44 protein-coding genes and 1 pseudogene are annotated in these 53,162 nt (G+C 45.5%); 25 read left to right on the top strand and 20 right to left on the bottom strand.

The window, feature by feature from the left end; all coding sequences use genetic code 11:
• The 3 genes from ACLGGO_RS20365 to ribE form a co-directional block, all read right to left on the bottom strand.
• The coding region (locus ACLGGO_RS20365; RefSeq protein ID WP_446420670.1) for a HEAT repeat domain-containing protein at window positions 1–3,877 on the bottom strand (3,877 nt) is incomplete at its 3' end.
• Window positions 3,878–4,189: 312 nt separating this feature from the next.
• On the bottom strand, window positions 4,190–4,546 hold the full coding sequence (locus ACLGGO_RS20360; RefSeq protein WP_446420669.1) for a CU044_2847 family protein: 357 nt from the start codon (window positions 4,544–4,546) through the stop codon (window positions 4,190–4,192).
• 309 nt (window positions 4,547–4,855) lie between these two features.
• The gene (gene ribE / locus ACLGGO_RS20355; RefSeq protein ID WP_446357685.1) at window positions 4,856–5,557 is read right to left on the bottom strand and encodes a riboflavin synthase; all 702 of its coding nucleotides are present in this window, start codon (window positions 5,555–5,557) and stop codon (window positions 4,856–4,858) included.
• 539 nt (window positions 5,558–6,096) lie between these two features.
• Between ribE and ACLGGO_RS20350 the strand changes: the two genes are divergently transcribed.
• From ACLGGO_RS20350 to ACLGGO_RS20330, 5 genes are all read left to right on the top strand, one after another.
• Entirely contained in the window at window positions 6,097–6,603 is a 507-nt protein-coding gene (locus ACLGGO_RS20350) for a bifunctional nuclease family protein (RefSeq protein ID WP_446334892.1), read from the top strand.
• A gap of 43 nt (window positions 6,604–6,646) precedes the next feature.
• On the top strand, window positions 6,647–7,774 hold the full coding sequence (locus ACLGGO_RS20345; protein ID WP_446334891.1) for an aldo/keto reductase: 1,128 nt from the start codon (window positions 6,647–6,649) through the stop codon (window positions 7,772–7,774).
• Between the two features lie 129 nt (window positions 7,775–7,903).
• Complete coding sequence (locus ACLGGO_RS20340) at window positions 7,904–8,539, top strand: hypothetical protein (protein ID WP_446420668.1); 636 nt, start codon at window positions 7,904–7,906, stop codon at window positions 8,537–8,539.
• Window positions 8,540–8,637: 98 nt separating this feature from the next.
• Window positions 8,638–9,186, top strand: coding sequence for a hypothetical protein (locus ACLGGO_RS20335; RefSeq protein ID WP_446420667.1), 549 nt, complete (start codon window positions 8,638–8,640; stop codon window positions 9,184–9,186).
• Window positions 9,187–9,307: 121 nt separating this feature from the next.
• A complete protein-coding gene (locus ACLGGO_RS20330) occupies window positions 9,308–10,177 on the top strand; it encodes a sugar kinase (RefSeq protein WP_446420666.1) in 870 nt (289 codons plus the stop codon).
• Here ACLGGO_RS20330 and ACLGGO_RS20325 read toward each other — a convergent pair.
• The 4 genes from ACLGGO_RS20325 to ACLGGO_RS20310 all read right to left on the bottom strand — a co-directional run bounded on the left by ACLGGO_RS20325 (window position 10,161) and on the right by ACLGGO_RS20310 (window position 13,455).
• Window positions 10,161–10,433 (bottom strand): hypothetical protein, encoded by a 273-nt coding sequence (locus tag ACLGGO_RS20325; protein ID WP_446334887.1) that lies wholly within the window; start codon window positions 10,431–10,433, stop codon window positions 10,161–10,163. The genes ACLGGO_RS20330 and ACLGGO_RS20325 overlap by 17 nt on opposite strands.
• Window positions 10,434–10,790: 357 nt before the next feature.
• The gene (locus tag ACLGGO_RS20320) at window positions 10,791–11,009 is read right to left on the bottom strand and encodes a hypothetical protein (protein ID WP_446334886.1); all 219 of its coding nucleotides are present in this window, start codon (window positions 11,007–11,009) and stop codon (window positions 10,791–10,793) included.
• 460 nt (window positions 11,010–11,469) lie between these two features.
• Entirely contained in the window at window positions 11,470–12,756 is a 1,287-nt protein-coding gene (locus ACLGGO_RS20315) for a WD40 repeat domain-containing protein (RefSeq protein ID WP_446420665.1), read from the bottom strand.
• A 213-nt stretch (window positions 12,757–12,969) separates the two neighbouring features.
• On the bottom strand, window positions 12,970–13,455 hold the full coding sequence (locus ACLGGO_RS20310) for a hypothetical protein (protein WP_446420664.1): 486 nt from the start codon (window positions 13,453–13,455) through the stop codon (window positions 12,970–12,972).
• Window positions 13,456–13,562: 107 nt separating this feature from the next.
• Between ACLGGO_RS20310 and hetZ the strand changes: the two genes are divergently transcribed.
• The 4 genes from hetZ (at window position 13,563) to ACLGGO_RS20290 (ending at window position 18,676) form a co-directional block, all read left to right on the top strand.
• Window positions 13,563–14,726, top strand: a complete 1,164-nt coding sequence (gene hetZ / locus ACLGGO_RS20305) for a heterocyst differentiation protein HetZ (RefSeq protein WP_446334883.1) — start codon at window positions 13,563–13,565, stop codon at window positions 14,724–14,726.
• Entirely contained in the window at window positions 14,719–15,834 is a 1,116-nt protein-coding gene (locus ACLGGO_RS20300; protein ID WP_446334882.1) for a hypothetical protein, read from the top strand. The genes hetZ and ACLGGO_RS20300 overlap by 8 nt, the downstream gene beginning before the upstream one ends.
• 123 nt (window positions 15,835–15,957) lie before the next feature.
• On the top strand, window positions 15,958–18,279 hold the full coding sequence (locus ACLGGO_RS20295; protein WP_446420663.1) for a transglutaminaseTgpA domain-containing protein: 2,322 nt from the start codon (window positions 15,958–15,960) through the stop codon (window positions 18,277–18,279).
• An 88-nt stretch (window positions 18,280–18,367) separates the two neighbouring features.
• Window positions 18,368–18,676, top strand: a complete 309-nt coding sequence (locus tag ACLGGO_RS20290; protein WP_446420662.1) for a P-II family nitrogen regulator — start codon at window positions 18,368–18,370, stop codon at window positions 18,674–18,676.
• Window positions 18,677–18,689: 13 nt separating this feature from the next.
• Here the strand turns inward: ACLGGO_RS20290 and ACLGGO_RS20285 are convergent, their stop codons facing one another.
• The 11 genes from ACLGGO_RS20285 to ACLGGO_RS20235 all read right to left on the bottom strand — a co-directional run bounded on the left by ACLGGO_RS20285 (window position 18,690) and on the right by ACLGGO_RS20235 (window position 30,136).
• Window positions 18,690–19,676, bottom strand: a complete 987-nt coding sequence (locus ACLGGO_RS20285; RefSeq protein ID WP_446420661.1) for an aldo/keto reductase — start codon at window positions 19,674–19,676, stop codon at window positions 18,690–18,692.
• 39 nt (window positions 19,677–19,715) lie between these two features.
• Complete coding sequence (locus ACLGGO_RS20280; RefSeq protein WP_446420660.1) at window positions 19,716–20,342, bottom strand: YbhB/YbcL family Raf kinase inhibitor-like protein; 627 nt, start codon at window positions 20,340–20,342, stop codon at window positions 19,716–19,718.
• A gap of 42 nt (window positions 20,343–20,384) precedes the next feature.
• Complete coding sequence (locus ACLGGO_RS20275) at window positions 20,385–21,014, bottom strand: class I SAM-dependent DNA methyltransferase (RefSeq protein ID WP_446362382.1); 630 nt, start codon at window positions 21,012–21,014, stop codon at window positions 20,385–20,387.
• 209 nt (window positions 21,015–21,223) lie between these two features.
• Window positions 21,224–22,564, bottom strand: a complete 1,341-nt coding sequence (locus ACLGGO_RS20270; RefSeq protein WP_446362383.1) for a glutamate-cysteine ligase family protein — start codon at window positions 22,562–22,564, stop codon at window positions 21,224–21,226.
• A 147-nt stretch (window positions 22,565–22,711) separates the two neighbouring features.
• On the bottom strand, window positions 22,712–23,965 hold the full coding sequence (locus tag ACLGGO_RS20265; protein WP_446342337.1) for a glutamate-5-semialdehyde dehydrogenase: 1,254 nt from the start codon (window positions 23,963–23,965) through the stop codon (window positions 22,712–22,714).
• A 15-nt stretch (window positions 23,966–23,980) separates the two neighbouring features.
• Window positions 23,981–24,847 carry a hypothetical protein gene (locus tag ACLGGO_RS20260; protein ID WP_446362384.1) on the bottom strand — a complete coding sequence of 289 codons (867 nt, stop codon included), beginning with the start codon at window positions 24,845–24,847 and terminating at the stop codon, window positions 23,981–23,983.
• Window positions 24,848–25,124: 277 nt separating this feature from the next.
• Window positions 25,125–25,970, bottom strand: a complete 846-nt coding sequence (locus ACLGGO_RS20255) for an SAM-dependent methyltransferase (RefSeq protein WP_446362385.1) — start codon at window positions 25,968–25,970, stop codon at window positions 25,125–25,127.
• Between the two features lie 138 nt (window positions 25,971–26,108).
• A complete protein-coding gene (locus tag ACLGGO_RS20250; protein WP_446420659.1) occupies window positions 26,109–27,557 on the bottom strand; it encodes a hypothetical protein in 1,449 nt (482 codons plus the stop codon).
• 36 nt (window positions 27,558–27,593) lie between these two features.
• Entirely contained in the window at window positions 27,594–29,039 is a 1,446-nt protein-coding gene (locus ACLGGO_RS20245) for a pyridoxal phosphate-dependent aminotransferase (protein ID WP_446420658.1), read from the bottom strand.
• Window positions 29,036–29,284: a hypothetical protein gene (locus tag ACLGGO_RS20240; RefSeq protein WP_446420657.1), complete on the bottom strand. Its 249-nt coding sequence runs from the start codon at window positions 29,282–29,284 to the stop codon at window positions 29,036–29,038. Before ACLGGO_RS20240 ends, ACLGGO_RS20245 begins: the two co-directional genes overlap by 4 nt.
• 564 nt (window positions 29,285–29,848) lie before the next feature.
• A complete protein-coding gene (locus tag ACLGGO_RS20235; protein WP_446362389.1) occupies window positions 29,849–30,136 on the bottom strand; it encodes a hypothetical protein in 288 nt (95 codons plus the stop codon).
• Window positions 30,137–30,590: 454 nt separating this feature from the next.
• On the opposite strand from ACLGGO_RS20235, the gene ACLGGO_RS20230 reads away from it, so the two are divergent.
• From ACLGGO_RS20230 to chlG, 6 genes are all read left to right on the top strand, one after another.
• On the top strand, window positions 30,591–32,048 hold the full coding sequence (locus tag ACLGGO_RS20230; protein WP_446420671.1) for a SpoIIE family protein phosphatase: 1,458 nt from the start codon (window positions 30,591–30,593) through the stop codon (window positions 32,046–32,048).
• Between the two features lie 27 nt (window positions 32,049–32,075).
• On the top strand, window positions 32,076–32,315 hold the full coding sequence (locus ACLGGO_RS20225) for a hypothetical protein (protein WP_446420656.1): 240 nt from the start codon (window positions 32,076–32,078) through the stop codon (window positions 32,313–32,315).
• 193 nt (window positions 32,316–32,508) lie between these two features.
• Window positions 32,509–33,930: an argininosuccinate lyase gene (gene argH / locus ACLGGO_RS20220; protein WP_446420655.1), complete on the top strand. Its 1,422-nt coding sequence runs from the start codon at window positions 32,509–32,511 to the stop codon at window positions 33,928–33,930.
• A 153-nt stretch (window positions 33,931–34,083) separates the two neighbouring features.
• Complete coding sequence (gene petP / locus ACLGGO_RS20215) at window positions 34,084–34,278, top strand: cytochrome b6f subunit PetP (protein ID WP_446334932.1); 195 nt, start codon at window positions 34,084–34,086, stop codon at window positions 34,276–34,278.
• Window positions 34,279–34,829: 551 nt separating this feature from the next.
• Window positions 34,830–35,930, top strand: a complete 1,101-nt coding sequence (locus ACLGGO_RS20210; RefSeq protein ID WP_446420654.1) for a Get3/ArsA fold putative tail anchor-mediating ATPase NosAFP — start codon at window positions 34,830–34,832, stop codon at window positions 35,928–35,930.
• Window positions 35,931–36,317: 387 nt separating this feature from the next.
• Window positions 36,318–37,298 (top strand): chlorophyll synthase ChlG, encoded by a 981-nt coding sequence (chlG, locus tag ACLGGO_RS20205; protein WP_446420653.1) that lies wholly within the window; start codon window positions 36,318–36,320, stop codon window positions 37,296–37,298.
• Window positions 37,299–37,391: 93 nt separating this feature from the next.
• On the opposite strand, the pseudogene ACLGGO_RS20200 reads toward chlG, so the two are convergent.
• Window positions 37,392–38,444, bottom strand: a pseudogene (locus ACLGGO_RS20200) (RNA-guided endonuclease InsQ/TnpB family protein).
• Window positions 38,445–38,720: 276 nt separating this feature from the next.
• Here ACLGGO_RS20200 and purC point away from each other — a divergent pair.
• The 10 genes from purC to ACLGGO_RS20150 all read left to right on the top strand — a co-directional run bounded on the left by purC (window position 38,721) and on the right by ACLGGO_RS20150 (window position 51,180).
• Window positions 38,721–39,479, top strand: a complete 759-nt coding sequence (gene purC, locus ACLGGO_RS20195; protein WP_446420652.1) for a phosphoribosylaminoimidazolesuccinocarboxamide synthase — start codon at window positions 38,721–38,723, stop codon at window positions 39,477–39,479.
• A gap of 293 nt (window positions 39,480–39,772) precedes the next feature.
• Window positions 39,773–42,253, top strand: coding sequence for a BamA/TamA family outer membrane protein (locus tag ACLGGO_RS20190; protein WP_446420651.1), 2,481 nt, complete (start codon window positions 39,773–39,775; stop codon window positions 42,251–42,253).
• 151 nt (window positions 42,254–42,404) lie between these two features.
• Window positions 42,405–43,334 (top strand): UDP-3-O-acyl-N-acetylglucosamine deacetylase, encoded by a 930-nt coding sequence (gene lpxC, locus ACLGGO_RS20185; protein WP_446420650.1) that lies wholly within the window; start codon window positions 42,405–42,407, stop codon window positions 43,332–43,334.
• Window positions 43,335–43,899: 565 nt separating this feature from the next.
• Entirely contained in the window at window positions 43,900–44,412 is a 513-nt protein-coding gene (fabZ, locus tag ACLGGO_RS20180) for a 3-hydroxyacyl-ACP dehydratase FabZ (protein ID WP_446338841.1), read from the top strand.
• Window positions 44,413–44,768: 356 nt separating this feature from the next.
• Window positions 44,769–45,596 carry an acyl-ACP--UDP-N-acetylglucosamine O-acyltransferase gene (gene lpxA / locus ACLGGO_RS20175; RefSeq protein ID WP_446420649.1) on the top strand — a complete coding sequence of 276 codons (828 nt, stop codon included), beginning with the start codon at window positions 44,769–44,771 and terminating at the stop codon, window positions 45,594–45,596.
• Between the two features lie 177 nt (window positions 45,597–45,773).
• Window positions 45,774–47,054: a lipid-A-disaccharide synthase gene (gene lpxB / locus ACLGGO_RS20170; RefSeq protein WP_446420648.1), complete on the top strand. Its 1,281-nt coding sequence runs from the start codon at window positions 45,774–45,776 to the stop codon at window positions 47,052–47,054.
• 265 nt (window positions 47,055–47,319) lie between these two features.
• On the top strand, window positions 47,320–47,706 hold the full coding sequence (locus ACLGGO_RS20165; protein ID WP_446338838.1) for a hypothetical protein: 387 nt from the start codon (window positions 47,320–47,322) through the stop codon (window positions 47,704–47,706).
• Between the two features lie 380 nt (window positions 47,707–48,086).
• A complete protein-coding gene (locus ACLGGO_RS20160) occupies window positions 48,087–49,172 on the top strand; it encodes an nSTAND1 domain-containing NTPase (protein ID WP_446420647.1) in 1,086 nt (361 codons plus the stop codon).
• Between the two features lie 363 nt (window positions 49,173–49,535).
• Window positions 49,536–50,510: a tetratricopeptide repeat protein gene (locus ACLGGO_RS20155; RefSeq protein WP_446420646.1), complete on the top strand. Its 975-nt coding sequence runs from the start codon at window positions 49,536–49,538 to the stop codon at window positions 50,508–50,510.
• 310 nt (window positions 50,511–50,820) lie between these two features.
• Window positions 50,821–51,180, top strand: a complete 360-nt coding sequence (locus ACLGGO_RS20150) for a hypothetical protein (protein WP_446420645.1) — start codon at window positions 50,821–50,823, stop codon at window positions 51,178–51,180.
• A 251-nt stretch (window positions 51,181–51,431) separates the two neighbouring features.
• On the opposite strand, the gene ACLGGO_RS20145 is transcribed toward ACLGGO_RS20150, so the two are convergent.
• On the bottom strand, window positions 51,432–53,162 hold a 1,731-nt coding region (locus tag ACLGGO_RS20145; protein ID WP_446420644.1), incomplete at its 5' end, for a hypothetical protein.

Here is a 53,162-nt window from a genome sequence, read left to right as displayed (position 1 = left end):
CTGCTTCCCTTCTCACGTTACTATCGGAATCATTGAGGACAGCAATTAAACCCTCGACAGCTTGAGTATCCCCTATCTTACCCAAAGCCCATGCTGCTTCCCTTCTCACGTTACTATCGGAATCATTGAGGACAGCAATTAAACCCTCGACAGCTTGAGTATCCCCTATCTTACCCAAAGCCCATGCTGCTTCCCATCTCAAGTAAGGATCGGAATGGGAATGATAGAGGGCAGCAATTAAACTCTCGACAGCTTGAGTATTGCCTATCTTACCCAAAGCTACTGCTGCTTCCCATCTCAAGTAAGGATCGGAATGATAGAGGGCAGCAATTAAACTATCAACAGCTTGAGTATTGCCTATCTTACCCAAAGCTACTGCTGCTTTCCATCTCACGTCACTCTTGGAATGGTTGAGGGCAGCAATTAAACTATCAACAGCTTGAGTATTGCCTATCTTACTCAAGGCTTCTGCTGCTTCCCTTCTGACTTCACTATTAGAATCATGAAGGGCAGTAATTAAACTATCAACAGCTTGAGTATTGCCTATCTTACCCAAAGCTACTGCTGCCCTCCATCTCACGTCACTATTGGAATCATGGAGGGCAGCAATTAAACCATCAACAGCTTGAGTATTGCCTATCTTACCCAAAGCTGCTGCTGCTTCCCATCTCACGTCACTATTGGAATCATGGAGGACAGCGATTAAACTATCAACAGCTTGAGGATTGCCTATCTCAGCCAAAGCTGCTGCTGCTTCCCATCTCACGTCACTATTGGAATCATGGAGGGCAGCGATTAAACTATCAACAACTTGAGTATTGCCTATCTTAGCCAAAGCTACTGCGGCCCTCCATCTCACGTCACTATTGGAATCATGGAGGGCAGCAATTAAACCCTCGACAGCTTGAGTATTGCTTATCTTACCCAAAGCTTCTGCTGCTGTGCTTCTCACGTAACTATCGGAATCATGGAGAGCAGCAATTAAACCCTCGACAACTTGAGTATTGTCTACCTTAGCCAAAGCTACTGCTGCCCTCCATCTCACGTCACTATTGGAATCATGAAGGGCAGTAATTAAACCCTCGACAGCTTGAGTATTGCCTATCTTACCCAAGGCTTCTGCTGCTTCCCTTCTGACTTCACTATGGGAATAATTAAGGGCAGCAATTAAACCCTCGACAGCTTGAGTATTGCCGATCTTACCCAAAGCTTCTGCTGCTGTGCTTCTCACGTAACTATCGGAATCATGGAGGGCAGCTTGCCACTTCTGAACCATCTGCGAATTCACCTGACTCAGTGCCACAAGCGTGGAAGTGATAAACCCAACCCTTGGATAAGACAGCCAAAACTTGTACAGTCTATCAATTACCTTAGTAACCAAAGGGTGAGAACATTCTGAACATTCCGCCAAACATCGCCCCGCTAACAGTAAAAGCGTTTTAAAAATATCATCCTTTTCCTTGGTAATCGCTTGCAGCAAAGGAATCGGATTATTCATCAATCCCGCCAGCAAACTTAGGGTTTCATGCCAGTCATAGTCCCAAAAATGCTGCCGCGCTAACGCCACCCCATTCTCAACCCGACTCAAATACGCTGCTGTCAAATACTCCTGAAACGTGCGGTGGAGAAAAAGATAGCGATCGCCCCCTCTATCCAATAGTTGAATAATACCATCATTCTCAGACAACTCCTCAATCAAACTCGCCGCACTCAGCGATTTAAAATCACTGCACACCTGCTCACTTCCCAGATAGTTTTCTATCTTGCGCCTGAGTTCGTCTATGGAAAAAATTTCCTTGCCTTCAGCACTAAATTGATAAGCCAGTTCCTGCAAAAGCTCTTTTTTAGCTGATACTCGCGCCTCATTCACCCATTGTCGATGATTATCAACTCCCCATTTACCCAACATATAATCCACGGCTTTACCATACACCTGAGTCCGCCGTGCTGGAAGCGTCAATCCTTTGACTTGATATAAACTACACAGTAACGACAACAATAATGGATTTTGAGCCAATCCACTAATTTGGGGTTTATGGCGGAGTTCTTCAATCAATCCCTCGGCTGAGACAGAATCATCTTCTAGATAACCCGCCGCATTTTTAAACCAGGTTTGAATATAGGCTTCGGTTTGCTTTTGACTAAACGGAACAATTTCTACTTCTTTTGCCTCCTGCAAAAAAGCACCGCCATAGCCAACAATGCGAGAGGTGCAAATCATCGGACAGTTATAATTGCGGGCAAATCGATTTAGCTTTTCGGCTAAACGAGTCCGATTCTGTTTGGGGACTTCATCTAAGGCATCTAATAGTAAGTAACATTTGCCATTCTCTAATTTTTCTTGTAGCAGTGTGTCAATAGCTGGATAGTTTTTCGGATAATCTCGCTGGATCAGTTGAGGTATTGACTCAATGATTTCTTGGGGAGTTTCATCCAAGTCGGATAGGCGCAGAAATAGGGGGAATATTACATCATCTATTGCCCTGGTTTCTACCTTGTTTAAGTTGACAGTTGAACTCTCACCCAAGGCTTTTTGATCCCCCCTCCCCCCCTTCAAAAGGGGGGTTATATGAGGGAAATCTGGTTCTCCGTTCGGTACAATATCAGTGCTGCCTTCTTTGATTTCTCCCTTTTTAAAGGGAGTTATACGAGGAGAATCTGGTTCTCCGTTCGGTACAATACCAGCGCCGCCTTCTTTAGTTTCTTCCTTTTTAAGGTGGGTTATACGAGGAGAATCTGGTTCTCCGTTCGGTACAATATCAGCGCCGCCTTCTTTAGTTTCCCCCTTTTTAAGGGGGACGGAAGGGGGATCTATAAGGGTAACGGAAGAGAGATCTAATCGAGAAGAAATCTGGGGGGTTAGGTTTTCCCTCTCCTGTTTAGCAATTAATCCCGCCTCCATTTTTAATAACGTAGACTTCCCCATCCCCGGATCAGCCAAAACCATTAATCTGGAATGCTCTTTTTTCGCCTCTTGCCAATCCACCTGAGTTTGTCGCGATTCCTCAACCGCTTCTACCCCACCTTTGAGCGCATAAACCCGTTTAATTTCTGCCTCAGATTCCCCATACCCCCACGTCGTTTCTACCTCATGCTTATACTTCCGTTCCAGGGTGACTTGAATCGGAATATATTGCTCTTGCAATACAACTTTTTGCGGTGTGTGGAAAAAGCCAATGGATTTAAATCGTTGATCATTTTCAATCGCCTCCAGAAATTGACAAACGGCATTTTTCTCCGGTTCTAACCCCAGTTCATCCAAACTCTCTAAACAATTGTCCCAGCGAATCAGATAACTTTCATCGCTTTTACTACACTGAATCACGCCCACCACACCACCCAAGTCTTCAGCAAAAACAGCGCCGCCGCTAGTTCCTGGATCAACTTTCGTATCAATTCGATGAGACAAAAAAGTAGACTGTTCTTGGGGTAATCGATTCCAATGATTTGTCGCGGTTACAGTTTGGATGCGATAGGTGGGTAGAATTTTAACAGGCGCACTGGGGCGAATGGTTGGCGCGGAAAAGTTAATCCCTTCGGGAAAAAAATTCTTTCGCGAGGGCGGAAATCCATAAACCGTTACCGAGGTTGATAACTGTTGCGGATTAATTATCGGTACGGCGGGGGCGTTTTCAATCGTTATCTTGAGAATGGCAATATCAACATCTGGATTAGATAAGGCTTCGCACCATTGCGCCTCGTATTCCTGTCCCTGATATTCTACTATGAGGCGATCAAGTAAATAAATAACATGGTGACAAGTGACTAAGTAACCATCAGACCGAATGAGGAAACCTGAACCTGCGGTTTCTCCTTTAGCGGGATTCAGGATTTTCACCATGGATTCCCGGAGTTGGTCAAGACCATAGTAACTCATCTTAAACTGGGATGGGGTTGACGTTTGATGGGATAAGCGCGTCAATTTGTAGGGGCGGGTTTTACGACTATCTTTTCGGTTGTACCTAGATGCAATTAAACCCGCCCCGATTCTCTGGTTTGGTGTTTTCCGGTGAAGTGTTAGGTATGGGGGAGTTATCTTATTTCATCATAGATGATGTTTGGTTCTGGTGTTTGGGTATGACGAAAGGATTGGGTTGGGTTCTTGTAGTTTGATAGGCTAAAGCCATTACTACAAACAACAAGAGCATTGGGTTGGGTTCTTGTAGTTTGATGAGCTCAGGTTCCCTGACTACAAACTGGGTGGATTTTTTTGACTTAAATCCCATTCAATGGTGACTTTTACATTGGCTTGGGCGGTTCCTTTGGTGACAAAGGGTATTCCGGTTTCTCCCCCTGTTTGTAAGCCAAATTCTAAGGCAACTTTACTCGGTGCTAGGTTATCAGTCAGTCCCTGTTTTACACTATCGAGTACCAGTTTAGAGTAACTCTTGACTGTACTCTTCATAGTTCGTTTTAATTTATTTGTTCTCTCTTGAATATCATCAATAAAGCCCACGGCTTGCAGTGCATCACTGTCTTCATCATCATATTGGATATAAATGGTTTCGCCATCATCTCCAACAACTTCTGTTATTCTATTCGTCATCGTTTATTCTCTCCTGTAAGTTCCTAGTAGGCACTTTAGTGCCATCAGCTTCCCACCACTGATGACCAAGTTTTAACCAAACGCCATTTTATCTCAGAGCAAGGCGTAATAATTGCTTATATCCTTACCTTTATGGCGACAACTATATTTCCAAGATAAACGCTATTGTCTGAAGGGGTAAAAAAACCTAAAAAATAGCAAAGGAGAAACCTACATTCTGTACTACATGATGCGATACGGAATGATTACGCTATTTGAGTTGCCTGTGGACGTCAGCCTGAGTTCCCCACACTTTGGCTACTTCATAATTCACAAATACCCGTGTTCGGCGAGAAATTCAGGTGAAATATCATCTGTAGATAAAGAATTCACACTCTTGACTTGATCCCCTAGTAATAGTAATTTCTCAACATACTTGCCTAAAATATCGCTTTCTAAGTTCACCCACTGTCCTAACTGCAAATAACTCAAATTGGTTTGAGCATAACTGTGGGGAATAACTGCCACCTTAAACCAACTTCCGTGGGGATCACACTCAGCAATGGTCAAACTGACGCCATTGACAGCAATACTCCCCTTCGGAACGAGAAAACGAGCAACATGACGCTGCCATAAATTTTGTAAGGATGCCGGTGAAGTAAAACATAGAATCCAGGAATTTGTTGTTTTTACAGAGTCCTGGAGAGAACCAATCCCATCAATGTGACCTGTGACAAAATGTCCCCCTAGTTTACTACCGACTCGTATTGATGTTTCCAAATTGACATAGGTAGCAGCTTGATGCCTTTGCCCCAGAGTAGTGCGGCTTAATGTCTCATCGGAAGCTGTTGCCACAAAACCTTGGGACAAAATTTCTTCCACCGTCAAACATATTCCATCAACAGCTACACTATCACCAATGGCTAGATCGTCTAGAATCACGGCTGCCTTGTCAGGAAGACAAGTCAATTGAAAGCGATCGCCGCCTAGCGGTTGCAGGGTGCCTAGTGCTTGAATTAATCCTGTGAACACGATTTGATCAAAGTAGCGGGTCGCGGATCACCGATTATAGAGGCTCCGTGATAAAATGGTTTTGGGGGTAGTGAAGGGGAAGTTTCACTGAGGAACTCTTTTTAACTAACCAGTGTTTAATGATTAGTCCTACCCTAATACGGCAACATAAGTCAAGCTAAAGTTGCAATTCAATCACTTGAAGCACTTAGTTCATCGCTTATCAAAACAAGTCTATACCAATGTTAGGAGGCAAAGCAAGGAGGTGGCAGTTGATCAAAGCGAGGGAGATTAACCGCTAGAGAGCTATTGGGGACAAGGATGAACGGTTATGTGTTTTTTTTGATAAAGTCCCGAAACAAACGTCCTGAGACTGGGGCATACTGGGAGAATACAATCTCGTTGATCTCCGCCCAATTTGATACTAGAGGACTGATTCTGGGGTTAATCGGTGAAGTCAGATAAGCTAGTACAATTGTTCTACTTTAAATCCATCCCATGGGGCTTTACTGCTTCGCGTTGATGCCCTCGACGCCGACTGTATTCTAGAGGCTAAGCTAATGATTGAAATGAAAGTTGCTGGAATTGCATTAGATGCTGTCACCCGTAGTCCAATCGTGCTGCTGAAAGACTCACAAGAGCGACGCGCTCTCCCGATTTACATTGGACAAGATCAGGCAAAAGCAATTATCAGCGCTTTAGAACGCCAAAAGGCTCCCCGCCCTCTGACACACGATTTGTTTGTGAGTCTCATGGAAACATGGGACATGAAGTTAGAGCGGATCATTATCCACTCACTCCAAGATAATACCTTCTATGCTATCCTCTGTGTGCGTCAGGGTGAAGTGAAAAAGGAAATTGATGCTAGACCCAGTGATGCGATCTCGATCGCCCTTCGCACGGATAGCCCAATCTGGGTGATGGAAGAAGTGATCGCGGATGCGTCAATACCCGTTGATCGAGATGCGGATGAAGAAGAACGACGAGCTTTTAGAGAGTTTGTCTCCAATATCCGACCGGAAGACTTTTCCCAGCATAAAGGATTTAAAACCGGCGGTGAAGCTTAGGTGGTCATTGCTCATGGAATGGTAAGGGGATGGTAAGTCACAAATGCGTTATCGACGGTTTGGGAAAACCAATCTGTGGCTATCCGTATTTTCCCTAGGAACCATGCGCTGCTTGGCGGGCGAGTCAGATGCTCAATTTACCGTACAACACGCGATCGCGAAGGGGATTAATCACCTAGAAACCGCCCGCAGTTATGGTAAAAGCGAGCAGTATTTGGGGAATATCCTCAAAAAATTACCCGTACCACGAGAACAACTCACGATCACGACTAAGCTACCGCCAACGCCTGATCCTCAAATCATGGGTCAGTGGATTAATGAATCCTTAGAGCGTCTACAGCTAGACTATCTGGATTGCTTAGCCATTCATGGAATCAACACCTGGGAACATCTGACCTGGGTTGAGTCTCCGAGAGGCTGTATGCAGGCAATACAAGACGCATTAGCAGAGGGTCAGATTAGACACCTCGGCTTTTCCACTCATGCTCCCCTAGAGGTCATAGTAGCAGCAATCCAGACCAATTTATTTGAATTTATCAACCTACATTACTACTATATCTTTCAGCGCCATAGTCCAGCCGTAGAATTGGCGCACCAGAAGGATATGGGTGTGTTTATCATATCTCCGGCGGATAAGGGCGGACGACTCTACACCCCCCCGGCGAAACTCGTCGAACTCTGCTATCCCTTCTCACCATTAGAGTTAAACTATCGTTTTTTATTGAGCGATCGCCGAATTACCACCCTGAGCGTGGGACCTGCTAACCCAAAGGAATTGGACGCCCCATTAGCCGTTGCGGAGCGGGATGACTCCCTGACTCCCCAAGAAAGTGAAGTATTTTCCCGTTTAGAAACCCAAGCTGAAACGGCTTTAGGAACAGACCGTTGTAGCCAATGTTACCAATGTCTGCCTTGTCCGGAAAAGATTAACATTCCAGAAGTATTAAGGCTGCGGAACTTAGCCGTGGCTTATGATATGACAGATTACGGGCAATACCGCTATGGCATGTTTGAAAATGCAGGACATTGGTTTGCTGGGGTTAAGGGTAATCGTTGTACAAGCTGTGGTGACTGCTTACCCCGTTGTCCGGAACAACTCGATATTCCTGGTTTGCTAGCCGATACTCATCAACGTCTCAATGGATCTCCTCGGCGTCGGCTTTGGGGCTAATGGTACTTGAAAGGAAACCGTGATCATACTACTTTGGGAAAAAAGAGACAGATGGAATTAAAAAGCTCAAGGAAATTAATTTCTCTAGAAAAAAGTTCCTCCTCCAGAATAGTGGGTTGAGGTGATCTCATGAAAAGTGGAAAAAGTCGCAGAGAGAAAATCCCAAAATCGAAGAAGCGCAAATTCTCTAGCTTCAGGAAAGGCGAGGCATTTCAGTACGTTGGACTCATCGATCTGCTACCTTGGATACTGGAAACTGAACCCGTTCCACTCAGTGCCTTTTTCCAAGAACACCTCACCCGACTCAACCGCCACTTCGATCTTGAAAGCTATGAAGAATCCAAAAAGCTTTTGATTGATGCTATATGCGATGAAGCCATTAACCCTTGTGATCGCCTCAAAATCTGGAAAGGAGCGCAGCTTGAAAGCGATCAGCTAGCAGGATATGTAGATTACCTGATTGCTGAACGTAAGCGATTTCTAGATATGCCGATGTTGTGTATCATTGAAGCCAAAAAAGATGATTTCGAGCAAGGGTTAGCTCAATGCCTGGTAGAGATGCAAGCCTGCCAGTGGAACAATCAACAGCATAACCATGACATAGATATTTTGGGCATTGTTACGAATGGCGAAGGCTGGAGATTCTACAAGCTCGCTATCGAGGGTATTGGGTATGAAACGCCTCTGTATTCAACTGGAGATATGGAACTCTTACTCGGACGGCTGCGGTATATCTTCCAACTATGCCAACAAAATCTTCCCTAATTTAACTGGTGAGGGGTTTGGGGAGCTATAAGTCCCACGCCATAATCTTTGATTTGCTGTGGGAGGATGTCAAGAACTCATACAATTAGAGTAAAGAAATGATGATTAAATCAGTGTTCAGTCAGTTGGGGCAATTAAAAATTTGGCTCATCGCCATTTCCTTCCTGCTGTTGATCACACCAACAGCAACGGCGCAACGCACTTCTGCACCAATACCGTCCTTAGTCCCCCTAGAAACAGAACTACTAGAACCTGAGGCTGTCCTACCTCCCAATATCATTACAGCCAATACAATCTCCCAGCAACATATTACAATTCCCAGCCTTTGGTGGGCAGAAGATCAGTTTGATGAATTTGGCGGTAAACTGCTCGTGAACTGGCTCGCTTACCAAGATGAGCAGCGGGTGGATTTGGTTGTTAGCCGTCAACCGTGGACGCTGCTAAACTACTTAGAACGATACAGCTTCATTAATCATTTCGGAACTGTTGCTAGAGACTATAACTATAATGTCCGAGTCTTCAATGACCGAGCCGAACCCTTAGCTACGTATACCTGCGATTACACTACTCTAACTCTGCCATCTTGTGAGGTTTTGATGTTTGAAGGCTTAGGACCTACGGGTTTACCCGTCGAACGAATTCCTTAAAGGGGAGATTGTAGAGGCGTTCCGGTGGAACGTCTGAGAAACAGGCATGATCTGATTGATGAGATATCAAGTAACCCCTTATGATTATCTCGTTAACCGCTATTTCTCTAATCTACAATCAATGGCAAACAATGGGCTTTTCGTGGGTATGGTCACATTAGACCTGGTTTACCTTAGCCCTAAACTACCGGGTCAAAATGAAAAAATTGCTGCTTCTGATTATACCGTGGCGGCTGGGGGTCCAGCCACAAACGCGGCTGTCACATTTAGTTATTTAGGCGATCGCGCGACAATCTTAGGTGTAGTGGGAACTCACCCCATTACACCCCTGATCCGTTCCGATTTGCAAGATCAGGGAGTAACTCTGGCTGATTTAGATCCAACAGTAACTAGTCCCCCACCCATTTCTTCAATTATTGTTACCCAAGGGACTGGCGATCGCGCTGTGGTTTCGATTAATGCGGCTAAGATTCAAGCGGAGATTGAGCAACTACCGCCCGGTATTGACACTGATATTGATATTGTGATGATTGATGGTCATCAAATAGCAGTGAGTTGCGCGATCGCTCAATCCGCAAAATCCCGCCAGATCCCAGTTGTCTTGGATGGGGGAAGTTGGAAACCCGGATTAGAAAATCTTTTGCCTTTTGTCGATTATGCCTTATGCTCAGCGAATTTTTATCCCCCAGACTGTCAAACTCACAAAGACGCGATCGCTTATCTTAGAGCTGCTGGAATTCCTCACATTGCGATTACCCATGGGAAAAAACCGATTGATTACCTTACTCGGGGAATGTCGGGTCAATTATCAGTCCCTTGTGTTGATGCGGTTGATACATTGGGAGCCGGTGATGTTTTTCATGGGGCATTCTGTCACTCTATCCTCAAACATACGTTTACTGAAGCCCTAGTTGCTTCAGCAAAAGTTGCCGCCCACTCTTGTCAATTTTTTGGCACTCGTCAGTGGATGGCGTCTAATTCTTTAACCTGAAGTTAGTTACTGAAAAAGACGACGGAGAATCAGCACAACACCGCTGTGCTGAAAGTTCATTAACGATTTGCATGCGTCCCTTGCTCAAAGCACGCAGCAGTCTATCAATGGACTGTCTCTCTTCTTCTGTGAGCGAGTCTTCTAACATGGCTGCCATGAGTCCATATCTATCAGCCAGTGTAATTTTACCAGAACAACTTACTTGAGCAAATAAATCAGCAATTGCGCCCGGTATAAGTTGGACTTTACGTTTCATATTACTCCGATAAATGCAACCATTTTACTATGAGGCATTTGCTGGGATTAAAAAGTGATTTATGTTTTTTTTATTGGTGATATACGTCAAGTACTAATGTGATTAAAATCTGATAGGCAAGTGACTAAATCAGCATTCAACTGTAACTTAATTGCCATAGTGGCGTGATATAAATTAGTTCTATTTAGTGAGATAAATCACAATATTTCTCACTAAACTGTAAGTCGCTGCTCCCCCAGCCAAACTATCCCATAAAAAAGAGACATTTTTTAGAAACGTCTCCACAAGTGATGGTAGTCATTTTAAATTTTCCAATAAATGTACCTTGAGCAGAAAATCAATGGAGATTAATAAGTATCACAAAACCATTGAAATTTTATCCACGATATGCATACGTCCACGACAGAAAGCATGGAGTAATCTATCAATAGAATTTCTTTCTTCTTCAGTAAGATCATCCTCCAATAAAGCTGCCATGAGTCCATACCGATCTGCCATAGTAATTTTCCCACACATACTAACTTGAGCAAATAAATCGGAGATCGCGCCCGGTAAAAGTCTGATGGGGACTTGCATAGGACAACTCAGAACTCAACATTACCTAGTATGAGGAGTATTGTCAAAGACTACCGTGATGATAAGCTGAAGCGTCTGTGATATCGTGCAACTTAAAAGGTGATTCAAGTCTTATTGAGCAGTGATATAAGTCAGCTTGTATGATGATGGGATGAGCTTTAGAGTCTTCTCAGAATTATAAGAATTTCTAAATCCGCTTTGGAGAGAATTTTGGATTTTACAGGTTAGCCCAGCACTTAGACTTTTTTCTACCGATAACATTAATTTTAGCCGGGAGTATCCAAGGGAGTGTGATCAAACTTTACTAAACTTATTATTAGGAAGCCAAGGTAGGGTGTGGGGTGTGGATTGTAGCCCAATTAAATAGCTTCAATCCCTGTCAGGAAAAGGCTTTTAATTTGTTGTCACACCTTGACTTTCCCCTAATAAATGACGAATGACAAATAACCCCAATTTAACGTCAACTCAAAACGCGCCAAACCTTGATCGTTTTATCAGAACTGCAACTGGCTATTGTTTTACCATCTCGGCTTAGTGCCACTGAAATAACCGAACTCGAATGACCCCTCAAGGTGTGGATTTCTTTTCCCGTTTTCAGATGCCAAACCTTAATTGTATTGTCAGAACTACCACTAACTAAAATTTGCCCAGCTGGACTAACAGCAACCGACAAGACGGAATCGTTATGACCTGTAATCGTGCGAATTTCTTCCCCCGTTTTTAGATTCCACACTCTAATTGTATCATCATATCCCCCACTCACGAGGGTTTTTCCATCGGGATTAATTGCCACCGAAAGAACAGAATTTGTATGTCCGATCAAGGTACGAATTTCTTTACCTTTTTTCAAATTCCAGACTTTAATCGTATCATCAGAACTGCCACTAACTAAACTCTGTCCATCGGGACTAATAGCCACTGACAATACGGCGTCAGCATGACCAAATAACGTGCGGATCTCATATCCAGTGATCAAATCCCACAGCTTAATCGTACCGTCCGAACTAGCGCTGGCTACAGTTTTGCGGTCAGGGCTAATAGCCACCGATAAAACTGAATCCAAATGTTCATCAGCCGTCATTATTGAGTCGCCCGTGTTTAAGTTCCAAATTTTCAGGCTATTATCAGCACTACCACTAATTAACGTTTCACCATCGGGGCTAATGGCAACAGAAACAACTGAATTGGTATGCCCTGGAATTGTGCGAATCATCTCTCTAGTTTGGAGATTCCACAGTTTAATCATGTTGTCATAACCGCCACTGACTAAAGTTTCGCCATCTGGACTAATGGCAACCGATAACACTGAGTCAGAAAAATCATTAAGCGTGAATTGGTGTTCAATTAATTCATAATTCAAAACAGCAACTTCCAAGGGAGGTAATGGCGTTGACTCTTGGTGAGTTTCCGTGTTGAGAGTGGGTAAGGGCTGATCCAGTTGCGGTAGCAGTTGTTGGAGTTGCTCATGCAAATCCTGCCGTTCCTGTTGTGCCTGCTGAAGCTGCTGTTGAATTTGAGATAACTGTTCTTTGAGAGGAGAAAGCGTTTGCCAAACCCCTTGGGAAAATGACCACTTAGCCCACATCTGCCTCGCCCAATCCAATTGAACTGACTGCTGCTGCAAAAATTCTGAGGGTACAGACTGCACTAAGGTGGGTGGATAGGGGGTCAAATCCCACCCACAGACAGAGCAACAATTCCCATTGCTTGGGATATATTGGGTTTGACAAACAGGACATTCAGACATGGTCATCCTCTGTGATATAAATTACAGGCGTTGAAACTGGATAACGACTATAACCGCTTACAATAGAAAAGCCAGGGTTTTCAGAAGAAATAACAGCCGCGTTGGTTGACCAAAACGTCAAGGTTAGGGAAACCTCCAGCACCGAAGCAGCGGGCGAGTTGATCGCGTACCCATCAAACCCCTAGAATTTTAGCGGCTGTAGGTTAATTTAAATCAAGCAATATCTGGGGGGAGGTTGCTAGGATATGACCGAGGTGCTGAGTAAGTATGCTGGAGCTGGGTTTGAACCAAGCGTTGCAGATCCTCTCGACGCACCTCGGTTCCGGCTGTTAAATTACCAGGTGTATCAAAGAAAACGGTGCTATTTACCGTGTCAAGCGCTAACATCTGGAACAAAATATGAGTGACTGGCACAAGCATAGCGACGATTTGAGGGTCCCAATTGGATTGAAAATCAGCCGCATCTTTGAGTGTAGGAAAAGCATAGACCACATTTTTTTCGACCTCAGGCTGGGCACGATTACTCAGGGTCGTTACCACCCAACCTTGATCCAGAGTTTGGAGAATATGATAGTCCGAGTGGTGTAACTGACTGGCAAGCATGGTTAGAACAGGGGCAATCGCCTCAACCATTTTCGGCGTCGTCCCATCAGCAGGGGCATTGTCAATCAGGGCTTGAATCTGTTGGGTTAAATCCATCGAGCGATCCTCAAGCGAGTAAGTCTTACTGCTATGTATGAGTCTAAACCCAGATTAAAACGGTTGTTGCGTGTATGTGTTAGGGTCTTTGTGAAAGAATGAACATCATGAGGGAAGTCTGCCAGGGCGTGGAGGCTATTTTTCAACTGCTATTTAACGAACTCCGGCAGTCTACGACTGCATCGGAGCAGAACTGTCAGGATGTAGCAGCGCGTTTAGCGAATGAAGTCACTCGAATTTGTAATGAAAGCCATCGAATTAAGACGTCTGGAGATGTTGAAAGCTGGGCGAAGACCCTAGCCAACCATCGCCTCAAACAAGTCTTAAACTATTATCGCCTTGGTTCTCACCGGGGACGAATCGAACTCCAGAGTACATTGAGTGCGATCGTCTACCGCTATATTACCCCGTCTCAAACCCCAGCGAGCTATCAAGCCCGCGTTACCCTGATTGAAGATTTCTTACAGGGATTTTATGTAGAATCTTTAAATGCCTTTCGGCGTGAGACGTCCATTGAAGATAATTATCGTCCGCGATCGCTACTAGAGTTATCGGAGTACATGGCGTTTACTGAACGGTATGCCAAGCGGCGTATTCCCTTACCCGGACGGCGATCCCAGCAACTGCTAATTTTGCGGGCGCAAACCTTTTCCCAACAGCAACCCCCAGAAACCTCCGTAGACATGGATACCGCCGCCGAAGGGGGTACTCCCGATTCAGAAAATACCTGGAATGATGCGGCGATTCAGCAGGTGCGAGAGGTGATGGTGGCTTCTGAACCTGAACCCTTAGAAGCGAACCTGCGGGATAAGGTGGTTGAGGAATTGTTTGCCTATCTTGAAGAACGACAACAACAAGACTGTGCTGACTACTTCACCCTGCGTCTACAAGACTTGCCGACGAGCGAAATTGAGGAGATATTAGGATTAACCCCCCGTCAGAGGGATTACTTACAGCAACGATTTAAGTATCATTTAATTCGGTTTGCCCTTTCTCACCGTTGGGAACTCGTCCACCAATGGCTGGAAGCCGATTTAGAGAAAAATCTGGGGTTGACCCCCCACCAGTGGCAGCTATTTCAGAACAAAATTGATCCCCAACAGAGGGAATTGCTTAACCACAAGCAGCAGGGTCATTCAACCCAAGAAATAGCCCAAGCCCTAGGTTGTACGGTGACTCAGGTTGACAAGCGATGGTTTAAATTGCTCGAAATTGCCTGGGATATTCGCAATCGTTCAGTATCCGGATCAGGTGCATCGGAAGATGAATAGTGACATAAACAATAACTCGGACACCCTATACAGCCGCTTAATGGCTTGGCTGTTACAAGAGTCCGTTCCTGCTGCTACAACATCAATCAGTGGTCAACCCGATGGGTTAGACCCTACCGATGAGCTAGAAGCAGCGGATTTTCAATTTGATGAGTTAGATCCACTGGACTTTGAAGACGTGAACATTGCACCCACTATAACTGGCGAAATCGCTAATGACCACACACGAGTGGGTTCCGAAAACATTCCTACTCGTGAGGACATCGAACTGGGCGGTACAAACCGCCCCTACAACTTGGGAGATATGCCGATCGTGCAAAATCGTTTTGAGGCGCTAATTAAGCGCAAACTGCAAGTTGAAATTGAGCGTCATCCCCCCTTGTTCCCCTGGGAGACGGATCGTTTTGAATATGAACCTGAGATCTCAGACAGTGTAGCCCCAAATTGGGTTCCATCGGTTCAGTTATGGACTCCCCAACTCTTGAACCTACCGCTACCTGTTCCCATCCCCGAAAACGTTCTAGTTACCCTATTTAACGCTTGTTCGGAGTCAGTCTATTCCCCCTATCAATTGGGGCGAAAAATGGTCAAGGCGGTGGAAAATTTATTCCCCGCCCAATTCCAGTTGCTCAATAATCAAGCTCAGATGGTACTGTTGTCTTCGGGATCAGGTCGTGATTCTGAACAACTACAACTGTTGCTCAAGCAACTCCCATCCCCACCCTATGAACAAGCAACCCCAGAGCAACAGATGATTCTGGCATTGTTAGCGGCTAAAGAGATTATTAGCACGTTGACAGTACCCATTTCACCCAACCAGACTCCGGTTGAACGCCAGTGGCAAACCTCTGTCGGCGTTGTCACTGTCCAAGCCGAGTATCAGATGCAAGAAGGTGTTCCCACACTGCGGGTGATGAGCCATCTGCCTGAAAGTGGCAGTTTGACCTTGCGTACACCTGAAGGTTCAGCCGTATCTGAGCGTACCTACCCCGGCTATGTGAGTGTTGAAGCCTTCGATTTGCCGCCGAATCAAACCTATCCCCTGGAAATTCGGTTCCAAGACTCAGACGAAAACCCCTTGGTTTTTGCTATCTACCCAACCCTGTAAGGGTTAAGTGCTAGCTGTTAGCCGTGGGAGCTTCTCTCACTCCCGGCTTTGGACTTAGATACAATACGATTGAACCCGTGAATTAAGCTAACAGCCATCTCGCGCACAAGAGAGTCAATTGTTATGTCGAATCCTTCAGGGATGCAGCGAATCCGGCGTCTACCTGGTTTAAATCAGGTGTGGCAGCGTCTTGGCACAATGCCACTGCCTCAAACCGAAGACTCGATAGGATTACGAGTCCTCGTACAGGGGCTAGTGATTGTGGGAATTGTCGCTACAGATATCGCCGCTGAAACTCAGATGAGCGCCTGGGCTGTACCGTTGTCCATTATTGGAGCAACCTGGAGTTGGTATCGTCGCCGCCATCGCAACATTGCGGTCAAGTTCTTTTTGGCGATTGGGATGCTAGTCGCTATGGGGGTATTCTTTAATAATTTATTAGCCAGCCTCAATGATACCCGCCTCGTTCTCGCAGAATTATTAATTCAAGTACAAGTTCTCCACAGCTTTGACTTGCCCCGGCGCAAGGATTTAGGCTATTCCATGGTAATCGGGTTGATTTTGTTGGGAGTGGCAGGAACCCTGAGCCAAACCTTAGCGTTTGCCCCGCTACTGTTGATATTTTTAGCCATCGCTTTACCCACACTGATCCTCGATTACCAATCCCGTATCGGTTTATCGCCAAAGCCAAAACGTAAAACCTCAAAGGAGGGGGCTAAACGTTTCTCGCCACTGTCACTGCGACGGTTAAGTATTTTTTTGTTAGTTATTATTGCCCTGGGTTTGGGGATTTTCGCCCTAATGCCTCGGTTTCCCGGTTATCAACTGCAAACCTTTCCCGTGAGTGCGCCGTTGGATTTGGATGAGCAAGATTTTCAGGGGAATAATCGGGACGTGCGTAATCCTATATATGAGGGTCAAGGGAATGGTTCCGGTGGTAAGGGAACCTCTCCCCGTCGGGGTCCTGGTGAAATGGATGAGACATTTTACTATGGTTTTGGTACCCAAATTAACCAGAATCTCCGAGGCACCCTCAAGCCGAAAGTCGTCTTGCGGGTGCGTTCCCAATCCCCTGGATTTTGGCGGGTGCAGGCTTTTGACCGCTATACGGGTCAAGGATGGGAATTGTCTCGCGAAGATCAGGTGTTGGAAGTGAGTCGTCCCCCTTGGTCCTATCGATTCCAACTCTATCCCACCAGCTTTAATCTGGGTCGTACCAAAACGGTAATTCAAAGTTATACTGCCGTATCGGAACTGCCTAATATTATTCCCGCCCTGAGTTATCCCAAGCAACTCTATTTTCCCACAAGGGAAGTAGCCATTGATACAGAAGGTAGTTTGCGATCGCCTCTAGCTTTACTTGAAGGATTGACCTACACGGTGATATCCGAAGTACCAGTACGCGATCGCACCCAACTCCAACAAGCCCCGGACACTTACCCAGACAATATCCAAAAATACTATCTTGATATTCCACCAGAAATCGCGGATAAGGTGCGGCAAAAAACCGAACAACTCTTAGCCACCTCCCCCAAACCCCTCACCTCCTCCTACGAGAAGGCGTTGTATTTGGCTCAAGAGGTTAAACGACGGTATAGAATTCCAGATAACCCCTTGGAACTTCCCTTTTTACAGGAAGACGAAGATTTAGTAGAAGCGTTTCTATTTAAATACGAAGGCGGTTATCCAGACCACTTTTCCACTGCCTTAACCATCATGCTGCGTTCTATCGGGATTCCGGCGCGGTTAGTCGTAGGATTTGATACCGGTCAGTTTAATCCCTTCACAGGCTTATATATCGTCAAAAATACCGATGCTTACGCCATGACGGAGGTCTATTTCCCCAACTATGGCTGGTTTGCCTTTGACCCCATTCCCGGACACGAATTAGTCCCCCAAAGCGTAGAAGACACGGAAACCTTTAGCGTTCTGCGTCAGTTTTGGCGTTGGGTAGCAGGTTGGTTACCCACACCCGTAAGCAATTTTATCGGAGAATTGTGGAATCTAATTATTGGTTCGCTGCTGCGGCTAATCGTGGGACTGTGGGCGATGCTCTCCAGTGGTTGGATTGGGTTGTTTGGCGGGTTAATTTTAGCCATCGCGGTGGGGTTCGTGGGTTGGTTAGGTTGGGTGCAGTGGCAAACCTGGCGTTACCGTCGCTGGTTAGGGAAATTACCGCCCATGGAACGGCTTTACCAGCAAATGTTAAAGGTTTTGGGGGCTAAAGGATATATTAAGCACCCCGCGCAGACGCCGTTAGAATATGCTAGAGTCATGCGTCAGCAGCAATCCTCTGACTCAGCCGCCGTAATTGATGAAATTTCTCAGGCTTATGTGCGCTGGCGTTATGGTAAACAAACCCCTAATATCGATGATCTGCGACAGCGACTGCGCCAGTGGATTAAAACGACTCGTCGATTGGGGACGAGAGATCTTAGGAGGTGAATTTTTCCGGGAAGTCTCGAATCGGTACAGGAATTGAGTTATCCTTTGCCTGTCATCCTTCCCTAAACAAACATTTTAGGAGTTTCTTATGTCTACTGAAGCCATTTCTGTCAAACCCGCTGTCTTAATGACGATCATTGGTGAGTCCGTACTCAAAGATCGTTTAATCAAACTGCTCAGAAGTAAAGGGGTAACAGGATACACCATCAACGATGTCCTCGGTGAAGGGGGTCATGGCAGGCGCATGGGGGATATTGTTGGGTATAACACCAACATTGAGATGAAAACCGTTGTCTCGTCAGAAGTCTCTGACGAGATCTTCCAAACCTTAGTCGAAATGGAGAATAGTCATGCTTTAATTGCTTTCCGTCATGATGTAGAAATGTTGAATAATTAAGTGTGGGAGGATATCACCGATTAACGACTCCCATGTCGGATTCGGGATAGCGAGTTCCCCTGACAGCATCCTGTACTACAACGGCTTCAATCTGAGTAAGTTGATCAGGGGTGAGTTGCACTTGGGTAGCCGTAACATTCTCTTCTAAGTAGCGGCGGCGCTTGGTTCCAGGGATAGGAACAATATCCCTTCCCTGGGCTAGCAACCAAGCCAAGGCTACCTGGGCGGGTGTAGCTCCTTGAGATTGCGCGATCGCTTTCACTTGTTTGAGCAATTCCAAATTCTGTTGAAAGTTTTCTGGCTGGAAGCGAGGTAATCCCTTACGCAAGTCATCATCCGCCAAGTCTTCAGGGCTGGTAATCTGTCCGGTCAAAAATCCCCGTCCCAAGGGACTAAAAGCCACAAACCCAATACCCAGTTCTTTTAGGGTTGGTATTACCTCAGCCTCCGGATCTCTCGTCCATAGAGAGTATTCAGATTGCAATGCGGTTAAGGGATGAACCGCATGAGCCCGTCGAATCGTTTGTGCTGCGGCTTCTGATAAACCAAGGTAGCGCACCTTGCCCTGCTTAACCAACTCTGACATTGCCCCAATTGTCTCTTCAATGGGAACATCCAGATCGACGCGATGCAGATAGTAAAGGTCTATTGTATCGATGCCCAGTCGTTTCAAGGAAGCATCGCAGGCACTTTTAACATACTCAGGTTTACCGCTAAGACCTAAATATTCCCCAGTTTGCGAACGGACAAAGCCAAATTTTGTGGCGATCACTACGCGATCGCGATCGGGTTTCAATGCTCTTCCCACCAATTTTTCATTGGTAAATGGACCATACATATCCGCTGTATCGAAGAGTGTCACGCCCAGATCGATGGCACGTCGAATCGTCGCGATCGCTTCTGTTTCGTCACCGTTGCCATAAAATTCCGACATGCCCATGCAGCCTAAACCAATGGTAGACACTTCCAGCCCTTGGCGACCGAGTTTCCTGGTTTTCATGACATCTTTCGATATAATAAACGTCTCAATTCAAATGGTTTACTCAGCATCAGGATAAATCTGATAGGTTCCTGTCAATGATGCTGTTTCCAATACATGACCTTCTATGGCTTCTAAAACATCCGTCGCCGTAAAAATACCTTCAACTGGACAACGGTCTAGATCAGTCGCATAGAGCGTAAAATGATAGTGATGAATCTTTTCATCATTCCAAGGTGGATAAGGACCATCATAGCCAAAATAATCTCCTGCCATTTCCGGATCATCAACATATCCTTCGCCATAATCATTGATTCCCTGGCGAGTACCCAAAGGAGCTTCTGGTCCATTTTTACCCCCTTTAATCACTCCATCACTGAATTCACCCGCCGTGATCGATTGAATATCCGGTGACAAATCAACCAGAACCCAATGATAACTATCTATGCGAGGTAGGCTGGCTGATACAATTTTACCTTCTTGCTCGGCATCGTCAAATACACTTGGCACGTCCGAATCATGGCAAATTAAGACGAGAGAACGGGTTCTTGGTGGCAAATCACTCCACGCTAAATGGGGATTTTTGTTATCGGAAAATACGCTATGCTTTTCTGGGTGATATTTCCCAAACCCAAAGGTTTCGGGAATTTTACCACCATCGGTAAAGCTATCACTCCACAGTTTCATGTTTACCTTCTTCTTTGATTCTCTACTACATAAGGCTTTAATCTATTTAACCTGATAAGTCCATATTTCTAAACAAGTCTTCAGATTAGTATTAGGGTGGGGATAATATGGCTCTCCACGTTCGATCAACTGCCATTGACCCGACGACTCTAATTCCGTCATCTTTGTTTGAAAATCTTGGCTACTTTCATAAAAGTCAGGACGCATGGTAAAAATGATGTAACCCTCTGGTTTAGTAATGCGAATTAACTCATCAAAAGCATGACTCGGAGCATGATTATAAGTAAACACACCAACACTGATAATGGCATCAAACAAGTTAGAGGAGAAGTCTAAAGGCTCTCCCAATACTTGCTGAGATAAATCGGTGTAAACATTCTTTTGACGGGCTTTATTCAACATTTCTGGGGAAATATCAATGGCAACTAGGTTATGGTAGCCCCGTTGGTGGAGAATTTGACCAGCCATACCTGTTCCCGCCCCAGCATCTAAAATTGTAGCAGTATTAGGGGCATACTTGAGTAAGATGTCCGCCGTTTTCTGTGGTGATAAGTACTCTGTATCACCAATCATATCTTGTTCGTAATCAGACGCCCATCTGTCATAGTTTTCGCTAATTTCTTGATTATTTTGAGAACTGTAAACTTTACTGACTCTATCTTTAATGCTCATTTATATTACTGATATTATTGTGCTATTTATTCAAAATCAAGCCCTAACTTTTAACCTTGACATCGACTGATAAATCGCATTTTATACATTAATTTATTTTAATATTTACAAGTAATTTTTAGCAATCCGTGTAGTAATCTATAGAATTTTGATACCCTATTTACTACTCCCTGTTCCCTGTTCCCTTTGCTATTGTCTTGAATTGAATTTTAGTTAAGATTTTTGTACCTACAAATATCTCGATCTTCTACCAATGCTGGGATACCCCCTTTGTTAAATAACGCTCTGGCTAGAGTAGCAGGATTTTGCCGGAGAAGCAATCGCTGTTGCAGGCTATCCAGAAATTTTTCTTCCCCTAATCCCCGCCGTTTTAACCCCAGAGTGGCTAGTTCCAGCATCCGTTTCGCCAGATCCGCGATCGCAATTCCCTCAACCCTCCCCGCTAATCCCTTTTGCAGTGCGGCTTCCCGCATCAATTTGAGTGTTACCCAGTCATAGTGGCTCAACTCTTCTTGGGCTTCATTTAAGGCACTCAGCAACCCTAAACTCAGTGCAGCAGGACAAATTAAATCCCCCGGAGGCTGTTGATCCCAAAGTCGGTTTTCCATCGTGAAATATCGGGATATCCGAGCGGTAAACCAGTAGAACGAATTATGTAATTTCTCATCCTCTGGTAGCGGCTCAATTTCCATCTCCTCACCCGATAACCAATAACCGATAGCTTGGGCGCGTTCAAAATAATCAGCAAAACTGGAGTAGTGATTAATTAAAATTGGCTCTTGGTTCCGATAAACAAACACAGGGGATAAATTGGCCACAAAGTCAGCATAACTTTCCAAGTCATTAAAAGAATTCCTGGGTATACCCACCGTCTTGCCATCGGGAATCCACCAATCATAAATCTTCTCTGTTACAGATTGGTAAGTATCATCCACCTTACCCTTCCAGATACTGGAGTTTGCCATCAGAGCAATCTGCGCTCCGGCAAAACCATTTAAGATGTTTGTTGCCGGAATTGCTTCCTCAAAAGATATACTCAAATGAACGTGACTCTCTGCACTTACGGTAAACAAATATTCCCTGGGGAAAATCGCATTCCAATCAAACAAAGTACGTTGCTTTGGCGCCCTATACTCAGGAGTCGGCTCAGTGACAGGTTGAATTCCATACCCCAAAAAACTCACATCGTGAGCATCAGCAAATGGGGCAAGCTCTGTCACCAGAGCATTAATTTGTTGCTCCAAAGCGTGTAAATCTCCAGTATGGGCGAGAGCAAACTCTAAATTACAAAAGCCGATAGCATAACCAGCCACCGTATGATTAAATTCCCCCGGCTTACTCGCACCCACAGGTTTATGAGTTAGGGGATCGTTAATAACATTCCAGTTTTGCTGGGCTAAGTGTTGCCAAAGAGAGTTTACAGTTGTGAGTGATGCGGCTTTCCCGGTTTGGCGCTGTACCAAGGGAAACTTTAACTCCGCACCAATCCGCCTACCCTCGAAGGGGTGATTAGCTGCTTGTTGAAAACCCTGCTGAAAAAATTTATACATAACATAACTAAGTTATAGCAGTCGCCAAGACAGTTAGGACACATCGGATTCGTAGAGACGTTCCGGTAGAACGTCTCCAGCGGTGCTCTTTAAGGTTAGTGGTAAAATTAGAGTACTTACTCATTTTTCTGGTTGCGTGCACATTCATTAAGGAATACCCGCTTCACCCATAATTTGTCCTGAGCCACGAATCACAAATTTGTAGCTAGTTAACCCCTGTAAACCTACCGGACCTCGTTCATGCAGTTTCCCCGTGGCAATACCAATTTCTGCACCCATGCCCAACGTGGCACCATCATTGAACATGGTTGATGCATTCACTAACACCACAGAGGAATCAACTTCCTTGACAAAACGGTCGGCTCTGTGATAGCTATCAGTGACAATAGTGTCCGTATGTTGAGAGCCAAAATGGTTAATATGGGATATTGCCGCCTCCAAGCTATCAACAACTCGAATCGAAACCACTAACTGAAGATATTCTGTGCGCCAGTCTGCTTCCGTAGCTGCATCCACATCAGGTACAGCCGTACAAACCACCGGACATCCCTTTACCTTCACGTCATTGGCACGAAACTCAGCCACAATTTTATCCAACTCTGGAGTAAATGCGCGATGTACCAGCAGTGTTTCCATGGAATTACAAACCTCTGGCATCAAACACTTAGAATCTATGGCAATGTCCAACGCTTGAGCTAAATCTGCCCCAGCATCAATATAAACATGGCAAAGCCCATTATAATGCTTCAGTAAAGGAATTTTCGACGCAGCCGTAACCGCTTCAATTAATCTCGTCCCACCTCTAGGAATTGCCAAGTCAATTTCTTCACTCAGTTGCAGAAACTCATGCACTTGTTCATGGGAACCAATCACCATCTGAATAGCATCAGTGGGTAAATCGGCATCAGATAAAGCCTTTTGCCACAATTTTCCTAACAACTGGTTACAGGTTTTCGCTTCCGAACCCCCTCTCAAAATAACCGCATTTCCTGATTTAAGGCAAAACGCCCCCGCATTTACTGTTACATGCAAGCGAGCTTCGTAAACCATTAAAATTACCCCTAATGGCACTCGCATCTTAAAGGCTTTGAGTCCATTAGCACAAGCAATCGGCTCAAAAAACTCGCCCACAGGATCAGGCAAAGCGGCAATTTTATGTAAAGCTCTAATCCGAGCATCTATTTTTTCATTAGGCCACAGTAAGCGAGCCACTAAATGAGCAGGTTTACCTGCGTCTTTAGCCGCTGTTACATCGACTTGGTTGGCGGCTACTAAATCAGTACGATGAGCATCTAATAATTCTGCCATACGCAACAATGCCGCATTCTTCTGTTGCGTTGAAGCATTGGCTAGAGTTGGCGCACATTTTTTTGCCGCCTGGGCAATACTCAAACAGTCCATGACATTAAATCCCAATTACTGCAAAATACAAGCTGATGAACACATTCCAGTTTTATAGGCAAATAGCCAGTGGGTCATAATCCAACCTCGATCTAAGACAGTAAACTCATTCGGTCCTTTGCCACTACCTAACCATTGAAATTTTATATCGTTGGTACGAACAAAATCATAAAAGGCTTTGAGAACATCGGAAATACCACACAAACCTACTGATTCATCCAAGACAATAATCGTACCGGGAATAAATCGGTTTCCCAGATTCTGGAATATGCATTTTGCCGCTTCAAAGATATCACAGTCGATATGAACCAAGGAAAAATACTGATCCGGTGTCAAACCCGATAGGAATTTTGGTAGTGATTGGCTATAATAACCCTTAATTAGAGAAATATTTTCATGTTCAAGCTTGGGTAGTCCCCCTTTTAAGGAAAAGGCTGTTTTGTGAACAGAGTAATTGTCTTGATAGGTATTCCAGTCACTTTCAAACCCTTCAAAACTATCAAAACCGTACCATTGGCGTTCGGGAATTATGCTGGCACATTTATTTATTGAATGTCCTCGGAATACTCCAAACTCGGCACACATCCCGCCATGGTCAATGATGTGGTGGCGATATCTTGAAACTACGTCGTACAGGAGCTGGTCTTTAATTGCTATTTCTCGGAATTTTTTATTTTGAGCCAGACACCACTCAGCGTACTCTTGATCATCCATATCATTAAGTGCTTCCCGGAGGGTTTCTTCAGAATCCCAGTCACCACTCATAATGGCGCGATAATTTTTGTTAGAAATACAATTCCTCACTCCCTTAATATCTTCAGCCATATCCCAACGAGGTAGAGAACGATAAGTGTGGGATAAATTTTCCATCAAACTTGCCATATAAATCTCCTTATACAAAAATTAATACACTGCTGATGCCAAAACATTAGAATAGGACGATATAGCAATCCTATTTGATTCCTGTCCAAAATCTTTCCGCTTTTCGGGAATGGGCAAGAGGAGGAGAGTTTTTTTCTAGTTTTTGATTTGTTACAACCTGTTTATGATTGCTATATCTAGAGGGTCAGAACTAAAAAATTTGGTAGTACTATTAGAGGGAAAAAGTAGTTAGTTAAGGACTGAATGCAGTCCTTATGTTTATCATCGACGCGATTGCCTAATTTTCTTTCCGATAATGCAACATTCCCCATTGAATCAAGCCACTTTTGCCCACTTGGGCACAATCAAGCAGGCGTTGCTTTTTCTTTTCAAAAAACTCTTGACTCCAAAGCTGCTCACTTGCCTGAATTTCCTCCATCTTTTTCAAGATTTGCAAATAGTTCACCGAAACATGATCGGTTAAGTCAATAACTTGGACTTCAGACATCCCAATTTCCTGGGCAACCTCTCGATAATCATTGAGGTGTAAAAAATAGACTTGGTGAATTCCTCCACCCGTGTACCAATCCACCACCTTATTCACCTCTGCCTCAGTAGGATAATCCCCACTGAAAAAATACGTGCAGGCTAGAAATTCACCGCCCTTAACTAAAACTCGATGGGCTTCTCGAAACGCTTGCAATTGAGTATCGCTGTAAAAGAGGGAATCCTGCGCCCAAGCTGCATTAAATGTCGAGTCGGGAAAGGGCAGACTTTCAAACCTACCCTGATAAACTGTAACTAAATCACTCAGCCCCTCTTCTTGATTCCGTTCAACATTAATCGCATTTTGTTGTTCGCTCAGGTTCAAACAAGATACCTGACAGCCGTATTTTTGGGCGATATATCTGGCGGCGCCACCATATCCTGAACCCAAATCCAGCAGGTGACTCTCTTGGTTCAATGTCAGCAGAGATGCCATATATTCTGTTGTCCGCTTCTTACCAATATGCACATCTTCATCCGGATGTTCAAAGATGCCACAATGGGAATGCTCGCTGAGAACTCTGCGGTAATAAAGGTCTACATCTTTTCTGGCAAAATAGCTTTGATTAAATGTATCAATTGCTGAAGACTTACCCATCGTTTCTGTTTCTATTCCTCCAAAGTAATTTTTGGGCTTGGCTGATGTTAGGCATAAATTGGAGACACAAAGTGATAAATTGCTCTCCAACTATCGCCCAATTATCCTGTCAGCTTAGCTAGATTTTACCTGGCTAAGTTATCGTTTTAATTCGTTACCCCGAATACCGGCTTGGAGCAGGTTACTGACGACTCCTTTGTCGGGAAAGAACTGATTTCGATCTAGGCATACCCGATCCGGAGCAGCGGCACATTTTTTTAACTCCTCCAACAGCAGCTCTGCGCCATCATTGGGAGCGTAAAAGGTTCGTTCCGGAGTTTGTAAACTATTACCCCGTGCCAAGGTTCTGTCAATTTTACCATCAATGGTTGCCAGTTTTCCCCGCCCATGAATTGTTGCAGCTCCCTTTACCGGGTAGGCATAACCATCGGCTTCATAGTCGGGATTGGCATCAATAGATAATCCGGCACCATTGAGCGCCAGATAGACTTCTCCCGATGATAGAGACACTTCCAGGTATGTATTGGCTACGTTCTCATTTCCCAAAAACTCGATCATGCGATTAGTGAACTCTACCACAGGTGCTGCCTCTGGATTAGCCGACTGAAACGTTGATTTGGCTCTGAATAAGTAGCCCCCATAGTTAGGATCTTTTTCTAACAGAGGAGTCTCATAAACTCCACGTTTAGCATCCCCACCCAATACACCCATAACAAAGGAAAACTGAGGTTTAGTCGCTTGTTCAACCACCCATTTAACAAATTCTGCTGGGGTTTGATCCGGTGGAATTAAATCCTGAAAGATAGCACGCCAAGAGTCGTAAATTGGAGAATTTGGAGAGGGAATCCGAAAAATCGCCTCTACCGGAATAAAACCCGTTGGTTCCCGATTGGGATTACTAATGCTGAGAAAAACGATAATCAGCGGCACATTACTCCGCTGATTCCAATAGCCATCAGTGTGCTGCTTGATATAGCCACCGCCATAGCCAGCATTAACATGATATTTATCTGGATCAGGGCGCATGGTGTGCATGGTGGAGTTGAGATCCATGTCGAGATCCATCCAGGGAAATTGGTTGTGGATTCCACAAATTGCAGCCAAGAGGAGTTTTGGTACCAGCAATTTTGCTGCATAATGCTGGATTTCTGCCCAAGTATTCAGGTGTGCGGGAATCCGAAACCCATTGGGCGCAATTAAATCAGCGGGATCGATGTCGGCAAAAAGATCCTTGGGGAGAAATTCTATTTTCTGAACATAGGGAATAGCCGGCTCATTTCCCGCTTGGCACTTGTTATTTGACGAAAAAAGTTCCCGGTAAGCTTGAAAACAATCTAAGGCGGCTTGCTCCCCCTTTTCTTGTAGGATTTCGGTAATCGCATAGCCTAATTTTTTCAGAACAACCAGATTGCAGTTGGGATAATATCCCTGCTGTTGGCAGAGAGAAAGCTTGGTTCCCCCATATTTTAGTTGGGTATCAAAGTCCTGAACATCATAGCCTTTACGGGCTACATCCATAAAGTAATCGGCAATTAATTTTTGGGTTTCTGGTTTCAGTTTTATCGTTTCTATTTGTTTTCTAGACATAAGCCAGTTTTCTATATTAATTGCAACAAAGACAACTTAGCATACAAGTTGTGGCAAGGCTAGTTCAATTTGAGCCAGGGCTTGACTAATTAACTGCTTACCTTGGGCTTCAGTTTTCTGCCGATCAACCATCTTAGTATCCGTTTCCCCAACGGATTGGGGTAAACCAACCGAAAAACGTAGATAGCAATCCTCTGGTTTGCCTATGGGTACTGTCGAAACTTTCGCTGCCACTAACAACCATAATGCTACTTCCAAGCTAGTATTGATCTGGTTTTGCCGATACAACGATTCTAGGTTAAATTTACCGTCAGCTAGCACTTGCAATTTTTCCCGGAAATCCGCCGTCACCTGATAACCTTTTAAGGCAGAAAAATTGGCGTAAAGATACATTCCTGCCTCAGAAACAAAGCTGGCTGGCGGTAGCTGAGTCTCCCCCGAATGGGTTAGATTACATTTCTCAAAAATGGCATTCAAACCTAGTGCCAATTGATTCAATCGACTTTCATAAAGACTTCCCGCCCATTCAATGGTTTTGTGAGGATCGGGTTGAATTACAGCACTTAATGCGACTTCTCCCATCGCATTGGAGTTAATCACGGTAGCTTTCTGCGGAATTCGCATTGCCTCCAGCAATTTGACATTCTTCGACGCCCCCAAACCCAGCAATGTCCCCCCCGTACCTTGTTTAGAAAGGGTACAAGCGATCAGCACAGATTCCATTAATTGATGGAGGGAGGCAAGTTCTGATGCTTGTGCCTGCTGAAGTCGTTTATGTAATGTCAGACCAAAGGTGGGATGTTCATTGATTTCTCCATGATGAAACAGGGGAACATAGGCTTCATCAATTAAAACCAGAGGTAGTGATAGTTTGAGCGGCTCCCTTCTGGTCATTTCCTCAATCAAGATATCAATAATTGCATTCCAATCATCTTCCGAGAGGGTGGCACCAGAGGGGTTATTGGGATAATTGAAAACAATCATCTTAGCATCGGGATGATGGTTCAATGCTGTTTTAATTGCCTCTGGCTGGGGTTGCCAGCGATGCTTTGCCTGAGTGGGGATAACCACCATTTTACCGCCGGCTAAAGCCAGGGGTTGCTCATACTGGGGAAAAAACGGTTCGATAAAAAGTGCTGTATCTCCTGGGTTGATAATCGTTGTACAAAGACAGTGAAATAGATGAGTAAACCCAGTTGTTAGATTAATCTCCTGGTTGGGATCAAACTCCAGCCCGTACCGTTGTTGGAAGTATTGCTGGGCGTCATTTCGGGCGTTCAAGGAACCATAGTGAGGTGTGCGGTAAACAGAGATTTCCTTTGCGCCAACCCGATGAATTGCCTGCTGCACTCCAGGAATTACTCCATGACCTGGGGAGCCACTGTTTAAACTGACCACACCTGGACAATTGCTAGCTAAAGCGGCAAATGTAACAATAGGAGACTCGTTTAAATTTTGAATCCGTTCAGAAATTTGTATCATTTATTCCAATCTTGGATTCGCTCAACTTGGTAAGTGTACCATCCCAAAGAGTATAAGTCAAAATTCTCAAACGGCAGCAACTCTTCTTCCATGTGTTGAAGCCAACGATCGCCTGTGGGAACATTGGCAATAATTGCCTCGATATCACCGTAAGGATAGGGACCGGGATCGCCAATTAGGGCGAAAGCAGGTTTAACGCTTGACGTGAACAAAAGCAGAACGCTCAGCAATAGGCTGGCTGCCATCTAAAAAAAACGATGGCGAGTGATGTCGAACATGAGATACTTGTCTTTCCTTGTTAGTTTAGGTCGTCAAAAAACACAAAGCCTTTTCCCTAATCGATCGCCAGTTGGCACAAATGTACCTAGCAATTTTTCCGGAATTGCTCAATTACCGCTTATATCTAGACCGATTGAGATCCGTTTTTACTTGCTTACGGCAAGCATGATCCGTCTCTGTGTCTCAATTAATAACGGCTGTTTTCTACCTAAAATATCTCCTGTATTTCTCAATGGCAACCCTCTAACACAACTTTTTTTTGAGTCAAAAAATTTGCCTTTTTTTGGACTTATTTCATTCATAGACAGTGCAACTTGTCAATGACATCTATCGGAGTTGCTATACTTCATAAATTAAAGAATTTGTCAATCCCCATAAGTCAAATATGTAGAGACGTTGCACGCAACGTCTCTACATAAATGATGTGTCCTAACAGGAAGGGCACGCTCCTTCCCATAAAAAGTCAACTACATTCGGGTGTACCATTAGCACGCTCGCACCGCTAGACCATGTCCCAGTTATCGGCTAACTTAAAAATTGAATTGATGACCCTTAAAAGCCTGAGGAAGTTTGCTCTTATTTGCACGTGATCGATACAGTTCCAACGTCGCTTCAGAAGGCTCAATTTCAATCTCATTGACCATCACATTGTAAAGGATCTGGGTACTCTTGTTCATCGCGTCTAAAGGAGCGCCTTCCCTAATCCCGTGATAGTTGATCGGTGGACCGACGCGATCGGAAAACAAAGGACCTGCGGCGAGTAGAAACGTGTAACCCTTGGCATCGGTGCCGCCCCCAACAGCAAACTCCTGACTCACCGTTCGCTCATTTGGGTAACTCAGTAGCCAAATGAGCGAACGGTGAGATAGATGTGAGGCGGATTAAGATCTAATCGTGATTTTGGACTCTTGATAGAAAATTAAAAACAAGCAGGAGTTGAACGAATACCCCGGATAGACGTTGGCAGAATACTCAATTGGCGCTATGATTGACACCTAAAATCAGTCAAATACTTATACAATAACCGGAACAGACTTCAGTACAGCGCCAAAGACCAACAGCGTTAAGATAGGATGTCATCGGGATTTTCCCACGCTTTTTATATTGTCCTATTCATGCCTGCAAGAAGGCTGTCCGGACGTTTGCAACTTAGTTATGGAAGCATGGATGGTCAAAAGTGTTTCAATAGCTACTTGAAGACCATAAGTGTAGAGACTACCTCCGATTGGACTATATCTTTAGTAAAAAGTGATGCTCCCAAACCCTGATGTGATGACAGCACGCCCCTTCCCCAGCCAACCCCCTAATTCAGCGAATGGCACGCCTTATATCGCTGCTTCTGACAGAACACCCGTTTCCGCACTCAAAGAACTTGTGGCTTGCCTGCACCGAGAACAACACAAAATCCAAGATTTGTTAAGTTCGCTGGGATTTGCCTTACGCAGCTTCAACAATTTGAATCAATTTTTAGAATTAATTCCCTTGATGTCAGCACGGGTAACCGATACAGAGGGAGGCGCATTGGTTTTGTTAAAACCAAATGGTCAACTCCGGCTAGAACAGATGCATTGCCAAGATAATCAAGAGTGTCAAACCTTGCGTCCAGCACTTGAACGGGCAACTCAGACGATCACGGCTCAAGGCAATGAGGACGGGAAATGGGCAATGAGTCCAGAACAGTTGGACGCAATTTGGTCATCATTTGACGATCGGGTCAATCGTTATTTAGACACAGATATTCAGTTATTTGGCACACCCATTTTAATTAAAAATGTCGAACGCGGGCGTTTGTATGTGTTTACTGATGACCTGAATTATAGCTGGACGCCAACTCGACAGAAGTTAGTGCGTTTGGTAGCCGATCAAACAGCCGTCGCGATCGCGAATGATGAACTGACTGTAGAACTTCGCAAAAAAGAACGCTTAGATCGAGAGTTAGAAATTGGCGCGGAAATCCAATTACGCCTCCTCCCTCGTCAATGTCCCTCGATTAAAGGAATTGAACTGGCGGCTCGGTGTCAGACGGCAAGTCGAGTTGGGGGTGATTACTATGATTTTATTCCCACTAACTATGATCAGCTTCGTCCGCTAGGTTTTTGTGATAATAAATATGTTGATGAAAACAAAGCATTTGTACCCTGGAGCGTTGTGATTGGTGATGTCATGGGTAAAGGTGTGCCAGCCGGCTTAATTATGACGATGACGCGGGGTATGCTACGGGCAGAAGTACTCAACCGTCACTCCCCTGCCCGCATCCTGGAACATTTGAATCGGGTGATGTATGCTGACCTAGAAAATTCCAATCGATTTGTCACTCTGTTTTATTCGGAGTACGATCCCAAAACCCGAACTTTGTCCTATAGCAATGCTGCCCATAATCCCCCCTTCTTATGGCAGGCGTCTACTCATTCTATCCAGCGTCTCGATACAGCAGGGATGCTGATTGGCTTGGAGGCAGATTCTGAGTATGAAGATGCTCAAATCCAGCTCGATGAGGGAGACACGATTATTTATTACACTGATGGATTTACCGATGTTGCCAATCAACATGGCGATCGCTTTGATGAGGAAAATTTGATTGAAGCATTTAAGTGGGCTTGTGAACATCACCAAGGCTCTCAAGTCATTCTAGACTACCTGTTTGAGCGGGTGGGACAGTTTATGGGAGCAAAAAATCATAACGGTGATGATATGACCTTGGTCGTGTTGCAGGTAAAATCTTCCGAGTAACCTATTTAATTTAAGGTAATCATCGCCATGGCTGTTGTAGAAGTGCAAGCTCTAGCGTCTGTTGTCAATAGTTTCCATCCGCTTATTGACCTGATGAGTCCATGGCTCACCGATGGACTGGTGTTAGCGCAACAAATTGAAGATCCTGATGTTTTGGGTCAAATGCAACAGGCGTTTAATAATTTCATTGAATCGGGTCAAGTCTGGGCATTTTTGATTGGTCTAATCATCGGTTATATTTTTCGGGGTATGAGTTCGTTTGGGTGATTGATCATTGGTCATTTGTCCTTGGTGAAGAGGATAAACGATAAAACGATAAAAAACCCAGGATTAGTGCAGCAGGCGCGGAAATAACTTACCCGTTAACAATAGGCGAAAAAGCAACTACCATAAACCTTACAGCCTTCTGCCCTCTTCCCTCTGCCTTCAAAAAGCCTTTTTGTACTAGGGAATCTGTATTGTGACGGAACAAACAACGTGGAGCCAGCGATTTGAATCGGCACTTCATCCGGCGATCGCAGGTTTTAATGCGAGTATTGGATTTGATATCGAACTGATTGAGTATGACCTGACGGGTTCGGTGGCTCATGCTAAAATGCTTGCCCACACCGGAATTATTTCAGCCGATGAAGCGGAGCAACTGGTGCAGGGTTTAGAACAAATTCGTTCAGAATACCGCCAGGGAAAATTTAACCCCGGTATTGACGCCGAGGACGTTCATTTTGCCGTGGAACGACGCCTCACCGAAATTGTCGGGGATGTGGGGAAAAAGCTGCACACGGCGCGATCGCGCAATGACCAAGTTGGAACAGATACCCGGCTCTATTTGCGGGATAAAATCACCCAAATTCGTACCCAGTTACGAGACATGCAAGGGGTTCTACTCAACTTGGCTCAATCCCATGTCGAAACACTAATCCCTGGCTACACCCATCTCCAACGCGCCCAGCCGTTGAGTTTAGCCCATCATTTGCTGGCGTATTGGGAAATGTTACAACGGGATTGGCAACGATTGGGGGAAATTTACCCCCGGGTTAATATCTCTCCCTTGGGGTGTGGGGCGCTAGCGGGGACAACGTTTCCTATTGACCGACATTACAGCGCCTCTCTGTTGGAGTTTGGCGATGTCTATCACAACAGTTTAGATGGTGTGAGCGATCGCGACTTTGCTATTGAATTTTTGACGGCGGCGAGTCTGATTATGGTTCACTTGAGCCGATTGTCTGAAGAAATTATTCTTTGGGCATCTCAGGAATTTGGCTTTGTTACCCTCAAAGACAATTGCTCGACGGGATCGAGTATTATGCCCCAAAAGAAAAACCCGGACGTTCCTGAACTGGTACGGGGCAAAACTGGGCGGGTTTTCGGGCATCTCCAAGCTATGTTGGTGCTGATGAAGGGATTGCCTTTGGCATATAACAAGGATTTGCAGGAGGATAAAGAGGCGCTATTTGACAGCGTGAAAACGGTCAAAGGTTGTCTGGAAGCCATGACAATTTTGTTGCGGGAGGGTCTAGAGTTTTGTCCTGAGCGTCTCGCTTCAGCTGTGGCAGAAGATTTCTCTAACGCTACCGATGTGGCTGATTATTTGGCTACCAAAGGGGTTCCCTTCCGAGAAGCCTATAACCTGGTGGGTAAAGTGGTGAGAACCTGTCTAGGTGCAGGTAAACTGCTCAAAGACTTAACCTTGCCAGAGTGGAAAGAAATCCACCCCGCCTTTGAGGAAGATATTTACGACGCGATCGCACCAACTCAGGTAGTTTCTGCCCGTAACAGTTATGGGGGGACGGGATTTGATCAGGTACGACGCGCCTTGGCGGAGGCTCAGGAGCGGATGGTAAGTGGGAGCAATGTTCCAGACGTAACATGCTACGTCTCTTAGCTGGGGAAGGACACCTTGGTAGGGGCGGGTTTAGTTCAGTTAATGGTTTGAACCGCAGCATTAGTCGTCAAACCCGCCCCTACATGTTCACAACTTCCCAGATTCCGCTACACTTTGGAATGGTTCATCCTATTAGAATTACTAGAAGCAATAATGGAGATTGGTCAAAAAGTTCAAGTCTGTCGTCTCAGAGACCGAGTGTCTGGCGATATCATTAACAAACTAGGGAAAGTTGGCATCATCAAAGATTTTAAAGTGACAGATGGCAGCGGCGTCGGTGTGATCGTCAAGTTTGACGACAATACGGCAACCTGGTTTTTTGAAGATGAACTCAAACCCGTCAGTTAGCTTGACGCCTAACGCCTCACGCCATATCTGTATTTAGATTGGCGTGAGAGGGATAGGCGGTCAATCTCTGGGGCATTGAGCCCCAGAGATTGACAACTTGCGTATCAGTTCTCGGAGTACATCAGATTGGGTTGTTTGTGTTACTTTGCCAAACTTGGCTAGATGTTCATATTCCCGATCCGATACTCGCGTTGTTACTTGCTTCATAGTTGTCAAAGCAATTTCAATTTGCTACCCTTCTACGGTACAGGTTAAATAAATTAAAAGCTAATTGCTTACCTGTATTTTGAACCAAGACAACCTGGTATATGGGGTTGGGTCTAGAAACAGGCTACAGGTAGAAAGCATCTGTTTCCGGGTAAAATTCAGCAGCTACATTGGGTGACAAAACTTTGTATTGTCCGGTGCGGTGGGGCATCCCGTATCGTTAATAAAGCTCAGTCAATGTCCTAAGCAATAGCCGGAGTCGCTGAGAAGCCTACACCATACTGTAATGAGTTGGTGTAGGAGTATGTCACTGGCGACTTCAGTCATCAGCGTCCAACAAAATCATGGCTTTTATTCTCACCTTTTTAGGCAAAGGCGGCACCGGTCGCACCACAATTGCGATCGCGGCGGCTAAAAAATTTGCAAGTCTCGGTCAGCGTGTCCTTTTAATCGGGCAAGATCCTACCCCAGCGTTCGGACTCTTACTGGGAACATTCCCTAGGGCTGATCCGACGGAGGTGGGACCGAATCTGAAAGCGGTTCAGCTTCAGTCTACCTTCCTCCTCGAACGTAGCTGGGAAGAGGTGAAAAAGCTTGAAGCACAGTATTTGCGATCGCCAACGCTGAAAAATGTCTATGGTCAAGAACTGGGCATTTTACCGGGTATGGATAGTGCTTTAGCCTTGAATGAGATTCGTGAATACGATGGCAGTGGTGAGTATGATGTGATTATCTACGATGGCAGCGGCGACCAAGCCACTCTGAGAATGCTGGGCATGCCAGAAATTCTCAGTTGGTATTTTCGCCGCTTTCGCCAAATCTTTACCGAGTCGGATTTGGGTAAAACGATTTCCCCGTTTATCCAGCCCGTCACCAGCGCTATTCTCAATGTGACCTGGACACCCGACGACTTTGCCCAAAAACCGACTCAGCAAACTAACCAAATGTTGGAGCAGGGCAAAAACGCTGTGGCTGACCCCAACCGCGTCGCGGCTTATTTAGTGACAACGGGAGATACTGCTGCTCTAGCGACTGCCAAATATTTCTGGGGTAGCGCCCAGCAGGTCAATCTCACCGTGGGTGGTGTCCTCCTGAACCAAATTCCAGCAACGGAAACTTTAGCGGCTGAATTTGCCCCGTTAACGGTTAGCGCCTTGCCCCAGTTATCGACAAGCGCTGACTGGCAACCGTTAATTGATGCCCTGCCTGATTTTAAACAAGCGGTGCAAATGCCTAAATCCATTAGCATAGATGTAGCAAATCGTCAAGTCAGTTTGTTTTTACCGGGCTTTGACAAAAAGCAGGTGAAACTCACCCAATATGGCCCGGAGGTAACGATTGAAGCAGGCGATCAGCGGCGTAATATTTGGCTTCCTCCCCAACTGAGCGGTCAATCTGTGAAAGGGGCAAAGTTCCAAGATCGACATTTAATTATTTCGTTCTAAGTTGATTGTCATTCGTCATAATTTGTGTAGGGGCAAAGCATTCGTGCCAAAAACTTAATCCGAAAGGAATAAAATGTCTCCACGAATGCTTCGCCCAGCCCCCAAAGGTAGGGTGCGGAGGGCGTTCGCGCAGCGTTCCCAAAGGGTAGCGTAACGCACCATTTCGATAATAGTGAAACCCGCCCCTACATATCGGTCAGGGTAGGTTTTGAGGTAACGTTATCATTAATAGCGAAATTCTCTAAAACCCACCCCTACATAATCACGCACCAGGTTCTATCGAGGATCGCGACGGGTCAAATCGGGGCGGGTTTAGTCAAGTTAGTGGTTTGATCCGGAACGTTATTGGTAAAACCCGCCCCTACACACTCAACACTCAAAACTCCTATGTCTAACTCTCCCTCAACCGAATCAACAGATCGAAGTGCTAAAACCCGGCAACTCCTAGGGATGAAAGGTGCCGCTCCGGGTGAAAAATCTATCTGGAAAATTCGTCTCCAGTTAATGAAACCGATTACCTGGATTCCTCTAATCTGGGGGGTTGTGTGTGGCGCAGCGTCGGGCGGTGGATATACCTGGACACCGGAAGATATCCTGAGAGCGGTGACGTGTATGTTACTATCGGGTCCGTTGATGGCGGGGTATACCCAAACCCTGAATGATTTTTATGATCGCGAATTGGATGCGATTAATGAACCCTACCGCCCGATTCCTTCTGGGGCAATTTCGGTTCCTCAAGTGGTGACTCAGATTGTTGTGCTGCTGCTGGCGGGTATCGGTGTGGCGTATGGGTTGGATCGATGGGTGGGTCATGAGTTTCCCACTTTAACCTGTTTAACGCTTTTTGGGGCGTTTCTCGCTTATATTTACTCAGCGCCGCCATTGAAATTGAAAAAGAATGGCTGGCTGGGAAACTATGCCCTGGGTGCGAGTTATATTGCCCTTCCTTGGTGGGCGGGTCATGCTTTATTTGGGGATCTGAATTGGACGATTGTGATTCTTACCCTGATTTATAGTCTGGCAGGTTTAGGAATTGCCGTGGTTAATGACTTCAAGAGTGTGGAAGGCGATCGCCAATTGGGGCTGAAATCGATTCCGGTTATGTTTGGCGTGGGTACGGCGGCTTGGATTTGTGTGCTGATGATTGATATCTTTCAAGCTGGGATTGCGGGGTATTTAATTAGCATTCATCAAAATCTCTATGCGGCAATCCTGTTGCTGTTAATTGTGCCTCAGATTACATTTCAGGATATGTATTTTCTGCGATCGCCCCTGGAAAATGATGTGAAATATCAAGCCAGCGCTCAACCGTTTTTGGTTCTGGGGATGCTGGTTGCGGGTTTAGCGTTAGGTCATGCGGGGATTTAGGGCGGAATTGTAGAGACGTTCCGCTGGAACGTCTCTGTTTTAGATATTAGATTCTTTGACATCCTCACCACGCCACCTTTTAGGGATGGTCGCTTAATGGAGGTCACCAACCTTCAAGTCCGCACCATTGATATTAATCTGAGTAACTTTGACGCTCTCTCGGCTATAGAGCGCGAGAGATTCTTTCGTCACAGGGAGCCGGAGTTTTACATCTTCCGGGATGTTGGCTTTACCCTCGGAAAGCTTTACCACCGTGCGTCCCACGGCTTCCAGTCCTCTAATTTCTATAATGCGAGCGGCTGCGACATCCCGATCACAGGTATACCCGCAATGCTGACACTTGTGTACTCGCTTAGACAGTTTCTTTTTGCCTGTCTCCTTTAAGCACTTGGGACAGGTTTGACTTGTGCCTGCGGCAGGTACTTTTTGGAAGTATACCCCACGCTTAAAACAACATTGGGAGAGAATATCTAAAAACTGACCCCAACCCGCATCTAAACAGCTTTTAGCCAACATTCCACGGGCTAATCCTTTGAGATTTAACTGTTCGGCAAAAATCATGTCAGCCCAGTCACAAAGGTTATGGGCTAACTCCCAATGATAGTTTTTACGGGTGTTTGCTATCCGCTCATGCAGTCGGCTTACTTTGGCTTGTGTTTTTGCGCGATTGTTTGACCCTAGGCGCTTTTTAGACACTTTTTTTTGCAGCGATTTCAGCTTGCCTTACTTCCCTTGAATGGATTCTTTTCCCATTGACGGGAATAGGAATGAGCGCATCTGTCCAGCTTTCCTGTAGCGTGGAAATCCTCTCCCATTTTTCCACATTCCCTCAAATGCTAGTTGTAACCGCTTGAGGGTTTGTTGTAGCACTTGTGAGTGTACCTGCTTAAGTTCAGGGATATTCTTTTTCGCTTGGGTGAGTGCTACTGCTTGAGAATTGTAATTAGGTGCTTTTCTGTCTGCTGGTATGACATACTCACCTTTAATCGAGCAAGCGTTCACCGGACATTTACGACTGTTAACCCAATTCTTGCGTTCACAAAGGGCATAATTGTAGACTCTCCTACACTGCTCTAACCACTCTTCAAAGGTGGCTATTTGGGCGCTAGTTGGTTTTAACTTAAACTCATAAACTAGGGTAAACACTTGCTCGACCTCCTGCAATTGTCCCTATTGTATACACTTATTCCGTAAATGTTATCCGGAATACTTGACTGGCAAAATGAATTTGCCTCTGGACGATCCGCTCGGTTTCATCTCCCAGCTATAGAGCGTGGGAGTCTTCACCGTCGCTTTTTACGATAACTTTTCCTGATCACCCTAAGTACGAGAGAGCCTTCCTGGTTATGTACTATCCTGATTGAACGCTCCTCAACTCCATCAAAGATTATAGTTGAGGATTCTATGGAGTAAACCCTGATTATGTCTCAACCTCAAAAACTATACGAAGGCAAAGCCAAAATCCTTTATCCAACTGAAGACCCAGAGATTCTCCTAACCATCTACAAAGATGATGCTACCGCCTTTAATGCCCAAAAGCGAGGTCAAATTGTGGGCAAAGGCGAAATGAATTGCGCGATCGCGGCGCACTTGTTTGAGTTTCTGGAATCTGTTGGCATTTGTACCCATTTCATCGACTGTCCCACCCCCAACCAGATGCGGGTCAAACGAGTGACAATTTTGCCCGTGGAAGTGGTGGTGAGGAACATTGCAGCAGGGAGTCTGTGTCAACAAACTGGATTACCCCTGGGCAAAGTCCTACCCAAGCCCCTCGTGGAATTTTACTATAAGAAGGACGAATTAGGAGATCCCTTGCTAACGCGCGATCGCTTATTACTCCTAGAACTAGCAACCCCCGACCAACTCAACCAGCTAGAACAACTAGCACTGCAAGTCAACCAGAGTCTCATTGCCTTTTTCCAACGCTGCGGTATTACCCTGGTGGACTTTAAGCTAGAATTCGGCATTGATACCAACCAACAGTTGCTCTTAGCCGATGAAATTAGCCCCGATACCTGTCGTTTGTGGAACCAAGGAGAAACCGATCCAGAACAGCGAGTCATGGACAAAGATCGCTTTCGTCGGGATCTAGGACAGGTAGAACAAGCCTATCAGCAAGTTCTAGAGCGAGTGCTAGCCCAAGAAGGCAGCAGACAGAAGGCACAGAGCAAAAGGCTGTAAGGTTTAGGGTGTCTGCGTTTTTCTGACGCTTGTTAACCGATGGGTATAGGAAGCTGCGCTGGGCTTGGGAGACTTAATTGCTCAAGAGTAAGCGAGGTGATAAAAATCCTGGTATTTTTTCCTGTATCGGTTCAGTGATGACTGCTTAGGTTTAAGGCTACTCGATCAACTTAACCAAGCTGGTTAAGCAGCCAATCGCTTAACTCATTAACAAGCAGTGGACAACAGATAACAGCTGATCGCAATTCTTGCAATCAACGTGGTGTGTGGACGTGTCAAAAAATCTGAGGATCATGCGCTTATCTCCTTTATTAACAGCAATTCTCGCTGTAACAACTAGCATCGGTTTATCGAACTCCCCTAGCCATGGGCAAACGACTGACCCACCCATCCTGGTATTTGACCGCAGTCAACGGGATGAGTTAAGAGAACATGAGAAAACGGGGACGCTAGAACACCCGGAAACAACAACGGCTCAAACGGTGATAGAAACAACCGATGGGGTAAAAGAGAGTCCTGGAAGTGAGACAGAATCTATTTCCCAGCCCATTCATAAAAATCCAGCGATTCATTCGATTCAGGTAAATTCAACCCGATTAACCTCGGTTAAACCCCCAAATCATGGTAAGGTGCAGCAGGATTCTCATCCTCGGTTGGCTCAAATTAGCGACGAAACTCTCACAGAAACGAGCCATACCGCAAAAGACCATCCTAGAAGTGAGGCAGAATCGAACTCTAAGCCGATTCTAGAGAACCCAGCTATTCATCCAATTGAGGTAAGTTCGACACAATTAACACCCATTCAACCCCCCACTTTAAATCATCAAGCCGTCCATGCCACAGCAGCACCAACGGTAACTCCTACACCTCCCTTAACTGTCCAAGTTCAAGTCCCCCCAACTAACTCACCAACGCCGCCCGCCAATCAGCCAGAACCACGAGTTCTCGTATCAGAAGTCTTAATTAACTTCCAGGATTACACCGGACCGCAAGAACAACTAGAAAACGAGATTTTTCGAGCGATTAGCACCCGACCCGGATTAGCAACAACTCGCTCTCAGTTACAGCAAGATGTGAATGCTGTCTTTGCTACAGGTTTGTTCAGAAGTGTGGACGTTATACCCGAAGATACCCCCTTGGGCGTGCGGATTACCTTTGTCGTTGAACCTAACCCTGTACTGCGTCAGGTTGCGGTGAATACTGTTCCCATAGAAGCCGGGGCGCGGGTTTTGCCTCAGGAGGTGGTTGATACTATCTTTCAAGAGCAATATGGTGAGATTCTTAACCTGAATGACCTACAACAAGGCGTTCAAAGGTTAAACGAATGGTATGAAGAACAGGGGTATGACCTAGCTCAAGTCGTTGATGCCTCAGATATCAACGATGATGGCATTGTCACCTTGACTGTGGCAGAAGGCGTGATTGAAGAGATTGCAGTCCGCTATCTCGATGAAGAGGGAGAACCGATACTGGATGAGGAGGGTCAACAAATTCGCTTACTCACGGAAGGGGACGAACCTATTGGTGGACGCACCCGTCCCTTTATCATCACCCGCGAGATGCAACTCAATGAGGGTGATGTGTTTAACCGCGAAATTGCTGAACGGGATTTGCGACGAGTGTTTGGTCTTGGACTATTTGACGACGTGCGCCTTTCCTTTGCTCCGGGAACTGACCCCCGGCGAGTGGTGGTTGTGGTGGATGTGATTGAGAGAAATACAGGCTCCCTGGCGGCTGGGGCGGGAGTCAGCTCTGCCAGTGGCTTATTTGGTACGGTTAGCTATCAGCAGCAAAACCTCGGTGGTAATAATCAAACCCTCGGAGCAGAATTCCAGGTGGGAGAACGCGCCCTACTGTTTGACCTTCGTTTTACAGACCCTTGGATTGCTGGCGATTCCTTCCGCACATCCTATACTGTGAATGCCTTCCGACGCCGCTCGATTTCTCTGATTTTCGACGGCGGTGATCCTGAGGTCGAACTGGAAAATGGTGACCGTCCCCGTGTGGTTCGTACTGGGGGTGGAATCAACTTTACTCGTCCATTATCCCGTGACCTCTATCGGCGCTCTGAATGGACAGCATCAGCTGGATTTGAATATCAAAACGTGTCGATTCGAGACTCTGATGGTGACTTGAGTCCAGAGGATGAATTGGGTAATGATTTAAGCTTCAGTGGAGAGGGTAAAGACGACCTGTTGACCCTACAACTGGGTGCTGTGCGCGATCGCCGCAATAATCCTCTGCGACCAACAAGTGGCTCTCTACTCAGATTCGGAGTCGAACAGACGATTCCCATCGGTCAAGGGAATATCTTGCTCAGTCGCCTGCGCGGAAGCTACAGTTACTATTTACCCGTAGAATTTACCAATTTCACCGAAGGCGCCGAAGCCCTCGCCTTTAATTTACAAGCTGGAACCGCGCTCGGAGACTTACCTCCCTACGAAGCCTTTTCTCTGGGTGGTAGTAACTCAGTACGCGGTTACGATGAGGGAGAAGTGGGTTCAGGTCGCAGCTTTATTCAAGCAACCGCAGAATACCGTTTTCCGATTATCTCTGTAGTCGGCGGTGCTTTATTTGCTGACTTTGCCAGCGATTTAGGTACAGGTGATGATGTACCTGGTGAACCTGCGATCGTTCGCGATAAACCTGGCACCGGCTTTGGCTATGGAGTAGGTATCCGAGTCCAATCCCCCCTTGGTCCGATTCGTGTGGATTATGGGTTTAATGATGACGGAGAAAGCCGTCTCCACTTCGGTATTGGAGAACGCTTTTAATGCACCAGTTTTTACTCTCTCAGTCGGGGCGGGTTTAGTTACATCTGGGTGAGATAAGAAACGATAGTAGTAAAACCCGCCCCTACACAAAACTGTCTCACTTTTCCAAACAACAGTTCCCCCATGACGAATGACGAATGACGAATGACAAATGACAAACTACACCTTGGGTGCTAATTTTGAACGATCAGGTATTGGATTGCACAGTGGGATCACCACCACTGTTCGCATCTTGCCTGCTGTAGCCGGGACGGGACGATATTTTGTTCGAGTTGACCTGCCAGGGAAGCCTGTGATTCCAGCGCGAGTGGAGGCTGTCTCTGGCACAATGCTTTCTACCCAATTGAAGGCTGAAAATTGTGAGAATTTTATCAATTCCTCCGACTCAGATGTCACAGTAGGGACAGTAGAACACCTACTCGCCGCCCTCGCAGGGAGTGGAGTGGACAATGCTTGTATTGAAATTGATGGATCAGAAGTTCCCCTGTTGGATGGTTCGGCGCTGGCTTGGGTGAAAGCGATTCAGGAGGTAGGTATTGTGGAGAGTGAATGTCCCCAAAACTCGTCTCATCTATCTCCTCTAGCTTCCCCGATGTTTGTTGGGGAACCCATCTGGGTTTGTCGAGACGATGCCTTTGTCGCCGCCTTACCCGCACCGATCACCCGATTTACCTACGGGATTGATTTTGATAACCCAGCCATTGGCAATCAATGGTATAGCTGGACACCGGAACAAGAGGATTTTGCGGAGGCGATCGCACCGGCGCGAACCTTTGGTTTAGCCAACCAAGTTGACCAGCTACGCGATCGCGGTTTAATTAAAGGCGGTAGCTTGGAGAATGCCTTAGTTTGCGACGATCACGGATGGTTGAATCCGCCCTTGCGATTTTCAAATGAGCCAGTGCGTCATAAACTTTTAGATTTAGTAGGGGATTTGAGTTTATTGGGGAAATTTCCTGTCGCTCACTTCCTCGCCTACAAAGCCAGTCACAATCTGCATATTCAATTGGCGAGATTACTGGCTCGACAAATCGGCGCTTGGAATGTCAGTCATCAATCCTCAGCCGTTATCGGCAATTGATCACGACGGGCTAACTGAACGCTAGCTCATCCAAGTTCCTCGTGCAGCGGACGCGAAAGTAAGAGACCACTATTAAATCCGCTTAAACTATGGGTCAGGAACCTCAGCCTAAAGGCATGAGGCTTGAAAGAGAAGTCTAACAAGCCATTCTGACCAGCTTAAGTCTTAACTGACTACGTTATCGGCAAGTGTTCAAGAGATGGTGCGTAGATACGTAGCTAGTCTACTGCTCTAGAACCGAAAAGTTAAACAGTTTTAAGGTCACTGAAACAGTGCTTTTTGGATAGTTACCGACCGATAACATTGGCGAAGCTAACTTTACCCGAAAGGAGATTGAGGCAACCATACCTCACAGGAGGGGCAACCATACCCCTCCACCCCGAAAGGGGTATGCTTCTTAAACCGCTACCGCGCGTTCCTCCCCGGTCTGAAGCTTGCCCGATAAGCGAAGCGAAGGGACACGGGGTTTCCCACAACGGAGGAGTTCTAATGAGTTTACAGATTCACTCAACGGGTCACTGCTCATCCGCCGCTCACTGATACTCATTTTTATCCTAATTTACTCATGTCTACCTTGATTGACGTTAACACTCACGATGATTCCACTGAAAATGCCAACCCAGCCCAGTCTGAGTCATCAACCAAAACAATTTTCACGGTTGAAGACATTCATAAAATCCTGCCCCATCGTTATCCGTTTGCTTTAGTTGACCGCATTATTGAATATGTTCCGGGAAAGCTAGCTGTTGGCATCAAGAATGTCACCTTTAATGAACCCTATTTCCAAGGACATTTTCCGGGACGCCCAATGATGCCAGGGGTAATGATTGTTGAAGCCATGGCTCAAGTTGGTGGCATTGTTTTAAAACAAATGGCTGATATGGATGACGCCTTGTTTGTTTTTGCCGGCATTAACAAGGTTCGTTTTCGTCGTCCTGTCGTACCTGGTGATCAACTGGTGATGACAACGGAACTCGTGTCAGTCAAGCGCCGTCGTTTTGGAAAGATGCAAGCTCGTGCAGTCGTTGACGATCAGCGAGTTGCCGAAGGGGAATTGATGTTTTCTCTGGTCGAATAAATTGCACCTGCGCTATCCCAAATTCGGGTTAGCGCTCCTGGAGTTCTTACTCCTGCCGCACTGTAAAATACGGGCGTCAGCATAGATGATCACACCTGAAATTTAGTCTGCGATCGCTAGGGATAATTCCCACTCTCAAAATGACAACAAGACGCGGTGACAAAAAGTCTTCTTCCAGACGTGCTTTATTAGTCTGTGGGGTGACTGGTGTTACAGTTTTTGAGAAGTTCTAGGAGCGATTTTGATTATATTAACTTCACAGCTTATAGATAAGTTGGGAAATTTTCTGTCCCATGTCCCCTGTTCCGAGTTCCTTTGACTAACTAGCATGTTCACGACTTAAATAGGATCGCTATATGGCAACAACACTGATTCATCCTACTGCTGTAATCCACCCTGGCGCCCAACTGCATCCGACAGTTCAGATTGGTGCTTATGCGGTCATTGGTGATAATGTAAAAGTGGGTTCACAAACGAAGATTGGGGCTCATGCGGTTCTAGAAGGACCGACGGAAATTGGCGCGAGAAACCAAATCTTTCCCGGAGCAGCTATTGGCTTGGAGCCACAAGACCTAAAATATGATGGCGCACCAAGCTGGGTCAGGATTGGTGATGATAATCGGATTCGGGAATATGTCACCATTAATCGAGCAACGGGTGCGGGAGAAGCTACGGTTATTGGGGATAGTAACCTGTTAATGGCTTATGTTCACGTCGCCCACAATTGCGTGTTGGAAAACTCAGTGGTTATCGCCAATGGCGTTGCTTTAGCCGGACATGTTCATATTGAATCAAAAGCAACCATTGGTGGCGTTTTAGGCATTCATCAATTCGTCCACATTGGTCGTCTGGCAATGGTAGGAGGAATGAGCCGCATTGACCGGGATGTACCCCCTTATATGTTAGTAGAAGGCAACCCCGCACGAGTGCGATCGCTCAATCTAGTTGGTCTCAAAAGAGCAGGAATCAGCGCCGAGTCCCTAGAAGACTTAAAAAAGGCATTCCGGATGCTCTACCGTTCCGATTACACCTTCAATCAAGCCCTAGAACAACTCAATCTAATATCTGACCATGAACAGGTACAGCACCTACGCCTATTCTTAGAGCGATCGCAATTAGCTGGACGGCGTGGTTCCATTGCGGGTCGTCGTTTTAATCATAGTCAAGACAGGGGAGAGTTTTGACGCTTCATGACCTTCGAGGAGTGCGTGTGTAGGGGCGGGTTTTACTATACCCCGTCCAAGAAGCCATGGCGATTAAAATCGCTGCTACACAAACAAAGTCCGCTTGACAAGGACTAGGTTATTACGGGGATGGCTAACTGAGATTTGGTATAACAAATGACAAATGACGAATGACGAATGACTAAAAAAACAATTTTTATCAGTACGGGTGAGGTCTCTGGTGATTTGCAAGGAGCAATGTTAATTGACGCCCTGAAACGTCAGGCAACTCACCAAGGATTGGACTTAAATATTGTGGCACTAGGGGGCGACAAAATGGCGCTTTCTGGTGCCACATTATTAGGAAATACTACAGGGATTGGCTCAGTCGGACTATTAGAATCGCTGCCATTTTTTCTGCCAACCTTAACCATCCAGCGTCGCGCCAAACAATACCTTCAGAATAATCCTCCAGATTTGGTAGTCCTGATTGACTATATGGGACCCAATCTCGGTATTGGCAAATTTATTCAGCGTCAGCTTCCCCAAGTTCCTGTGGTGTATTACATCGCCCCCCAAGAATGGGTTTGGTCACTCTCTCCCCGTAATACAGCCACAATTGTGGAAATGACCGACAAACTCTTGGCGGTATTTCCCGAAGAAGCCCGTTATTTTGAAAAAAAAGGCGCATCTGTCCATTGGGTGGGTCATCCCTTGGTCGATCGCATCCAATCTTATCCCAATCGTGAGCAAGCTAGAGCGGCTCTTGGTATTCAACCCAACCAAACTGCGATCGCGCTTTTACCCGCCTCCAGACATCAAGAAATCAAATACATGATGCCCATTATCTTTTCAGCCGCCCAGCAGCTTCAAGGGAAGTTATTGGGGGGAGCTGGGGGAGCAGAGGGAGCTGGGGGAGCAGAGGGAGCTGGGGGAGCAGAGGGAGCAGGAGGGCAAAGGACGAATGACAAATCCCCAATCTTTTGGATTCCCTTATCTCTAGAAGCCTATCGAAAACCGATTGAAGCCGCGATACAAGACTATGGGCTTCAGGCTACCTTGGTGAGTGAGCAAACTCACGAGGTATTAGCAGCAGCCGATTTAGCGATTACCAAATCAGGTACAGTGAATTTGGAACTGGCGCTTCTGAATGTTCCCCAGGTTGTATTTTATCGTGTGAGTCCGTTGACCTCCTGGATTGCCCGTACTTTCCTCAAGTTTTCCATTCCTTTCATGTCACCCCCGAACTTAGTGGTGATGCGTTCAATTGTGCCAGAGTTATTGCAAGAGGATGCTACCCCAGCAAATCTGGTTCGAGAAGCTATGGAACTTTTGTTTGATCTCCAAAAACGTCAACAAACCCTGACAAATTATCAACAAATGCGTGAGCTATTGGGGGACGTAGGCGTGTGCGATCGCGCGGCTTTGGCTATTCTCCAGTTAGCTGGCGACAGGGGGGCGATCAAAGTTGACACTTAGAGAGTTAACCGATTAGGATGCGGTGAGGTAATGTCATAAGTACTCTTACCTAGGTTTGTAGCAAGTGCTAAAGCGCTTCTGGCACGCTTTGTGCCTACTACGAACCCAGCTTAAGCCAGTGACATTTTACTGAGGCGATTAGGCATTAGCCATAAAACTTCTTTTTTGGCTGTTACCTGTGTTACCGATTGTCAAGGTGTAATACATTTTTCGGATGACCGCAATACAATAGTGATCTAAGCTACAAAGCGATACATCTAGTCCAATGTCTTACACAAACTCTACCCTTCTAGACGAGTGGGCTATTGAGGAATTTTTTCAGTGGATTCCTCCAAAAGACCAATGGATTCGTGTGCAGTACGATGGTCGAGTGGGTTTGCTCTTAAACGGCAAACATATTCTATTACCGAGTCACTACGAAGCCCTAGATTTTGACCAAGCCAAAACTCTAGCCCTGATCTGGGGTGTTCAGCCCGGATTTATTCTCTACGGTGAAGCCCCCCACTACCAAGTAGATAAACTCAGTTATGAGTTAGTTAGAGCGGGGTTTGTCGTTTACTGGCTAGGGGTCAAGAATATTGTACAATTTAATGCTTGGCTAGTGCGAGTTCTGGATGGAATTCATTTATTAGAACCTTTTCAACTAGAGTGAAGTTTTCTGTTTCTTCCTTTAAGATACTCAGGCAAATCTGACGTTTCACGACATTGATCCTCCGCTTCGCTAGTCGGACATGGCGCGTGACCTTCCTTCGAGTAAACCTGGCGCGTGTGTAGGGGCGGGTTTCACCGCTATCTTTTCGGTTGTACAAGGGATGTGACTAAACCCGCCCCGATAACCACACAATAACTGTCGTTACTCCCTTTTTGCTAGCTTTTTGCCTGGGCGAGGAGGAAGTCACGGCTACACAAACAAAGTCCGCCTGCGCGGACTGGATTATAGAGGGGGTAATCAACCCGGATTTGGTATAAATTAGGTATTCCTTGTTTCCTGTTCCCTTTGAGTAATTTAGGTATACCCATCTAAAATCACCTATGAACTCATCCCAGCAATCTTGCCCGTTTTGTGCGGGGTCAATGATTACTGACCCCCAATTCTTTGTCGGGCGGCGAGAAGAATTGGATATTATTACGTCGCGTCTGGTTAATGCTCAACCAACGAGTATTAATGTGGTTGGAGAACATAGGATTGGCAAATCGTCTTTACTCTATCACTTTTTTCAGACCTGCGAACAACGAGTTCAGGGTGCTGGCAAAAATCCTGGGCATTATGTAGTAATTTACTTATCATTGCAAGCAGCACAATGTCGGCAAGAAACCATTTTTTATCAGGCAGTTGCCCAAGCGTTACTCAATCGCCCTGTAGTACAAGGAAATCCGGCATTAGTTGCACCGTTACAAGCGGGGAATCTAGATCGGCAGCGCTTTTCAGCGGCAATTGAAGCTTGGCAAGCGGAGAATGTTTTGCCTGTGTTGTGTTTGGATAAGTTTGAGGAACTTTTAGCGAAACCTGACGAGTTTACAGATGATTTTTATGATAATTTGCGATCGTTGATGGATCGTAATGCCTTAATGTTAGTGATTGCGTCCTATAAAAAATTGGATGTTTATAAACGAAAGTATCGATTCCTCTCATCGTTTTTTAATGTGGGTCAGGTTTTGCCAGTGGGCGGAATTACGGAAACCGAAGCAACGGATTTGATGCGCTTACCGGAAAATAAAATACAGGGGGCGACGGAGGCGTTGAGTCCAGAACGACAGAAACTGGCATTGGCTTGGGGCGGACGACATCCATTTTTATTACAATTGGCAGGATGTTGGTTATGGGAGGCGCAGCAACACAGTCGTCCTGATGAATGGGCAAGGCAAAAGTTTGAACAGGAAGCCCAACGGGTTCCTCATTCAGGGGTGACAATGCGGCGGTTAAAGCGTCCGGTGCGTTTGTTGTTGTGGTTGCCGATGAAATTGGGGCAGATGGCGCGATTTGTGGGGGATAAGTTGGATGATACCAGTAATTTGATTGCCGGGATGGTTATTTTAGTTGTGGCGATTTTAGTTGTATTGAAGGTGTTGCCGTTTGAGGAGTTATTACAGCGCGTAAAAGATGCAGTTGGGGGATAAAAGCCCTGAACTAAAGTACTCGAAGAGAAGCCGCTCCGCGTCTACGGGCTAAAAGCTAAAACCCGTTAAAACGGGTTCATATTTTGTCCTGTTTTTAAATTGTTTATAGTAGGCACTAAGTTATCCCCTTTTGCTACGGCGATTAAAATCGCTGTTACACTTACCTTTCGTCCACCTACACGGACCAGGGTAAGCTCATCTAATTTGGTATAAATTGTACTTGACAAAAGTCTCATTTTAAGTTTTCTTTCCTCGCATTCCTCTTTGGCATAAAATAACCCTTAACTGTCAGACTTAATAAACAAAGGCTGAATGCTAAGCAAGCGAGATATTAAATAATTTACAGAAGTACTATCCGTTACTATGACTCGAATTCGCTTATTTCCCCAACTCACGCTAACAGTTTTCACCCTTCTCGGATTAACTGTTACGTTAACTGAACTCCCCAATTCCTTGGCTGTCTCACCCGTATTCGCCCAAACCCAGGATACCTCAAAAGCAGAAGCCGATCGACTATACCAGCAGGGAATTCAGCAATTAGAAAGGAGTCAATTTCGGGAAGCGATTGAGTCTTGGCAAAAGTCTTTATCGATTTATCAAGAAATAGGCGATAAACTAGGTGAAGCGTATTCTCTCGGAAATTTAGGAAATGCTTACACTCGTCTATCCCAATATCAGAAAGCGATTGAATTGTATCAGCAGGCTTTGCCGATTTTTCAGGAAATAGGCGATAAACTAGGTGAAGCGTATTCTCTCATGAATTTGGGAGTAACTTACAGAAATATATCCCAATACGAGAAAACGATTGAATTGTATCAGCAGGCTTTATGGATTTTTCGGGAAATAGGCGATATAAAAGGAGAAGTGTATACCCTCATAAATTTAGGAGTGGTTTACGATGTTCTCTCCCAATACGATAAAGCAATTGAATTGTATCAGCAGGCTTTATCGATTTTTCAGGAAATAGGCGATAGACGAAGTGAAGCTGGTTCCCTCATGAATTTAGGAATAGCTTATAATAATCTCTCCCAATACGAGAAAGCGATTGAATTGTATCAGCAGGCTTTGCCGATTTTTCAGGAAATCGGTGATAGAAAAGGTGTCGCTGATTCTCTCGGAAATTTAGGAAATGCTTACAGGGAACTCTCTCAATACGAGAAAGCGATTGAATTGTGTCAGCAGGCTTTATCGATTTTTCAGGGAATCGGTGATAGAAGCAGCGAAGCGCTCACCCTCTACAATTTAGGATTAACTTACCGCGCTCTGGGACAAGAACAGAAAGCCAGAGAATTCTTTGAGGAGTCTCAAGCCATTAGACAAGAAATCGGGATAGATTAGGATAAAGACTAGATATAAATAATAAGTCATAGAATGAAGTGCGATTGCATCCCGTAACCTCAAACCGTATTCGCGCAATTCAGATGAATATTATTATAGAATTACGGATGAACAGACAGGGTGAAACTTGTTTACCAATCCTGAATCGTGTGAGTCATGAAATGGAATCCAGCAACTATCCTCACCCTACTGGAGTGATTATTTAATTAATACTCGTTCCCTGCGTGTTTCCTATCTGCAAAAACCCGAAGCCGAGGAATTAATTGTAAAACCGATCGCAGATTTTCCTAAAATCTATGAACCCCTTACTGTGAGCCAGATTATCCAAGCCACGCGCTGTCAACCTTATCTGGTTCAACTCCTTTGTACCGTTATCGTCGATCACCTGAATCGGGAGAAACGGCGACTGGCTACCCCCGATGATGTCCAAATTTGTATTCCCATCGCCATAGAAACAGGCGGGATGTACTTTCGAGAATTATGGAAAAGTTTAAGTGACTCAGAACAAGAAGTCCTGGAACATCTAATAACTGAACAAACCCCTCATCCCAGCCCTAAATCTACCATCCGCCGCCTCATCCGCAAAGAAATCTTGGAAAAGGTGGGAGATTGTTATCGGTTCCAAGTCCCATTAGTGGAGACATTTATTACCCAGGTGGTGACAGTGTAGGGGCGAAGCATTCGCGCCCAGATCTATCGGTTTTCTATTCAAATCTAAACGCGAATGCTTCGCCCAATTACCAATCGCCAATTACCAATCGCCAATTATACCAAATCCGCCTTTGAAACCCCCTTTTTGCCTGGGCGACTAGAAGTCACGGCTACACAAACAAAGTCCGCCTGCGCGGACTAGATTATAAATGGGGTGACTAACTCGGATTTGGTATTACCAATCAACAATCAACAATCAACAATCAACAATCACCACTGTAAATCAGAGATGTCTGGTTCTTCTCCACCAAAGCCAATATCATCCGCAGCCACGGGCAAAGTTTCTAGCTTAAACGTTACCGCCTCAAGCTGTTTTTTGAGCTGAACGATCGCGTCTTCTACTTGTTTAATCGTTGCTTTATCCAATTGGGAACTGATTTTTTGATTGAGCGCCTCAATCTGACGATTAATATCTTCGATCGCCTCCTCTCCACCGCTGAGATCAACTTCAAAGAGTGCAGCTTGATTCTCGGCGATGGTTTGAGTTAAATTGTCAAGCTGTTCCTCGATCGCGGCGATCGCGGCTTCAACCCCACTGACCTCTAACTCAGCCAGCATTGGTAAATTCTCTAGACACAACTCCATCGCATCCAACTGAAAATCGATGTCTTTGAGAGCGTCGTCTTTTTCCTTAGCAGACATTGATTTCTCATTTAACTGCACCAAGGTAGTATAAATCTGCTCGCCAAGCTGATTGACCGCCTCTTGTAATTGCTCAATGGCTTGGACTTCTGGTCGATCATTGAGCTGTTGACTGAAGGCGTCGAGTTGAACATGAACCTCTGTAATCGTTGTTTCTAACTGACTCAGATCAATCTCTGGTGTCGTTGGCAAACTACCTAAACGAGATGTCGTGATATTGATCTGATCCGTTAACTGGATCAGCATCATCTTTAATCCCTCAACAGCTTGGGTGGCTGGCTGATTGTGAAACTGTTGGTTCAGGGATTTAAGCTTATCCGTAAGCGGTGCGATCGCTTCATTTTCTGGAAGTTGCTCAATTTGTTCTACAGCAGGAATTGTAGGTATGGGGGGTGGCGGTGAAACGATCTCCTCTTCTACTAAATCGAAGAGGGTGGGTGCTACCGGATTGGGTTCAATGTCGGGTATCCCCGAAAGTTGCTCGAAACGCGCCGTTAGCTCATCGAGGCGATTGTGAACATCAATAATCGCTGATCCGATCTCCATCAAGTTTACTTCTGGCGCTGCTGAAATTTCGTTAAGCTGACTACTCAGCGTCTCCAGTTGTTCAGCTAGTTGAGCAATTACGATTTGCGATTGCTCCATATCCTGGAGTTCCGGACGATTCTGGAACTGTTGCTGGAGTTGGCTAAATTCTTCAGCGAGTTCCGAAAGTGCGGCTTCGACTCCGCTTAGATCGGTTTGAGTCGGGGTGGATAAAGTATTCACCCGTTCGGTTAAGGTGTCAATTTGACCGGTAATCTCAGCAATGGTTTGTTCTGTCGCGCTTAAGTCTACCTCTGGTACAGTGGGTAAGTGATCCAAGCGAGTGCTGAGGGTTTCGAGTTGTTTACTCAGACGAGCAATAACGGTTTGAGATTGGTCGATTTCTTGGAGTTCCGGACGATTCTGGAACTGTTGCTGGAGTTGGCTAAATTGTTCAGCGAGTTCAAAAAGTGATTCTTCTACCCCACTCAAATCCGTTTCTGTGGGAGTGGATAGGGTATTCACCCGTTCGCTTAAAGTTTCAATTTGACCGGTAATCTCAGCAAGGGTTTGTGCTGTCGCACTTAAGTCTACCTCTGGAACAGTGGGTAAGTGATCCAAACGGATGCTCAGAGTATCCAGTTGTTCACTCAAGTGAGCGATCGCACGTTGAGATTGGTCGATTTCTTGGAGTTCAGGACGATTCTGGAACTGTTGCTGGAGTTGGCTAAATTGTTCAGCGAGTTCAAAAAGTGATTCTTCTACCCCACTCAA

Origin of the sequence: Coleofasciculus sp., from assembly GCF_046565525.1 — a bacterium.
In the GTDB taxonomy this organism is placed as follows: domain Bacteria; phylum Cyanobacteriota; class Cyanobacteriia; order Cyanobacteriales; family Coleofasciculaceae; genus Coleofasciculus.
The sequence above is the reverse complement of the archived record's forward strand: the minus strand, read 5'-3'. Positions and strand labels throughout refer to the sequence as shown.

Excerpts from the sequence above, each read along its gene's own strand:
- ACLGGO_RS20360 (WP_446420669.1), bottom strand. The coding sequence starts at position 4,546 with ATGACGAATAGAATAACAGAAGTTGTTGGAGATGATGGCGAAACCATT.
- ACLGGO_RS20350 (WP_446334892.1), top strand. The coding sequence starts at position 6,097 with ATGATTGAAATGAAAGTTGCTGGAATTGCATTAGATGCTGTCACCCGT.
- ACLGGO_RS20345 (WP_446334891.1), top strand. The coding sequence starts at position 6,647 with ATGCGTTATCGACGGTTTGGGAAAACCAATCTGTGGCTATCCGTATTT.
- ACLGGO_RS20340 (WP_446420668.1), top strand. The coding sequence starts at position 7,904 with ATGAAAAGTGGAAAAAGTCGCAGAGAGAAAATCCCAAAATCGAAGAAG.
- ACLGGO_RS20335 (WP_446420667.1), top strand. The coding sequence starts at position 8,638 with ATGATGATTAAATCAGTGTTCAGTCAGTTGGGGCAATTAAAAATTTGG.
- ACLGGO_RS20330 (WP_446420666.1), top strand. The coding sequence starts at position 9,308 with ATGGCAAACAATGGGCTTTTCGTGGGTATGGTCACATTAGACCTGGTT.
- ACLGGO_RS20325 (WP_446334887.1), bottom strand. The coding sequence starts at position 10,433 with ATGAAACGTAAAGTCCAACTTATACCGGGCGCAATTGCTGATTTATTT.
- ACLGGO_RS20320 (WP_446334886.1), bottom strand. The coding sequence starts at position 11,009 with ATGCAAGTCCCCATCAGACTTTTACCGGGCGCGATCTCCGATTTATTT.
- ACLGGO_RS20315 (WP_446420665.1), bottom strand. The coding sequence starts at position 12,756 with ATGTCTGAATGTCCTGTTTGTCAAACCCAATATATCCCAAGCAATGGG.
- ACLGGO_RS20310 (WP_446420664.1), bottom strand. The coding sequence starts at position 13,455 with ATGGATTTAACCCAACAGATTCAAGCCCTGATTGACAATGCCCCTGCT.
- hetZ (WP_446334883.1), top strand. The coding sequence starts at position 13,563 with ATGAGGGAAGTCTGCCAGGGCGTGGAGGCTATTTTTCAACTGCTATTT.
- ACLGGO_RS20300 (WP_446334882.1), top strand. The coding sequence starts at position 14,719 with ATGAATAGTGACATAAACAATAACTCGGACACCCTATACAGCCGCTTA.
- ACLGGO_RS20295 (WP_446420663.1), top strand. The coding sequence starts at position 15,958 with ATGTCGAATCCTTCAGGGATGCAGCGAATCCGGCGTCTACCTGGTTTA.
- ACLGGO_RS20290 (WP_446420662.1), top strand. The coding sequence starts at position 18,368 with ATGTCTACTGAAGCCATTTCTGTCAAACCCGCTGTCTTAATGACGATC.
- ACLGGO_RS20285 (WP_446420661.1), bottom strand. The coding sequence starts at position 19,676 with ATGAAAACCAGGAAACTCGGTCGCCAAGGGCTGGAAGTGTCTACCATT.
- ACLGGO_RS20280 (WP_446420660.1), bottom strand. The coding sequence starts at position 20,342 with ATGAAACTGTGGAGTGATAGCTTTACCGATGGTGGTAAAATTCCCGAA.
- ACLGGO_RS20275 (WP_446362382.1), bottom strand. The coding sequence starts at position 21,014 with ATGAGCATTAAAGATAGAGTCAGTAAAGTTTACAGTTCTCAAAATAAT.
- ACLGGO_RS20270 (WP_446362383.1), bottom strand. The coding sequence starts at position 22,564 with ATGTATAAATTTTTTCAGCAGGGTTTTCAACAAGCAGCTAATCACCCC.
- ACLGGO_RS20265 (WP_446342337.1), bottom strand. The coding sequence starts at position 23,965 with ATGGACTGTTTGAGTATTGCCCAGGCGGCAAAAAAATGTGCGCCAACT.
- ACLGGO_RS20260 (WP_446362384.1), bottom strand. The coding sequence starts at position 24,847 with ATGGCAAGTTTGATGGAAAATTTATCCCACACTTATCGTTCTCTACCT.
- ACLGGO_RS20255 (WP_446362385.1), bottom strand. The coding sequence starts at position 25,970 with ATGGGTAAGTCTTCAGCAATTGATACATTTAATCAAAGCTATTTTGCC.
- ACLGGO_RS20250 (WP_446420659.1), bottom strand. The coding sequence starts at position 27,557 with ATGTCTAGAAAACAAATAGAAACGATAAAACTGAAACCAGAAACCCAA.
- ACLGGO_RS20245 (WP_446420658.1), bottom strand. The coding sequence starts at position 29,039 with ATGATACAAATTTCTGAACGGATTCAAAATTTAAACGAGTCTCCTATT.
- ACLGGO_RS20240 (WP_446420657.1), bottom strand. The coding sequence starts at position 29,284 with ATGGCAGCCAGCCTATTGCTGAGCGTTCTGCTTTTGTTCACGTCAAGC.
- ACLGGO_RS20230 (WP_446420671.1), top strand. The coding sequence starts at position 30,591 with ATGACAGCACGCCCCTTCCCCAGCCAACCCCCTAATTCAGCGAATGGC.
- ACLGGO_RS20225 (WP_446420656.1), top strand. The coding sequence starts at position 32,076 with ATGGCTGTTGTAGAAGTGCAAGCTCTAGCGTCTGTTGTCAATAGTTTC.
- petP (WP_446334932.1), top strand. The coding sequence starts at position 34,084 with ATGGAGATTGGTCAAAAAGTTCAAGTCTGTCGTCTCAGAGACCGAGTG.
- ACLGGO_RS20210 (WP_446420654.1), top strand. The coding sequence starts at position 34,830 with ATGGCTTTTATTCTCACCTTTTTAGGCAAAGGCGGCACCGGTCGCACC.
- chlG (WP_446420653.1), top strand. The coding sequence starts at position 36,318 with ATGTCTAACTCTCCCTCAACCGAATCAACAGATCGAAGTGCTAAAACC.
- purC (WP_446420652.1), top strand. The coding sequence starts at position 38,721 with ATGTCTCAACCTCAAAAACTATACGAAGGCAAAGCCAAAATCCTTTAT.
- ACLGGO_RS20190 (WP_446420651.1), top strand. The coding sequence starts at position 39,773 with ATGCGCTTATCTCCTTTATTAACAGCAATTCTCGCTGTAACAACTAGC.
- lpxC (WP_446420650.1), top strand. The coding sequence starts at position 42,405 with ATGACAAACTACACCTTGGGTGCTAATTTTGAACGATCAGGTATTGGA.
- fabZ (WP_446338841.1), top strand. The coding sequence starts at position 43,900 with ATGTCTACCTTGATTGACGTTAACACTCACGATGATTCCACTGAAAAT.
- lpxA (WP_446420649.1), top strand. The coding sequence starts at position 44,769 with ATGGCAACAACACTGATTCATCCTACTGCTGTAATCCACCCTGGCGCC.
- lpxB (WP_446420648.1), top strand. The coding sequence starts at position 45,774 with ATGACTAAAAAAACAATTTTTATCAGTACGGGTGAGGTCTCTGGTGAT.
- ACLGGO_RS20165 (WP_446338838.1), top strand. The coding sequence starts at position 47,320 with ATGTCTTACACAAACTCTACCCTTCTAGACGAGTGGGCTATTGAGGAA.
- ACLGGO_RS20160 (WP_446420647.1), top strand. The coding sequence starts at position 48,087 with ATGAACTCATCCCAGCAATCTTGCCCGTTTTGTGCGGGGTCAATGATT.
- ACLGGO_RS20155 (WP_446420646.1), top strand. The coding sequence starts at position 49,536 with ATGACTCGAATTCGCTTATTTCCCCAACTCACGCTAACAGTTTTCACC.